Origin of the sequence: Neobacillus mesonae, assembly GCF_023715155.1 — a bacterium.
Lineage (GTDB): Bacteria > Bacillota > Bacilli > Bacillales > Cytobacillaceae > Neobacillus > Neobacillus mesonae_A.
In genome coordinates this window covers 1-57671 of sequence record NZ_JAMBNQ010000027.1, presented here as the reverse complement: position 1 = coordinate 57671, position 57671 = coordinate 1, and the positions used below count along the sequence as shown (strand labels likewise).

General features: G+C 37.3%; 55 protein-coding genes, 1 riboswitch and 1 other annotated feature. Of the genes, 31 read left to right on the top strand and 24 right to left on the bottom strand.

Annotated features, from left to right (window positions below; translation table 11 throughout):
- Window positions 1-1338 precede the first annotated feature (1338 nt).
- The 11 genes from M3183_RS18955 (at window position 1339) to M3183_RS18905 (ending at window position 16044) form a co-directional block, all read left to right on the top strand.
- Window positions 1339-1503: a hypothetical protein gene (locus M3183_RS18955; protein WP_251472124.1), complete on the top strand. Its 165-nt coding sequence runs from the start codon at window positions 1339-1341 to the stop codon at window positions 1501-1503.
- 54 nt (window positions 1504-1557) lie between these two features.
- Window positions 1558-1701 (top strand): hypothetical protein, encoded by a 144-nt coding sequence (locus M3183_RS18950; RefSeq protein ID WP_251472123.1) that lies wholly within the window; start codon window positions 1558-1560, stop codon window positions 1699-1701.
- 51 nt (window positions 1702-1752) lie between these two features.
- On the top strand, window positions 1753-2031 hold the full coding sequence (locus M3183_RS18945; RefSeq protein WP_251472122.1) for a GNAT family N-acetyltransferase: 279 nt from the start codon (window positions 1753-1755) through the stop codon (window positions 2029-2031).
- A 393-nt stretch (window positions 2032-2424) separates the two neighbouring features.
- Complete coding sequence (locus M3183_RS18940; protein ID WP_251472142.1) at window positions 2425-3420, top strand: DnaD domain protein; 996 nt, start codon at window positions 2425-2427, stop codon at window positions 3418-3420.
- Between the two features lie 272 nt (window positions 3421-3692).
- A complete protein-coding gene (locus M3183_RS18935) occupies window positions 3693-6020 on the top strand; it encodes an AAA family ATPase (protein WP_251472121.1) in 2328 nt (775 codons plus the stop codon).
- On the top strand, window positions 5989-8499 hold the full coding sequence (locus tag M3183_RS18930; RefSeq protein WP_251472141.1) for a restriction endonuclease-like protein: 2511 nt from the start codon (window positions 5989-5991) through the stop codon (window positions 8497-8499). Before M3183_RS18935 ends, M3183_RS18930 begins: the two co-directional genes overlap by 32 nt.
- Window positions 8500-8764: 265 nt before the next feature.
- Window positions 8765-10705, top strand: coding sequence for a hypothetical protein (locus M3183_RS18925; RefSeq protein WP_251472120.1), 1941 nt, complete (start codon window positions 8765-8767; stop codon window positions 10703-10705).
- The gene (locus tag M3183_RS18920) at window positions 10695-11540 is read left to right on the top strand and encodes a hypothetical protein (protein WP_251472119.1); all 846 of its coding nucleotides are present in this window, start codon (window positions 10695-10697) and stop codon (window positions 11538-11540) included. Before M3183_RS18925 ends, M3183_RS18920 begins: the two co-directional genes overlap by 11 nt.
- A gap of 1 nt (window position 11541) precedes the next feature.
- Window positions 11542-12312 (top strand): DUF6339 family protein, encoded by a 771-nt coding sequence (locus M3183_RS18915; RefSeq protein WP_251472118.1) that lies wholly within the window; start codon window positions 11542-11544, stop codon window positions 12310-12312.
- Between the two features lie 489 nt (window positions 12313-12801).
- Entirely contained in the window at window positions 12802-15402 is a 2601-nt protein-coding gene (ppsA, locus tag M3183_RS18910; protein ID WP_251472117.1) for a phosphoenolpyruvate synthase, read from the top strand.
- Window positions 15403-15705: 303 nt separating this feature from the next.
- Entirely contained in the window at window positions 15706-16044 is a 339-nt protein-coding gene (locus M3183_RS18905; RefSeq protein ID WP_251472116.1) for a YrdB family protein, read from the top strand.
- Window positions 16045-16103: 59 nt separating this feature from the next.
- On the opposite strand, the gene M3183_RS18900 is transcribed toward M3183_RS18905, so the two are convergent.
- Window positions 16104-16931 (bottom strand): GNAT family N-acetyltransferase, encoded by an 828-nt coding sequence (locus tag M3183_RS18900; protein ID WP_251472115.1) that lies wholly within the window; start codon window positions 16929-16931, stop codon window positions 16104-16106.
- A 217-nt stretch (window positions 16932-17148) separates the two neighbouring features.
- Here M3183_RS18900 and M3183_RS18895 point away from each other — a divergent pair, with 217 nt between their 5' ends.
- Together M3183_RS18895 and M3183_RS18890 are read left to right on the top strand one after the other, a co-directional pair.
- The gene (locus M3183_RS18895; RefSeq protein WP_251472114.1) at window positions 17149-19332 is read left to right on the top strand and encodes a peptidase G2 autoproteolytic cleavage domain-containing protein; all 2184 of its coding nucleotides are present in this window, start codon (window positions 17149-17151) and stop codon (window positions 19330-19332) included.
- Between the two features lie 24 nt (window positions 19333-19356).
- On the top strand, window positions 19357-19620 hold the full coding sequence (locus M3183_RS18890) for a hypothetical protein (protein ID WP_251472113.1): 264 nt from the start codon (window positions 19357-19359) through the stop codon (window positions 19618-19620).
- A 122-nt stretch (window positions 19621-19742) separates the two neighbouring features.
- On the opposite strand, the gene M3183_RS18885 is transcribed toward M3183_RS18890, so the two are convergent.
- Window positions 19743-20159 (bottom strand): DUF1284 domain-containing protein, encoded by a 417-nt coding sequence (locus M3183_RS18885; RefSeq protein WP_251472112.1) that lies wholly within the window; start codon window positions 20157-20159, stop codon window positions 19743-19745.
- Window positions 20160-20344: 185 nt separating this feature from the next.
- On the opposite strand from M3183_RS18885, the gene M3183_RS18880 reads away from it, so the two are divergent.
- The 3 genes from M3183_RS18880 (at window position 20345) to pruA (ending at window position 23754) form a co-directional block, all read left to right on the top strand.
- Window positions 20345-20722 carry a PaaI family thioesterase gene (locus M3183_RS18880; RefSeq protein ID WP_251472111.1) on the top strand — a complete coding sequence of 126 codons (378 nt, stop codon included), beginning with the start codon at window positions 20345-20347 and terminating at the stop codon, window positions 20720-20722.
- Between the two features lie 82 nt (window positions 20723-20804).
- The gene (locus tag M3183_RS18875; protein ID WP_396953737.1) at window positions 20805-20999 is read left to right on the top strand and encodes a DUF4177 domain-containing protein; all 195 of its coding nucleotides are present in this window, start codon (window positions 20805-20807) and stop codon (window positions 20997-20999) included.
- Between the two features lie 1123 nt (window positions 21000-22122).
- Window positions 22123-23754, top strand: a complete 1632-nt coding sequence (gene pruA / locus M3183_RS18870) for an L-glutamate gamma-semialdehyde dehydrogenase (RefSeq protein WP_251472109.1) — start codon at window positions 22123-22125, stop codon at window positions 23752-23754.
- 52 nt (window positions 23755-23806) lie between these two features.
- Here pruA and M3183_RS18865 read toward each other — a convergent pair whose 3' ends face one another.
- Window positions 23807-23965, bottom strand: coding sequence for a hypothetical protein (locus tag M3183_RS18865; RefSeq protein WP_251472108.1), 159 nt, complete (start codon window positions 23963-23965; stop codon window positions 23807-23809).
- Between the two features lie 185 nt (window positions 23966-24150).
- A complete protein-coding gene (locus tag M3183_RS18860; protein WP_251472107.1) occupies window positions 24151-24606 on the bottom strand; it encodes a GNAT family N-acetyltransferase in 456 nt (151 codons plus the stop codon).
- A 230-nt stretch (window positions 24607-24836) separates the two neighbouring features.
- Between M3183_RS18860 and M3183_RS18855 the strand changes: the two genes are divergently transcribed.
- Window positions 24837-25040: a zinc ribbon domain-containing protein gene (locus tag M3183_RS18855; protein ID WP_251472105.1), complete on the top strand. Its 204-nt coding sequence runs from the start codon at window positions 24837-24839 to the stop codon at window positions 25038-25040.
- A 103-nt stretch (window positions 25041-25143) separates the two neighbouring features.
- Here M3183_RS18855 and M3183_RS18850 read toward each other — a convergent pair whose 3' ends face one another.
- Window positions 25144-25320: a hypothetical protein gene (locus M3183_RS18850; protein WP_251472103.1), complete on the bottom strand. Its 177-nt coding sequence runs from the start codon at window positions 25318-25320 to the stop codon at window positions 25144-25146.
- Between the two features lie 426 nt (window positions 25321-25746).
- On the opposite strand from M3183_RS18850, the gene M3183_RS18845 reads away from it, so the two are divergent.
- Window positions 25747-27510, top strand: coding sequence for a GMC family oxidoreductase (locus tag M3183_RS18845; protein WP_251472102.1), 1764 nt, complete (start codon window positions 25747-25749; stop codon window positions 27508-27510).
- Between the two features lie 402 nt (window positions 27511-27912).
- Here the strand turns inward: M3183_RS18845 and M3183_RS18840 are convergent, their stop codons facing one another.
- Window positions 27913-28620, bottom strand: a complete 708-nt coding sequence (locus M3183_RS18840; RefSeq protein ID WP_251472101.1) for a DNA alkylation repair protein — start codon at window positions 28618-28620, stop codon at window positions 27913-27915.
- Window positions 28621-28827: 207 nt separating this feature from the next.
- Window positions 28828-28970, top strand: a riboswitch (cyclic di-AMP (ydaO/yuaA leader).
- A 174-nt stretch (window positions 28971-29144) separates the two neighbouring features.
- Here M3183_RS18840 and M3183_RS18835 point away from each other — a divergent pair.
- On the top strand, window positions 29145-30971 hold the full coding sequence (locus tag M3183_RS18835; protein WP_251472100.1) for an APC family permease: 1827 nt from the start codon (window positions 29145-29147) through the stop codon (window positions 30969-30971).
- A gap of 970 nt (window positions 30972-31941) precedes the next feature.
- On the opposite strand, the gene M3183_RS18830 is transcribed toward M3183_RS18835, so the two are convergent.
- Window positions 31942-33198 carry an MFS transporter gene (locus M3183_RS18830; RefSeq protein ID WP_251472099.1) on the bottom strand — a complete coding sequence of 419 codons (1257 nt, stop codon included), beginning with the start codon at window positions 33196-33198 and terminating at the stop codon, window positions 31942-31944.
- 231 nt (window positions 33199-33429) lie between these two features.
- Between M3183_RS18830 and M3183_RS18825 the strand changes: the two genes are divergently transcribed.
- Complete coding sequence (locus tag M3183_RS18825) at window positions 33430-34083, top strand: DsbA family oxidoreductase (protein ID WP_311315383.1); 654 nt, start codon at window positions 33430-33432, stop codon at window positions 34081-34083.
- Window positions 34084-34197: 114 nt separating this feature from the next.
- On the opposite strand, the gene M3183_RS18820 is transcribed toward M3183_RS18825, so the two are convergent.
- Window positions 34198-34638 (bottom strand): Lrp/AsnC family transcriptional regulator, encoded by a 441-nt coding sequence (locus M3183_RS18820; protein WP_251472098.1) that lies wholly within the window; start codon window positions 34636-34638, stop codon window positions 34198-34200.
- A 117-nt stretch (window positions 34639-34755) separates the two neighbouring features.
- Here M3183_RS18820 and M3183_RS18815 point away from each other — a divergent pair, with 117 nt between their 5' ends.
- Both M3183_RS18815 and M3183_RS18810 read left to right on the top strand, forming a co-directional pair.
- Window positions 34756-35301 (top strand): cysteine hydrolase family protein, encoded by a 546-nt coding sequence (locus tag M3183_RS18815; RefSeq protein WP_251472097.1) that lies wholly within the window; start codon window positions 34756-34758, stop codon window positions 35299-35301.
- 138 nt (window positions 35302-35439) lie between these two features.
- Window positions 35440-35660 (top strand) — a binding site (T-box leader).
- Between the two features lie 60 nt (window positions 35661-35720).
- Window positions 35721-37427, top strand: a complete 1707-nt coding sequence (locus M3183_RS18810) for a 2-isopropylmalate synthase (RefSeq protein ID WP_251472095.1) — start codon at window positions 35721-35723, stop codon at window positions 37425-37427.
- Window positions 37428-37543: 116 nt separating this feature from the next.
- Here M3183_RS18810 and M3183_RS18805 read toward each other — a convergent pair whose 3' ends face one another.
- The 3 genes from M3183_RS18805 to M3183_RS18795 form a co-directional block, all read right to left on the bottom strand.
- Window positions 37544-37717, bottom strand: a complete 174-nt coding sequence (locus M3183_RS18805) for a hypothetical protein (RefSeq protein ID WP_251472094.1) — start codon at window positions 37715-37717, stop codon at window positions 37544-37546.
- Window positions 37718-37902: 185 nt separating this feature from the next.
- Window positions 37903-39483 carry a bifunctional metallophosphatase/5'-nucleotidase gene (locus M3183_RS18800; RefSeq protein ID WP_251472136.1) on the bottom strand — a complete coding sequence of 527 codons (1581 nt, stop codon included), beginning with the start codon at window positions 39481-39483 and terminating at the stop codon, window positions 37903-37905.
- Window positions 39484-39747: 264 nt separating this feature from the next.
- Complete coding sequence (locus tag M3183_RS18795) at window positions 39748-40608, bottom strand: hypothetical protein (protein ID WP_251472093.1); 861 nt, start codon at window positions 40606-40608, stop codon at window positions 39748-39750.
- A gap of 508 nt (window positions 40609-41116) precedes the next feature.
- Between M3183_RS18795 and M3183_RS18790 the strand changes: the two genes are divergently transcribed.
- The gene (locus M3183_RS18790) at window positions 41117-41341 is read left to right on the top strand and encodes a hypothetical protein (RefSeq protein ID WP_251472092.1); all 225 of its coding nucleotides are present in this window, start codon (window positions 41117-41119) and stop codon (window positions 41339-41341) included.
- Between the two features lie 44 nt (window positions 41342-41385).
- On the opposite strand, the gene mnhG is transcribed toward M3183_RS18790, so the two are convergent.
- From mnhG to M3183_RS18755, 7 genes are read right to left on the bottom strand one after another with little or no spacing between them, the layout of a single operon-like run.
- Window positions 41386-41754 (bottom strand): monovalent cation/H(+) antiporter subunit G, encoded by a 369-nt coding sequence (gene mnhG, locus M3183_RS18785; protein WP_251472091.1) that lies wholly within the window; start codon window positions 41752-41754, stop codon window positions 41386-41388.
- A complete protein-coding gene (locus M3183_RS18780; RefSeq protein ID WP_251472090.1) occupies window positions 41738-42022 on the bottom strand; it encodes a Na(+)/H(+) antiporter subunit F1 in 285 nt (94 codons plus the stop codon). The genes mnhG and M3183_RS18780 overlap by 17 nt, the downstream gene beginning before the upstream one ends.
- Window positions 42022-42498 carry a Na+/H+ antiporter subunit E gene (locus tag M3183_RS18775; protein ID WP_251472089.1) on the bottom strand — a complete coding sequence of 159 codons (477 nt, stop codon included), beginning with the start codon at window positions 42496-42498 and terminating at the stop codon, window positions 42022-42024. Before M3183_RS18775 ends, M3183_RS18780 begins: the two co-directional genes overlap by 1 nt.
- Window positions 42499-42503: 5 nt before the next feature.
- Complete coding sequence (locus M3183_RS18770; protein ID WP_251472088.1) at window positions 42504-43994, bottom strand: Na+/H+ antiporter subunit D; 1491 nt, start codon at window positions 43992-43994, stop codon at window positions 42504-42506.
- On the bottom strand, window positions 43987-44328 hold the full coding sequence (locus M3183_RS18765) for a Na(+)/H(+) antiporter subunit C (protein WP_251472086.1): 342 nt from the start codon (window positions 44326-44328) through the stop codon (window positions 43987-43989). The genes M3183_RS18770 and M3183_RS18765 overlap by 8 nt, the downstream gene beginning before the upstream one ends.
- Entirely contained in the window at window positions 44328-44753 is a 426-nt protein-coding gene (locus tag M3183_RS18760; protein ID WP_251472084.1) for a Na(+)/H(+) antiporter subunit B, read from the bottom strand. The genes M3183_RS18765 and M3183_RS18760 overlap by 1 nt, the downstream gene beginning before the upstream one ends.
- Window positions 44750-47155: a Na+/H+ antiporter subunit A gene (locus M3183_RS18755; protein ID WP_251472082.1), complete on the bottom strand. Its 2406-nt coding sequence runs from the start codon at window positions 47153-47155 to the stop codon at window positions 44750-44752. Before M3183_RS18755 ends, M3183_RS18760 begins: the two co-directional genes overlap by 4 nt.
- A gap of 728 nt (window positions 47156-47883) precedes the next feature.
- Between M3183_RS18755 and M3183_RS18750 the strand changes: the two genes are divergently transcribed.
- Together M3183_RS18750 and sstT are read left to right on the top strand one after the other, a co-directional pair.
- Window positions 47884-48612, top strand: coding sequence for a TerC family protein (locus tag M3183_RS18750; protein ID WP_396953736.1), 729 nt, complete (start codon window positions 47884-47886; stop codon window positions 48610-48612).
- 197 nt (window positions 48613-48809) lie between these two features.
- Window positions 48810-50042 (top strand): serine/threonine transporter SstT, encoded by a 1233-nt coding sequence (sstT, locus tag M3183_RS18745; protein ID WP_251472080.1) that lies wholly within the window; start codon window positions 48810-48812, stop codon window positions 50040-50042.
- Window positions 50043-50063: 21 nt separating this feature from the next.
- Here sstT and M3183_RS18740 read toward each other — a convergent pair whose 3' ends face one another.
- On the bottom strand, window positions 50064-50462 hold the full coding sequence (locus M3183_RS18740; protein ID WP_251472079.1) for a DUF6220 domain-containing protein: 399 nt from the start codon (window positions 50460-50462) through the stop codon (window positions 50064-50066).
- Between the two features lie 201 nt (window positions 50463-50663).
- On the opposite strand from M3183_RS18740, the gene M3183_RS18735 reads away from it, so the two are divergent.
- The 4 genes from M3183_RS18735 (at window position 50664) to M3183_RS18720 (ending at window position 52724) form a co-directional block, all read left to right on the top strand.
- Window positions 50664-51059 carry a VOC family protein gene (locus tag M3183_RS18735; RefSeq protein WP_251472078.1) on the top strand — a complete coding sequence of 132 codons (396 nt, stop codon included), beginning with the start codon at window positions 50664-50666 and terminating at the stop codon, window positions 51057-51059.
- A 20-nt stretch (window positions 51060-51079) separates the two neighbouring features.
- Entirely contained in the window at window positions 51080-51466 is a 387-nt protein-coding gene (locus tag M3183_RS18730) for a VOC family protein (protein ID WP_251472077.1), read from the top strand.
- 6 nt (window positions 51467-51472) lie between these two features.
- Window positions 51473-51958 carry a GNAT family N-acetyltransferase gene (locus M3183_RS18725; RefSeq protein ID WP_251472076.1) on the top strand — a complete coding sequence of 162 codons (486 nt, stop codon included), beginning with the start codon at window positions 51473-51475 and terminating at the stop codon, window positions 51956-51958.
- Window positions 51959-52232: 274 nt separating this feature from the next.
- Window positions 52233-52724, top strand: a complete 492-nt coding sequence (locus tag M3183_RS18720) for a hypothetical protein (RefSeq protein ID WP_251472075.1) — start codon at window positions 52233-52235, stop codon at window positions 52722-52724.
- Window positions 52725-52981: 257 nt separating this feature from the next.
- Here M3183_RS18720 and M3183_RS18715 read toward each other — a convergent pair whose 3' ends face one another.
- Both M3183_RS18715 and M3183_RS18710 read right to left on the bottom strand, forming a co-directional pair.
- Window positions 52982-53626, bottom strand: coding sequence for a GGDEF domain-containing protein (locus M3183_RS18715; protein WP_251472074.1), 645 nt, complete (start codon window positions 53624-53626; stop codon window positions 52982-52984).
- A gap of 14 nt (window positions 53627-53640) precedes the next feature.
- On the bottom strand, window positions 53641-54564 hold the full coding sequence (locus M3183_RS18710; RefSeq protein ID WP_251472072.1) for an HD-GYP domain-containing protein: 924 nt from the start codon (window positions 54562-54564) through the stop codon (window positions 53641-53643).
- Between the two features lie 202 nt (window positions 54565-54766).
- On the opposite strand from M3183_RS18710, the gene M3183_RS18705 reads away from it, so the two are divergent.
- Window positions 54767-55063, top strand: a complete 297-nt coding sequence (locus M3183_RS18705) for a HesB/YadR/YfhF family protein (RefSeq protein WP_251472071.1) — start codon at window positions 54767-54769, stop codon at window positions 55061-55063.
- A gap of 305 nt (window positions 55064-55368) precedes the next feature.
- Here the strand turns inward: M3183_RS18705 and M3183_RS18700 are convergent, their stop codons facing one another.
- On the bottom strand, window positions 55369-55761 hold the full coding sequence (locus M3183_RS18700) for a C40 family peptidase (protein WP_251472070.1): 393 nt from the start codon (window positions 55759-55761) through the stop codon (window positions 55369-55371).
- A gap of 167 nt (window positions 55762-55928) precedes the next feature.
- On the opposite strand from M3183_RS18700, the gene M3183_RS18695 reads away from it, so the two are divergent.
- Window positions 55929-56804 carry a proline iminopeptidase-family hydrolase gene (locus M3183_RS18695; RefSeq protein WP_251472069.1) on the top strand — a complete coding sequence of 292 codons (876 nt, stop codon included), beginning with the start codon at window positions 55929-55931 and terminating at the stop codon, window positions 56802-56804.
- Window positions 56805-57009: 205 nt separating this feature from the next.
- On the opposite strand, the gene M3183_RS18690 is transcribed toward M3183_RS18695, so the two are convergent.
- Window positions 57010-57429: a hypothetical protein gene (locus M3183_RS18690; protein ID WP_251472068.1), complete on the bottom strand. Its 420-nt coding sequence runs from the start codon at window positions 57427-57429 to the stop codon at window positions 57010-57012.
- Window positions 57430-57533: 104 nt separating this feature from the next.
- On the bottom strand, window positions 57534-57671 hold a 138-nt coding region (locus M3183_RS18685), incomplete at its 5' end, for an IS3 family transposase (RefSeq protein WP_251472132.1).

Below are 57671 nucleotides of genomic sequence, written 5' to 3'. Positions count from 1 at the left end.
TTTTATTGGAAAGGGGCTTTGTCTGATAGAAGGTTTTTAAAAAGTGCAGGGATACAGGAGGGTTGAAGTCTATTGCCGTAAAGGAATGGAAAGAAGCTGAGATTATATTTTATGAACAACTTCTGACCTATTAATGAAAAAAATGAGCATTTTTTATCCAACAAGTTTTTCATTAAAACTGTGATCAGATTAGGATAATTCAGTAACGAATGAGGAGGTAAATACCTATATGTTAAAATCAAATGATATAATGGAGTATATTTCTTGAAAGGTGTGGACAAATGTATATCACAGATCAAGCTCGTGATATCTTGAAGCAAATGTTTCTAGAACACGAGACCAATAATATTCGTATTTATTTTGCAGGCTATGGCTGAGGAGGGCCAAATGTTGGACTGGCTCTGGAAGGGCCGGATGAAAGGGATATAGTATTAACCATCAATGAAATAACAGTCTCCATTGATCCAGATGTTGAGCCTTTTACGGAAGATCTTACGCTTGATTTCAATCAAGAGGCTAATGCCATTGTATTAGTAGGCAATGAAAGTAATTGTTGTTAATAGATAACACTGAAGGGGAGTTGGTTTAAAATAACCAGCTTCCCTTTTTCTATAAACATATATGATAGATATGAGGTTAGTTAGGTACTTGGGTCATTAAATGGAATAAATGCAAATTGTAAAATAGACCACTTAAACTTGGGAGAATTGGTTGTACTTGAAGGGTAACAATCGTAAAATTGGAGATTGAAATTTAATGATAGTGAGCTGTGTTTAAAAAACGAGACTGTGAACCGGTAAAATCGTATACACTTCAAGTAAATGGCAAAGCAGAAAAACGACTGTATCAAGGTACAATATTTATTCTTAAATAAATTAAGAACAGTTAGTTTTTATGTTTTATCAAAATAATTTTTTGAAATAATTAACACTTGTCCAATCTTTTTTATTCTCTATGCATATTTTATTAGTGAGAGCAGAGATCTCTCACTCCAGCCAAAGCCCGTAAAGCAGTATTGCACCTCCTGCGGATTGGGATACCTCCGAAGAAGCGTATTGTTCGTTTGATACGCTTCTTTTCATTTCACCAGATACTTCGTATGGTAGAAGCATCGAGTTGAAATCTTGAAATTTCCTATACAAGATTGGATTTTCATTGAACGGAATGTGATTACTTATTCCGTTACTGTTAACCGTTTTGATTATTGTTATTGTTATTGTTGTTGGAGCTGCAGTTTAATCATAATGATATCTTGAAGGTATTGTATGCGTTCCTTATGGCGTTGTATGATTCCAATCTTTTTAACAGATAATAGGAAGGTTAGAAAGGGGAGATAAAATGCAAAAAAATGAAAATAATGATGAACATATGGAACAGCCTTTAATGTCAACAGGAACGACTATAGCAGGATTTGAAATGGATGTAAAGAAATCCAAACCAACCACGAAACCCAAAATTGGAGAGACAATTATAGGAGATGACGGGAAACAGGTAAGTGAATAGAAGACATCTTGTGTTTATTGCATAAATGACTAAGAAACTCAGGAGGTATGAAAAGTGAAGACAAAGGATAATTTTTTAGAGGGAGCCAAAGTGACAAAAGATAATCAAGTCTTTGCACCTGATAGCAAAAGTAAAAATGGAACTGGTGATTCCGAAAATGATCATGTTGGTACGAATAATTCGAAACAACACCGTTAAGAAACTTAGTTGTTTTATCAACAAGAACTTAAAAGAAAGAAGCGGGTAAAAGTGGAATTTGAAAAAGAAGGAACTCGTTTTTATAAAAATGATGACTCTGGTAAGCTTCTGGCTGAAGTTACTTATGAACCTTCCGGAGAAGATAAAGTTAAATTAACACATACCTTTGTCGATTCTAGTTTAAGAGGCCAGGGAGTAGCTGAGCAATTGGTGGACCATTTAGCAGCCGAGATGAAAAAAGAAGGTAAAAAAATCGTCCCAGTTTGTTCATATGCCGTTGCTCTGTTTAAAAGGAAATCGGATAAATACGAAGATATCATTGCAAAGTAGTGAAAATGAGAAATGCTCGGTGATTAATCACTGAGCTTATTTATTTTGGTTTTGTCCAAGGCCTCCCTGCTAATTTATGGGAATATAAGTTCATTATGCTCGACTAAATACACCCAGCCCTCATTGTTTGGAATTGATGATCCGTAACCCAAAATTGTTTGGTTTACTTGCTTTAAACCGGCGATTAAAGACATTTTTACTCTCTGGATGTTGGTGCTTAGTGCATGGTTGAAGAGAATGTAAATGGAAAAAGAAAAGGGGGGCCTATTTCCCGTTTTTGGAAAAAAGTTAAATGTTCACATCTCTGTGAAAAAAGAGCTGTCCTTTTCTCCCCAAAATAATTATATATACTATGGATGGAATTATTTAATAGAAGAAGGGACTCGATTTAGGATGGCAAAGTATCGCATAGTGCATACAAATTTTTGGAACAATCCCATTATTTCAGAAGAGATGAGCCCGGAGGATAAATATTTTTATCTTTATCTTTTGACGAACCCAAATACGACTCAAATTGGAATCTATAAGATTACGAAAAAACAAATGGCCTTTGATTTGGGCTATTCGATTGAGAGTGTTCATTCTTTAATGGAGCGATTTACTCTACACTATAAGTTGATACGATATAATCCTGAAACAAGAGAACTTGCTATTAAAAATTGGGGGAAAGATAACCTAAATAGGAGCGGTAAACCCGTCATGGATTGTATATATTCCGAATTAAAAGAGGTCGAGGATCCCTCGCTTATTCAATATGTTGCGGAATCCATTCAGAAACAGGAAATTCGCACCCTCTTCGAATCTTTTTGTGTACGAGAAGAAAATGGTTTCGACCATGATAGGAGAGAACAAGATGAAATCAATACATATAATACTGAATATGGAGAAATTGACGATACGTTGCTTCCTCGTTATACGATAGGGGGGCAAAAAGAAAAACAAAAAGAAAAAGAAAAACAAAAACAAAAACAACAACAAAAACAACAACAAAAAGCTTTCCAACCCAATCGAGAGAATCCTCGAGAGATAGAAAATCTATCACAACGTCATCAAAGTATGGAAGAGAATAAAGAAATTATTGAGTATTGGGACTCAAATGGATTTGATGTTACAAACGTGAATGCAAAACAGCTGCTGTTATCCTGGATAAATGATTCTAGCTTTCTACAGCCGAAAGAGGTAATTTTAAAAGCGATGAATATTGCCTTTGCCAATAGCAAGAGGTGCTTTAGCTATGTGGTTGGGATTCTGATAAACTGGGTGAATGAATCGTTGCTGAACTTAGAAGAAATTGATTCGTATCATGGAAACCCAAGCCTAGCACAAAAGAATCAAGGAAATCAACTCATTCTGGAAGAGCTATTACAGGTTGATTTGAACACGGTCTGATGATGAGAGGACTTACTTTATAGGAAAATTTAGGTAAATAAAATGGAAATTCATCTACATATTTTTAAAACTTAATGGGGTGATGATAGCTGTCATTAACGATATGGAATTAGTTTCGAATGTTTCCTAAAACATTAATTTCTTTTGAGTTTTAGATAAGAATTCCACGGTATTTAAAATAACTATTACCTTTTTCCATAGGAATGTTTAAATATAATCCCTTACTAATGGTAAAATAAACCTGAAATAGAGTATTAAGGGGATAAAGTTACATGACAAAATTGGATACCATACTGATAAAAATAGGACAGTCTTATAAAGAAGGTATGTCAGCAGAAGATCTGTATCATGCAACAAGTGTTAGCTGGAAAATAGGTGAAAGCAGATTACATTCTACGGATTACAAATACTATTGTGCTGTATACAACAACAGAATTAAAGAAGTCTATGAGCTAACTGGTTATGAGGAGGATCTACATCCTGAAAATATCGGTCGTTTTATATTGAAAGGGAAATTAGCGGAAGAATCTCTCCGTTCAAGGCTGTTAGATCTAGATGTAGGTAATATTCACAAAGGGTCAGGAAATCCAATTAAATATGCATGCATGGAAGATTTATTACATATGACCGAAAGCGGCAATGAAAAGTTATTTAAGCATCTCTTTTATAAGGCTGCAAAGTATTATGATGAAGTCCAAACACTTAAATCAAAAAAATCTAATTGGATAACTAAAGTTGATGATGAGGGTTTACAAGTTGAAACCATAGACTCTAGAGAAAAATATAAAAAAGGAGAAAGAAACCATTCATATGATCTTATTTCTTTTGATTTCCTCCTTGAAGCATGGAATGAATTTATCTCAATAAAATCAGCAGCAAATGATTTTAAAAAAACTCAGGGAAGATCATCATTTGTGATGGCTTTCTTTAGCAAATTCCCCTTTGTAGAGGTAATTGAAAAAGAAAATAATTTATCGATTAAATTGAAAGAGTTTACGACTGACCAGCTGCCTGAGGCAAGCTTGGAACAAACTCTTGGCATTTTGAATGAAATAATTCACGAACATTTAGATCCACGAACAATTTCACAAAAATATTCTGATGATACTGCCAAAAGATTAAAACTTCGAGCCAGGCAGGGATTAAAAATTCTTGGTTTTTTATCCGAGGAATATTTAGTGCAAGATCCAGTTATTATTGAATACATGAATTCAACAAATAAACATAATTTTTTATCTAATAAAATAAAACAAAGTCCTTATTTATCTGTAATATTTGATTTACTTCCAATACTGGATGGAGAACCAAAATCACTAAAACTATCTATTCTATCTGAAATCGGTATGCTCCTTGTTAAGAACTCTAAAGGCGAAAATCAAATGGTAAAATCCGTCGCCGAATACAGAACAAGGAATATTTTAGGTTGGTTTAAAGAAACAGAATTGGTGGATCAGGAGTGGAATTTAATAGGTATGAGTGAACCGCAGCCCAGGAAATATAATTCTTTAGAAATAATCTCACATATAGATAAATACATAGCCAACAAAGGTTTTTATTATGAAAAGGATGAAATTATTAACCTTTATCTATCTTTAAGAACAAAACCTTTTGTCATTATTTCAGGTATTTCTGGAACGGGTAAAACGATGATGGTTAAATGGTTTGCCGAGAGCTTGGGAGCAAGGAAAGATAATGGGCAATTCAATCTAATACCTATAAGGCCAGATTGGAGTGATGGCTCGGATCTTTTGGGATATCGGGACATTAAAGGTGAATTTATTGCTGGACCATTAACAAAAGTTTTGAAAAAAGCTCATTTAAATCCTTCAAAACCGTATTTTGTGTTATTAGATGAAATGAATTTGGCAAGAGTAGAATATTATTTTAGTGATTTTTTAAGTGTCATGGAAAGCCGTGAATGGCAAAACGGTGAACTTGTGACACATTCAGTTTTACCAGAAGAAACTATGGGTCAAAGTCTTGGCATTCCGGAAAATGTATATATTATTGGAACGGTAAATATGGATGAAACCACTTTTCCTTACAGTAAAAAAGTTCTTGATCGTGCAAATACGATTGAATTTAATCGCGTAGCTTTAGATAATTTTTCCTTTTTAGAAGATAATGAAATGGTGGATCCCATAATTTTAAATAATTCTGATATCATGGGGCGCTTTTTACATTTAAAAGAAGCCTACCATGAAAATATGGATATTGTCCGAAATGTTTCAAGTGAATTAGAAAAAATAAATTTAATTTTAGAAAAGATAGGAGCTCAAGTTGGATATAGGGTTAGGGATGAACTTTGTTTTTATATGATTTATAACGAAAACGGTGGATTACTAACTAACAAAGAAGCTTTTGATTTTCAAATACTTCAAAAGGTACTTCCTCGAATATCTGGAAGTGATTACAGAGTTCTAAATGTCTTAAAAGAACTATTTACATATTGTACAGGGAATAAGGTAAACGAAAAGAATTTGGATGATTTGGATAAGGATATTCAAAGCAGCGGCTATCCAAAAAGTGCAAAAAAGTTAGCTGAAATGATTAGGAGGTACAATGTCGATGGGTTCACTTCCTTCTGGATCGGCGGTTGAAGATGTTGAACTAGTAGTAATTGAAACCTCTGAACTAAGTTTGTATATAAAAGGTAAGCCATTCCATGAACGATATGAAAGCTTAAAAGCATACCGTAAAATGAAAAATGAAGATTGGATGAAGTTTTATTACCAGGGCATTGGTGTTGAAAGTGCCTTAATTTATGATGTTAATATAGGAATATTAGCCCCATATCAAAAACATAGACCAATCTTCTTTGAAAATGGTGTGTACCAACTCGTTATTACTTCAAAAAAAGGAAGGTCACTTTCGTTTCATCATGAAAATCCCAGTTTGCGAGGGGCTGTAGGGATAGTCGGGACGGGAGCTAATACGCTGTTAATGGGGAATCTTCGTTTTCCAAATGAGGTTGGACTCTCTACTTTTGAGATTTACGATGGAAATCGAATGGTACTTTCAGTAACAATTGAAATTTTTCCATCAAAGTTAGATTACAAAGAGGATTACAAGCGCCTGCTGAACGAAGTAAACGAAGAGGTTTATAATCTTGCTTACCATTTTGTAAAGAGAACATTTTTGAGTACTTCAACTGCTGCGAGTGAGAAACCATCATGGGCCGAATTTTATCGTATTTTAGATGTTCACTTTGCAAGATTTATAAAGGCAATTACCCGCATTGAAACACATCCTTTTCATGAATTAAAAACCATTCATCAAAAAGTAAGAGGGGACCAGATAAGAAGGGTGGATTCATTCGGGCGGAACTACTTAAGAAAACGACCTCAGTTGTTCCAAGAAGTAAATAATGGAATTCCTATTAACAATAAAATTGTTATGCCAACAAAAGGAATGAGTATAAAGAAAAAATTAACCTTTGATACTTTAGAAAATAGGTTTGTAAAGTGGATGATAAATAGGCTGATTTTAAAGCTTGAGGATTTATATAAGAAATTAACGGTTTCCCGGGGGCCTTATGAGCGGCAGTTGGATGGATGGTTACTAAATAAAATTACCGGTATGAAAAATCAATTACAAAATAAAATTCAAAGTCCCTTTTGGCGTGAAATAGGAGTTTTGGATCGTTCCGTTATGAGTTTAGTTATTCAAATGGCACCGGGTTATCGAGATGCTTTTCAAATTTATTTAATTGTATCAAGAGGATTGGTATTGAATGGACGATTTTATCAAATGTCTATTAAGGATGTAGCTGTATTATATGAATATTGGACATTTATAAAGCTTGGCCAAATTTTAGGAAAGAAATATATTCCAATTTCTCAAGATATAGTTAAGGTTAATTACGATGGTCTTTTTGTCAATCTTGATACATCAAAATCGGCTATGAGAGAGTTTAAGCACCCAATAACTAATGAAAAGATTATTCTTCATTTCCAGCGAATCGATCGTTCATTACCAACAGTTGCCCAAAAGCCAGATACAATTCTTAGTATTGAGAAAAAGGGCAAGGAGTATTCTTATAATTATATTTTTGATGCTAAATATCGGATCGATTTTGCGGTTGAAGGCAGTGACTATGGTAAGCAATATCATATGCCTGGACCACTGGAGGAAGATATAAATACCATGCACAGATATCGAGATGCTTTGGTGGCAAAGCATGGCGGTTTATATGAAAGAGAAGCGTTTGGAGCTTATGTTCTTTTTCCGGGGTTTTATGAGGACGAGTATGTAAATCATTCTTTTTATAAAAGTATTAATAAGGTAAACATTGGCGGTCTGCCCTTTTTACCAAATACAACTAGGCTAGTGGAACAATTTATTGAAAATCTGATAGAAAAAAGCCCTGAAGAAATACAGGAAGAGGGCATATTGCCAAAAGGAACAAAAGAGGAATGGATGTCTTCCTTAGATGATAAGGTAATGGTGGCAAATGTTCGGACCACCGAAGAATATCGTGCATATAAAAACGAACGCTTTTTTGCAATACCAATTAAGAAGTTGAAAAAAGGATGGCAGGAAGCAAAATATATTGCATTGTATCTTTCAAAAGAGGTTTCTAATGAATTTAATGGTGTTTATTATTATAGTCAAATAGAAGAAGTGCAAATTTTAAAGGGATTCGAAATTCATTCCATTAACATGGATAATACCCAAGAATATGCTTATTTTAAGGTGAAGCCATGGGAATCTTTGGATCATGTTATTCGGCCCGTTCAGTATGGTATTAGTGTATATGTCATGAGTACATTAAATACACTTAAGTATTCTAATGAGCTTCCTGAGCTTTTTATGAAATCTGGAGAAGAAGTTACATTATGGAGAATGCTGCGGCGGATTTCAAACCAAATTAAAGTACACTTGGATGAAAAAGAATTAGATTATGCTAGTAATATCACGTACTTAAACTTAAAAAACCTGGATATTCAAATAGATCATTCTAAAAACACCCTGGAGATTGAAAATTCATTCTCTAATAAAAGTTTGGATATTAAGCTTTTGGAGACTAATCCTTCGATGGTGTTTAAAGAGATCTTGGGGATGATTGAAGAAGTATAATATTTAAATAACATATTTATACATTTAGTTGGATAATCATTAGAAATACCCATGTTGCTTTTTACTATAGTAGCAAAAAATCCTCGACCCAAATTGGATCGAGGATTTTTTAAAAATATATAAATATAGAATGTTTTATATTTTCGAAAGTCATCAAATATAAGTTGTAAATTGTTGGATGATATAATATGTATAAAGTACTGTTTTATTAAAATATATAATCATATATACCTAACTTTTTAAGCTTAATATTGGGGGACAAAGAATGAATACCTATTGGAATTTTCCAGCAGCAGTTGGGGGAATGATCAATTCAATCAATAACGCCGGCTTGGAAACGTTTAGAGGAAATGCGTTAGATTCTTTAACGAGAGAAATTTGCCAAAACTCATTGGATGCAGTGAAGGATAGGAGTAAACCCGTTGTTGTTGAGTTTAGCAGCTTTTCTATTCCAGTCAATAATTTACCAAGCAAAAACGAATTAATAGAAGTTTATAATCTGTGCAAGAAAACATGGGAGGGGCACAACAAAAAGAGTGAAGAGTATATACAACAAGCTCTTTCCATCCTAAAAAGCGAAGAAATAAAGTTTTTAAGAATTAGTGATTTTAATACCAAGGGCTTAGAAGGAGCAAAGGATGGTGAACTTGGTTCGCCATGGTCTTCGTTAATCAAAGAAGCTGGATCATCCAACAAGGAAGAGGATTCTGGTGGAAGCTTTGGGATTGGGAAATCTGCCCCATTCTTAAATTCCAACATCAGAACGTTATTTTACTCATCCTTCGATATCACAGGATATAAATCTCATATAGGCGTAGCAAATATTATGTCATTCAAAAAAAGTGATAACCAAATCACTTTAGGAAACGGTTATTACACCCACAATAGTATTTCTTCCGCCATACCAGGTCTATTGCAGCTAGATGAGGAATTTCAAAGAAATGAAACCGGTACAGATATCTATGTTTCGGCCTTCGAGCCAAAAGAAGATTGGAAGATAGAAATAATAAAATCTGTATTATTTAACTTTTTTATTACTGTTTATAAGGGCAAGTTAGTGGTAAAAATTAATAACTTTGAAATAAATAGTGATAATATTGAACAGCTGATTTATGAGCTGGAAAGTAATGATGAAAATCAAAAGTTAAAAAATTATTTCAGTTTATTAGTTTCAAATAAAACCATTAAGATTCCTTATCCTGCAAAGAAATATAAAAAGGGAGTTGAATTCCAAGAAGGGGAAGCCGAATTATATTTACTTAATGGAGAGGATTTGAATAGAAGAGTTTTAATGACGAGAAAAACTGGGATGCGAATATTTGAACAGAAGAATATTAGCGGCAGTATATCTTTTACGGGTCTATTGATTATTACGGGTACAGAAATGAATAATATTTTTAAACAAATGGAAAATCCTGCTCATAATGAATGGGAACCAGATAGGTATGAGCAAGACCGTAAATTAGCAAATAAAGTATATGCAGATTTGAGAAAATTCATCAGAGATACTGTTAAGAATATATTCCAAGAGAAAATAACAGATGAGATGGATGCTGTGGGTTTAAGTGACTTTTTACCAAATAAAGATTTAAACAGCTCTTCCTCTGTTAGCAAGACTGAGTCTCTAAATTCTACGATAAAAGAAATAATTACGAAGCAAAAGGAGAAAGAAAACGCTAAGTCTGCCAGAAAAAAAGGAAAGGATACGAAAGATTTTGAGCAGCAATTAGTTGGTGAATTCGGAATTACACCGGATGGTGACCAAAATGGGAATGGCTCAGGGAAACACACAGAAGGTGGAACAGAAGGGTCAGGGGCGTCAACTCATGGTGGAAATAATGCCTTGGACGAAAGCGAAACAGAGGATAAAGGAAATCGCAGGGAGCGAAAACCAAGTAAGAACCCTATACAGATTAAGCAAAGGTATGTTTGTGTGGATAAAAATAAGGGAAGATACAAGTTTAATATAGTACCAGAAAAAACAATATCAAGAGGACGATTAGTCTTTAGCGTCGTTGGTGAACAAAGTGATTATGATTTACCAATTAAAACCGCATCAACGGATGATATAAATGTTACGGTTGAGAAATTGAGCAGTAATACAGTTTACATAAACTCACTTAAGAAGAATAAAAGTTTTTTATTAAATATTGATATCGATTATACAGATTATTGTGTCATGGAGGTGGAATTGTATGAAGATTAATAATTCCTATCCATACCCTGTTTTATATATGAATAATGATGATTATTCGAATTCTTATTTTAAAACAAAGATACAGGTTCATGAATCTTTTGGTGAAGTGAAAATCCATGCTGAGTTTGATTTAAATAATAAAGGTATTCTTAATTTAATTGAAAATCAATTAGGGGTATATTTAGTTCATATTGAATGTGGTCAGACTAGTTTTCGCAACGTCTACCAAACGAATAAGAAGACCTTAGATATCTCTATTCCAACTAATATGCTTAGAGGCAAAATTTTGATTCATTCATTTATCATTGCGAAAGATAAAATAGTAAATTATGAAAATGATCTGTTAAATGATTGGTTTAAGGATCTACCCATTTCATTCGAAAAGGGAAATCTGATAGCAGTAGGGGATGCGATTGAAACAACTTTATTTGAAGATAATCTAGAGCTGTTAAATCTGCCTTCGATTGTAAAAGTAACTAAATCGCACAAAAACGAATTCATGGAAGTCGATCTTCATTCCAACTTTATAACAATTTCACTACCGGAATATGAATATAATCAATACGCAGCAAATGCGAATTCTTTATTAAAAAATACTATTTTATCAACGGTAATTGTTCCGTGTTTAGTATTTGTATTTTCAAAGATTCAAGATGGCCGTGAAGATCTGGAAGAATACACTTGGTACCAGGTTTTAGAAAAAATCTTTGCAGAGAATAGCCTTAACATTTATGATGTTGGAACAGATTCCTTATCTGCCTTAAAAGCAGCGCAGATGGTATTAAGAAAACCATTAAGAACTAGTTTCGAAGAAATTGAAAAACTTAATAAAATGGAGGATTAAAGTGAAATTATCATTTGTTTCAGATGATACATTAATGGATTTAAGGATTAACTATGATTCTTACAAAGAGCATTATTATACACAAGATAACGAGTGGTTTGATCACTATTTTCGGGAGGAAGGCCGGGTAATCGAATCAAAAATTGAATTTGAAATGCCCGTTTTCAACCTAGATGAGGACTATGCAGTAAGTGATAAAGAAAATGTAAAAATAATATATGAAGCACTTAAACATTTAAATGTTTCCCAAGCCACACAAGAAAGGCTTTGGACCGGATTGGCCCATTTACAATATAGAGACTTTATCTATTACCGAATAAAAAGTGAATTACAAAATAAAAAAGATCAAAGGATTAATACTGCCCTTTTCTTTAAGAATGGAAATAAACGTTCTTTATTTGTACATATTCTTTCACGATTATGGTGGGTTGGATATATGACCCATGATGAAGAAAACCGTAATAATCCATATTGGTTAACGGACTTTTTCTGTGAGAAGGACTTTTCCGCCCGATGTGTGGTATTTTTCTCCAGTAACTTTACTTCTAACCGCAATATTACTAAAGGGATTTTAAAATCATTAATTAAGCTTCAAAAAAAAGGAGTATCTATAAAACGTGATCATTTTGTACAGGCAAATAAGTATCTAAATGTTGTTGGCGGAGCCATGATTTTAGATATACTTTCGACTGATGAGGTAGAAGAAATGATTGACAAATATTTAGTTAAATACTATGGAATAAAATTAGAGGAAGAATTAGTTGATAAGTAAATCGATATACATGAATTAAGAATGAAGGTGGCAGCCTAGTGCCGCCCGTTTTTCATCAATGCTTTAATCTGAATTTAGTAAGTACACTTAATACTTGCCAGTTATATACCTATCATAGATTTCGATTTCTTCTTCTTTAAAAATTACACGAATTACTTGTAATACCTAGTATAGGCCTCGAAATAGTATGAAACATCATCATGGTAATCATATATATGATCTTTGAATTACCAAGTTCCTTTAATAGGGAAAATTAACAGTTTAAATGCAGAAAAGCTGGTCTAAACCAAATTGTGGGTTAAAAGGTATATGAGTTGCTGCTTTTGAGTGAATGAACCGGGGCATCGCTTACTTAATGGTAGGGTTTAGCTATTTTTTGAACTCTTCCTACTTTCATTATAGCATTTAAAAAATAGTTAATATAGACTTATTATTCTCATGTACTACTGCTAAAATCAATAGAACATTAGTGGTTAGGAGTGATGCAGGATGAGTTCTTTGGTTCTCGGTTTTCAGGAAATGGAAAAATCACAGTTTTTGCTCGTTGGCGGAAAAGGGTTGAATTTAGGGGAATTATCAAAAATTCAAGGAATACAAGTACCAGAAGGATTTTGTGTTACAACAGTGAGTTACCGAAAAGCCATTGAAAAAAACGAAACATTTCAGGCTTTGTTGGATCAACTAACAATGCTAAAAGCAGAAAATCGAGATCAAATTGGTGAAATCAGCAGGAAGATTCGTCAAATCCTAATGGAGGTAGAAATTCCTTCCGATGTTGAGAAAGCAGTAACTCACTATCTCTCACAGTTTGGCGATAAACATGCTTTTGCAGTGCGTTCTAGTGCGACAGCTGAAGATTTACCATATGCCTCTTTTGCTGGTCAACATGATACCTATTTAAATATCATCGGAAAAGAAGCAATCATGCAGCATATTAAAAAATGTTGGGCTTCTCTATTTACGGATCGAGCGGTAATTTACCGTATGCAAAAAAGATTTGACCACAGACAGGTTTATTTGTCCGTTATCGTTCAAAGGATGGTTTTCCCACAGAGTTCAGGGATTTTATTTACTGCTGATCCGATTACTTCTAACCGTAAGCTGCTATCCATCGATTCCGGTTTTGGACTTGGAGAAGCGCTGGTCTCCGGCTTGGTAACTGCCGATTGTTACAAAGTACGGGAACAGAAAATCGTTGATAAGAGGATGGCAGCAAAAAAACTAGCTATCTATGGCCGAAAAGAAGGAGGAACAGAGATACACGAGATTGCTCCTGACCAGCAAAATACTCAAACACTTACTGACCAACAAATTTTAAAGTTAGCACAAATTGGAAGACAGGTCGAAGCTTATTTTGGCTGCCCGCAAGATATCGAATGGTGTGTGGCTGCTGATACATTTTTTATTGTCCAGAGTCGTCCAATCACTACATTATACCCAATCCCTGAAGCGAATGATCAAGAAAATCACGTTTACGTATCTGTTGGTCATCAACAAATGATGACAGACCCCATCAAACCATTGGGATTGTCTTTTTTCCTGTTAACGACTCCTGCACCCATGCGAAAAGCGGGTGGAAGGCTGTTTGTTGATGTCACACAACAACTGGCTTCACCTGGCAGTAGAAACATATTATTAAATGCTATGGGACAACACGATCCGCTTATGAAAGACGCACTTATGAACATCATTGAGCGAGGAGATTTTATCAAATCGTTATCAAATGATAATGAAGCACCGGGCCCCAGGAGAGGCAATACCGATATGCTGGCCCAAATTGAAAACAATCCATCCATCGTTTCTGATTTGATTAAGCACAGCCAAACATCTGTTGAAGAGTTAAAACAAAACATTAAATCCAAATCAGGATTAGATTTATTTGATTTTATTCTAGAAGATATTAAAGAATTAAAGAAGATTTTATTTGACCCACAAAGTTCAGCTGTATTTATGGCTGCTATAAATGCTTCAACATGGATCAATGAAAAAATGAACGAGTGGTTAGGTGAAAAAAACGCAGCAGACATGCTTTCTCAATCTGTACCAAACAATATAACTTCGGAAATGGGTCTTGCACTTTTGGACGTTGCCGATGTGATTCGTCCATATCCTAAGGTAATTAATTATTTACAACAAGTTAAAGATAATCACTTTTTGGATGAACTGGTTAAGTTTGCTGGTGGACAGGAAGCTAGAGAAGCAATAATAGCTTTTCTCAACAAATATGGAATGCGATGTGCTGGAGAAATCGATATTACGAAAACTCGTTGGAGTGAAAAACCAATTACCCTTATTCCCGTGATTCTCGGTAACGTCAAAAACTTTGAACCCAATGCTGGCGAACGCAAATTCGAGCAAGGGCGGCGTGTTGCTTTGGAAAAGGAAAAAGAGTTAATAGACCGATTGAAACAATTACCGGATGGTGAACAAAAGGCCAAAGAAACAAAACGAATGATTGATCTAATCCGGAATTTCATCGGGTATCGTGAATATCCAAAATACGGCATGATTAATCGCTACTTTGTTTATAAGCAGGCTTTACTAAACGAAGCAGAAAAACTCGTGCAAGAGGGCATTATCCATGAAAAAGAAGATATATACTATCTCACATTTGAAGAATTACGCGAAGCCGTACGCACAAATAAGCTGAATTACCAGATCATCAATCAGCGAAAAGACGATTATAAATTATATGAAAAACTGACTCCACCGCGTGTGATTACATCTGATGGTGAAATCATTACCGGTAAGTACAAACAAGAAAACCTCCCAGCCGAAGCTCTTGTGGGTCTTCCAGTTTCTTCGGGAGTGATAGAGGGGCGGGCACGTGTCATCTTAAATATGGAAGATGCTGATCTGGAAGAAGGAGATATTTTAGTCACATCCTTTACTGACCCAAGCTGGACACCATTGTTTGTATCTATAAAAGGCTTAGTCACTGAAGTTGGTGGACTGATGACACATGGAGCAGTTATCGCACGTGAATATGGCTTACCAGCAGTTGTTGGAGTGGAAGATGCAACAAAACTCATAAAAGACCGGCAACGAATTCGCGTGCATGGAACAGAAGGGTATATTGAAATTTTGTAATTGCTGAATACGTTCAAATCTAATAGCAGGCACCGCTCCAGGTTACCAGAGCGGTGTGCTACAATCTTTCCATTGGAACAAGTAATTGAACAACTTTATCCGTGGTGCATGCTAACAAATGAAACAATCCAACACCACTCAATCTTATCAATTTGGCCAATTTTTATAAATCGTAGAGAGTGGCTCTAAATACATAAATATAATGCAGGAATTTGAAATATATGTGGTATTTTTATCGTTGCGATTTAAGGATATTTCTGGCATATCATTGATTAACAGGAAAATCTTTGGGGGGGGATTTTTATGGCGGCCCTGCAAAATATAAACCTAGCAATTAGATTTCTATTAGAAATATGTGCATTAATGGCACTTGGCTATTGGGGGTTTCATACAGGTAATGGGAAAGTTACGAAGGCTCTACTGGGGGTAGGGGTCCCGATATTAATAGCAGTAATATGGGGTGTTTTTGGATCACCTAAAGCGAAATTTAAGTTATCTATGACTCCACAAATATTTCTGGAATTAGTTGTATTTGGTATACCTGTAATTGCTCTTTTAGTAGTTGGAAAAACACAATTGGCATTGATTTATGGAATTTGTGTTGTCATTAACAGGCTCTTAATGATTGTATGGAAACAATAATTTCTTTGTATTCAGTTCAAAAAAGCTGGACCATATAGTCGGTCCAGCATTCAATATTTTTATATTTTATACAAATAATAATCCTGCACCTGATAACTCCTAAATCCACAAGATTCATAAAGCCTCAATGCATGGGCATTTTTGGCTTCGACTTCTAAGAAAATCGGAAGGCCTTTTTGCTGTTCCATTTTGACTACTTTGGATAATGCTTTTCTTCCGATTCCATTTCCCTGAAGTTCCGGAAAAACAGAAAAACCAAAAATCCAAGCTTCCCCATTTAATTCGGAGACTCGTATTTTCCCAGCTGTTTTTCCATTGGCTTCAATAATCATGCTTTGATCACTGCTGATTTCCTTTATCATTTGAGCAAAATCACAAGCTTCCTCTTTCGTTAATCCGAAACACAATATGTCGAGTTGGATCTCTGCTTCCTCATCTTCAGCTGTCACAGAAGGTCTAATGGTAATGGTCTCGTCTTCCGTTAATTCAGTATGGTGCCATTTCATTTGATATTCGGCAAACGAAAATGTGCAAGAGATAGTTTTTAAAAACTCGTTTGCTGATGAAGAAGCTCCAGGGGCATTCAACAAAATCGTCCTGGCATTTCGTTTTTTTGCTTCTTCCAACCCTATTTTCAGCAGATTCGAAAAAATCCCTCTGCGCCGGTAATCAGGGTGCACCATTCCGCAAAGCTCTATTTTATTTCCAAACCCATAGCTGCCAAGAAAACCAACAAGTTTTCCGCTTTCATAATGAAAGAAGTCTTCCGGGTAATTGGCAGTCCGGTTTTCAAGTAAATCGAAATTTAATTTTAACTGGAATCCACCATCGTTTTCACAAATTTCCTGAAGATCCTTTATTTCATTTAGCTGTTTCTTTGTTAGCATTATTTCACCCCTGCTGATAATGGTTTAACTGCTGACGATTGCTTTACATTAATTTACCATTTAACAAATCTAGATTTCTACTAAAATTTTTAATTTAAATTTTACATTTATACCTCGCCATCTTTTTGAACTTTCCCTTATAAACCAATCTGTACCCATTGAGAAAAACAAACATATTGTATTTAAAGAAACCCAAAAGGAAGGAAAGGTGAAATGAATGGGGTTAAATTGCAATAGGGATGCAAGTGGACTTTGTTCTGAGGCTGAAGGGGTAAATACGGTGGCCAGCGGGACAGCTTCACACGCTGAAGGAGACGGCACAATTGCATCTGGAGAAGGTGGACATGCTGAAGGATGCTTTTCCCAGGCGATTGGTGACTGTTCCCATGCTGAAGGTGAATCCACCATATCAGAGGGACGGGGTTCTCACTCTGAAGGAAGTTTTACTTTTGCAGGAGGAGATTCTTCTCATTCGGAGGGGCTGGCATCAAGTGCAACTGGTGAAGTTTCTCATGCAGAGGGTCAGACCACAAGTGCAGAAGGAACCGCCTCCCATGCCGAGGGGTACCAAACCATTGCTTTAGGGGGCTCTTCTCATGCCGAAGGAGCTCTAAGCCAAGCAAATGGGTTAACTTCACACACCGAGGGGCTGGGAACTGTTGCAAACGGTACCTCTTCCCATGCCGAAGGGGCACTTACTACAGCAAATAATGATTATTCTCATTCGGAAGGAATTGGAACGCAGGCTAACGGGCAAGCATCCCACGCAGAAGGAGTCAGAACTAAAGCTAATGGAACAGCCTCCCATGCTGAAGGGCAGGATAATACAGCTGACGGATGGTTCTCCCATGCCGAAGGAGGAGGATTTGATCTATTAAATGCTGCAGCTCCAACAATCGCAGGCGGAAACAGCTCCCATGCGGAAGGAGTTGGAACACAGGCAAGCGGGATTGCTTCCCATGCGGAGGGAGGAACGGCAATTTTTAGCCAAAATCCAGGCCCAATCGCAAGCGGAAATTTCTCCCATGCAGAAGGCCAATCAACAACAGCTCAAGGGACAGCCTCCCATACCGAGGGTGTTAATAGCTTCGCATCAACTCTTGCCTCCCACGCGGAAGGGCATTCTACAGTAGCGTTTAATGATATAGCTCATGCGGAAGGATTTGAATCATTTGCTTCAGGTACAGCCTCCCATGCGGAGGGCAGTTCATTTGCAGGTGGCGAAAATGCCCATTCTGAAGGATACTCAACAATTGCTGGAGGAGATGCTTCTCATGCGGAAGGATTCGATACCACAACAGCCGGTTTAGGTTCTCATGCCGAGGGGGCAAATACCACTGCCAATAACTATGCTTCCCATGCTGAAGGGTTAAATACCTTCGCTTCAGGAATTGCTTCCCATACCGAAGGACAGGACACACAGGCAGAAGGGCAGGGAGCTCACTCTGAAGGGATTAATACAGATGCAATCAATGATGGTTCTCATGCCGAGGGTATACTGACTATAGCAATGGGAATATCTTCTCATGCAGAGGGCGGTTCTACGCATGCAAATGGTGATGCATCCCATGCCGAGGGTTTTGATACTATTGCTGATGCTCTTGCTTCTCACGCCGAAGGTATTGGAACGCGTGCACTTCAAACGGCTGCTCATGCCGAAGGGGCCGACACCATTGCCTCAGGTTCCGCTTCTCATGCGGAAGGACAGGGGACAGAAACATTCTATAGTAACTCTCATATTATGGGGAGATTTGGTGCCGCGAATGAAGCCCATTCATGGTTTGTAGCAAATGGAACCTCTTCCAATGCTATGGGATTAGCTGCAAAGCTAAGCGGTACAACAGGTAATATGTTTATTGATGGAAATTACTTTAGCGGCGGTGCTGACTTTGCTGAAATGTTTGAAACGGTTAATGGAACCCCTATAGATGTCGGTTATTTTGTGACTGTCGCGGATGAGAATCTAATAAGAAAAGCAACTTCATCGGATCATTTTATTCTTGGCGTGACAAGCTCAAAGCCAGGTTTTACGGCGAATAGTGCTGGATTGAACTGGCACGGCAGGTTTATAACCGATGAATGGGGGCGTGTAAAATATCATGAAGTGATCGTTCCAGAGGTAAAAGACCAATATGGAAACATAGTTATGCCTGAAACAAAAGAAATTCAGCCTGTCATCAATCCAAAATGGGATCCTAATATGGAGTATCAGCCAAGAATAAATAGACCCGAATGGGTACCAGTTGGTTTAATTGGGCAAATCCTTGTTCGGGATGATGGGACCTGTAAAAACCATGGCTTTTGCTGGCCAAATGATGATGGCGTAGCAACTGATGCGGATCAAGGATACTTTGTTTTGAAACGTACTGGTGAAAATCAAATTTTAATTCTATTAAGATAGTTTTTCAGAAATGGAGGGAAGAAGTTGAATAAAGAAATTGAAAAAAAATGGCTAAGTATGGCTGAGGAAAGAATTAAAACAGGACAAAAGTACTTTGAGGATAGAAAAAGAAAGAAACTTCTTGTTTTAGAAAATAGACGGAGGACATTACAAATGAGAGCGCCTTTCACATTCGCTCAATCAAAACTTGGTGCCGATTTTATAAACAGTTATCAACAATCGGGTAAAATAAGTGAGATAAATTTAAAAAAGAGAGTATTAGAACGGCAAAAAGAAATCGATGGGTAAAGTTCAAAGACGTTTAGCGGAAAAGGCGTAAAATGCAAATTACGATGAAAGGATGAGCTTTTGGTTCATCCTTTCAAAATTTTGTATGTTTTACTGACTAGTCAGGCAGCGGAAGTACATACTTACTCCACTTTCCTTAAGCCCTTCCCATCCAGAATCTCTTGAATACCTTCTTCGCAAACTCCGTATGACCGCCAGGAACATGTTGCACATTCAACTTGGATATCAGAAGGAACGACAAACTCCCGGACATGGGTCTCAATGTCTTTCCAAGTTAGAATTTGTCCAATTTTAAGCCCTAATTTTTTTAAAATAGCGGCGTCTTTGTCATAAATACGATTTTCTTCGCAGTGATATTCACCTGAATTGGGGTATTTTTCACATAACTGATCTGGTCCTTCTATAAGCTGAATGAATGTGTCGGGATATTCCCTCAACGTTTGATGCAAACGAGTCATATTTTTCGTGTATTCTTCGGAATAACCCATTCCCCGATAACCTAATAGACAAAAAAGATGATGACCGCGCAGCCTATACATCCTATTTCCTCCCTTATATTTATATATTGGTAAACTACAAATATAATTAGTTAACATATATTGTGTATCATAACACAACATTCCTGCCAATTGGAAAATTTTCATCTCTCGAAATTAGCATTCTAAAACTAAGAAATCAAGAAAAATGGTATAATATTCTAAATTAATATTTTTTAAGAGGTGAAATGATGTTTATTAAGCAGCCATTAGACGAATTTTTAGGTTTTGAATATAACAGAATAGATGAGGATCATGTACAAATTCGACTGCCCATCCAGGATTTATTTATAAATAGTGCTGGTGTTGTACATGGCGGCGTTATTTCATCATTAGCTGACGTGGCGATGTCGAACTTGATACAGGCTGATGAAAATGGTATACAAAAAGCCTTGACGGTTGATTTAAATGTATCATTTTTAAAACCAGCTTCAGGTACTTACTTAATTGCAGATGCTAAAGTAGACAAGCAGGGCAGAACCTTAATTCACTCTGAGTGTTTGATTTATAATGATCAGCAGGAACTGGTAGCCAAATCTAAAGGAATCCTTTTTCGTAAATCCTAATATTCAGGAATCAGTTGACTCTGAGTTTCAGTGGGCGGGAAATATTAGTTTATGAGATAGGTCCATAAAATTAGGGGAGGCAATGAAATTGTACGAACATAAATTTGTGAAAATTAAACTATCAACCTTCAAACTCACACCGGAGGAAGATTACCATCAAGTAGTTTATGAGCATGAAAGAGATGGGTGGGAGTTAGTTCAAATTTTTGCGCCGGGTATAAAAAGTTACGGCACTCCATCCTTCTATGAGCTAATATTTAAACGCAGGAAAAATTAAAAGAAAAGCTGGAAATAGAGAAAGATGAATTCAAATTAAATCTTGGAAAAAGAAATTAAAATGAGTGATATTAAAATATTGACGGGGGACCTAATCCAATTTTTCTTCTTTTATGGACATAAAAAATTATGGCTGCATTTATTCATTGAAACTACCCCAACTCTTAGTTGGAGGCAGTGGTTAAAAGTTTCATCCGGAAAAATCTGGTCTGGTTTTACATAAAAAATATTAAAATTTGACCCCTTTTGAGTACTTAAAAATAAATTTCAAATAGAGAATAGTAACGTTTTGTGGATTCGTGATTTCATTGTTAACTTGCCTGTATTTTGCTGTTCAAACTTACAGTCTTAATGAACAGTCATATTCATAAAAACTTGATGATACCTTTAATGGCAGGTTTAGCCGAAGAAAGTGTTTTTAGGGGGATTCATTTTACATCAAAAGCAACTAGTTTAACCGCTTTATTATTTTAATCATCCATTATCCCAGTTGATTTATTTTGGGTAAATTTTTACATTTCTGTTCCCATTTATGTTTTTTTACAGTGGGTTTTGTGTTTAATAAAGGCTCTTTTCTAAATGATTGTTGCTTTTTGCCCCCTTTTTAAGATTCGTTCAAAAAATAGGGGTAGAAATTCCCGTTATTTAGGAAATTGGATGTTAATTAGCTGAAATAGACGGAGGAATTTCCCTTATTTGATTTTAAACTGCTAAAATCGGGTGCTTTTCATTGAATAACGGAAAAAACTCCGCTTATACTTTACTATTTATTTAATTTTGCAAATAACGGCAAAACTTCCGCTTATTTTTTACTTCCAAGGGGGCTATCCTGTAATCCAGCTTTCTCGCAGAGTCCGCTTATTCCTAAATAGAATAAACCACTGCTTTTCTTGGCATAACAACATAGTTTACGAAAATAGCCTTAATAAAACAGGTTACATATGGTCTTGTAGTTTTTCGGCACGCGTATCATCAATTTTATGCAACTATTATCTAAATGTTCATTATTTTGTTAAAAGCAAAAAAACTTAAAACCAGCACCATGTATGTTATAATTTTTTCGTAGAAGGAAAGTTTTCAAGTTAGAAGCTACATGGAATTCAAACAGAGGAGGGCCTGATAGAATGAGTAACGGAGTTTTCAAAATCCCAACACCTGTAAATGAGCCTGGCTATACGTATGCTCCAGGTACAAAAGAACGGGAAAAATTGAAAGCGGAATTACAACGCCAATCTGGTATCGTTGTGGATATTCCTGTGATTATTAATGGGGAAGACGTTAAGACTGAAACGGTGAAACAAGTGGTTATGCCGCATGATCATCAACATGCTTTAGCAAACTATTCGCAAGCCGGGGAAAAAGAGCTGCGTGATGCTGTTGAGGCAGCAATTGCTGCTAAAGAAGCGTGGGCAAATATGCCATGGGAACACCGTGCATCCATTTTCTTAAAAGCTGCTGATTTAATCTCTGGTCCATATCGTGATGTAATGAATGCTGCGACGATGTTAGGTCAGTCCAAAACAGTGATCCAGGCTGAAATTGATTCTGCACAAGAAATATCAGACTTCTTACGTTTTGGCGTTTATTGTGCCAATCAAATTTATCAAATCCAGCCAGCAAGTTCGAAGAATGTATGGAATCGTACAGATTACCGTCCTTTAGACGGATTTGTGTTAGCGATTTCACCATTTAATTTCACAGCAATTGGCGGTAATTTGCCAGCAGCTCCTGCTATTATGGGGAATGTAGTCGTTTGGAAGCCAGCCACAACTTCAATGCTTGCAAACTACTACTTTATGCGTATTTTACAAGAAGCAGGATTACCAAAAGGCGTCATTAACTTCGTGCCTTCTCGTGGTACTCAGGTCTCAGAAGTAGTACTAACAGACCCGCGTATGTCTGGATTCCATTTTACTGGATCAACCAGTACCTTTCAAACTATTTGGAAAACAGTAGGAGAGAACATTGCAAACTATCAATCTTATCCTCGTTTAATCGGGGAAACAGGCGGTAAAGACTTTGTATTTGCACATGAGTCAGCACAAGTTGACAAAGTTGCATCTAACCTTGTTCGCGGTGCGTTCGAATACCAAGGTCAAAAATGTTCAGCAGCCTCTCGTGCTTACATCCCAGCAAGCATGTGGGAAGAAGTGAAAGCTGGTTTATTGGAAGAAACAGCGAAACTTAAAGTAGGGGATGTACGTGACTTTACGAACTTTATGGGTGCTGTCATTGATCAAGCCGCTTTTGATACTATTGCAAGCTATATTGACTATGCAGCAAATTCTGATGAAGCAGAAATTATTGCTGGTGGTACGTATGATGATTCTGTTGGATATTTCGTTCAACCTACTATCATTGTGACGACCAATCCAAACTTCAAAACTATGACAGAGGAAATTTTTGGACCCGTATTAACCGTTTATGTGTATGAGAATGACCAATTAGAAGAAACGTTGAATGCTGTAGACAAAGCTTCTATGTATGCGTTAACAGGTTCAATCTTTGCACAAGATCGTCAAGCTATCATTCATTTAGAACGCCGCTTATCCGGCGCTGCTGGTAACTTCTATATAAATGATAAACCAACTGGCGCAGTGGTAAGTCAACAGCCGTTTGGCGGTTCCCGCGGTTCTGGTACAAACGATAAAGCAGGTTCGGTATTTAACATGGTTCGTTGGACCAGCCCGCGTGTTATCAAAGAAAACCTTGCACCAATTACAGATATTACCTATCCATTTATGGATGAAGAATAATTTTAAATGAGAAAAAGAGGTTGAAAATTGTTTCAACCTCTTTAGTGAATTATTAATCCCGCATGGCTCCAGCTTCACGTGAAGTCATTGCACCTTGTCCTGCATTTACATCTTTTTGAATCTCTTGTTTTACCTTTTGTGCATCCGTTCCAGCAAATTCTGGTTTCATGACCGAGCTTAAGTTCTCTTTAGCTTGTTGATCCTGCTGCATACTAGTTCACCTCCATTTCTTATCTAACCATTTTATTATTTATTTAAAAGCACTAAGTTTATCCCAAGAATTACAGCGAATTTTAGTTAAAGTAATTTATAAGAAGTGGATAACTTCATGAAGTCTGATTTCAAAAGAATTGCCAGTTTATCTTGGTTTCTGACAGAAGTGCTAAACTGAAATACTTATCGGCTATTGCTCTCATAAATTTTTGAACTGCTTCCCCAAGGATGATATCCTTCGCCAATATAAGTAAATCCATATTTTTCATAGTACCCTGTGAGGTCAGCACAAAGATAAACTTTATGAAATCCTGCTTTTTCTGCATCAGCTTTAGCTCGTAAAAGCAGTTCTTTCCCTAAAGACCTGCCACGATAACTTTTTTCTACATAAAGAGCACAGATCCAAGGCCATAGATCCATGCGGCTGATAAAATCATTCGTAATTAGACCTGCACAGCCAATTATTTCGCCTAAATCCACTATTAAATACCAAATTGGAAGTGGACTTTCCGTGTTAAGGCTGTGTGTAATACAGTTCTCATATACCTTCATACTGTTTTCGTTTGCCCATTTGGTTTGAAAATATTTAATGGCTTTTTCTTTATACTCGGGATGTTCTCTAACGTTAATGATTTGCATAATGATTCCTTTCTCAATGACGATATTTCACCAAAAGTATTGCATATTTAGGATGGTTCTTAAATAAATTCACTTTCACATACATAAACATATTTCAAGATGAAACATTTCATTTCCTTCAATACATTTAAATAGTGAAGAAATGGATATTTTCTGAATCCTTTTCGAGTTTCGCCCGTATTAGAGTATAAATTATTAGTTTGTTAAGGTTGTTAAGGAGGAGAATAAGTATGTCAGAAAAAGGTTGTATTAAATGTGGAAGTTCAGATGCTGGAAAAAAGGAAGTGGCCATGACAGGTACAGGTTTATCAAAAATTCTTGATGTGCAGCATAATAGGTTTATTGTGGTTTACTGTAAAAATTGCGGGTATTCAGAGTTCTATAATAAACAATCTTCAACTTCATCCAATATTCTGGATTTATTCTTTGGTTAATAACTGGTGATTACAATTGTCATTTCCGAAAAAGCAGAATATAAGATGAGCTTGGACCTGCCAGGGCGCTTTCTGAATGATTGAAAACGCCTTTTTTTCAGCGTTACGGAAGATGGTGAAAAATAGATGCTATTAATCGTGCCAATAGATGAAAAAAACCAACGATTACTCTCCATAACAAACCTAAGATTCCCTCGAAAATACATTCCATGATTTCTTCCATTATAGAATGACGAATTTTCTTCTTTTTATGTTTATCCTTTTCTTTAAATGGTTTCATCTGAACCACCCTCATTTTAACTTTTACTAAATGATAGTACTTCTAAGATATTCTGTCCAAAATTTGCCGATACAAGTTGTTCTATTACCGCATAAATCATTTGCTATTTGGAAGTATTCTAAAAACCTATTTTGGCGAGGTTAGCATTTTTTTTACCGTGTTACCATTATAGAAGTTTAAATAAGACGATTCAGCCCACGTTTTTGAACATACATAAATGACTTTCAACATATTCCTCAATTCTTTTAAAAAGCATAGAACAAAAGGATTGCCTTTTAGCTGCCATCAAATTCAAAACATCCCATTTTTCAAACCCCATAAACCTGTATCCAGGTCAAAAACACAAAATGTGAAAAATAGGTAATAAAATTATTTCTCACCCTAGTAGTTTTACATACCTTAATTAGTATGAAAGGAGATGATTTTTTGAACCATAAATCTGATAAGAAGGTGTTTGATTATATTGTGATTGGAGCAGGTACCGCAGGAGGAATTATCGCAAAGGAACTATCAGATGACTATCATACCAGTGTACTTGTGCTTGAAGCAGGAACAAACATGACTCAACAATTAAGCAGCCCCGATGTTTTATTATCCCTTCTTAATTCCACAGATAATAAATTTTCGTTTAATATCGCTACTAAACTTGAACTGGTACTAGGGCGCCAGCTGCTCACTCAAAGTGGACGAGCTATTGGAGGAAGTTCTGAACATAATGCGATGTATGCTGTTCGTGGAAGCAGTGACCTTTACGATACATGGGCAGCTATAGCTGGGAATGATCAATGGAAATACAATAATATTCGCCCGTTATTTATTAAAAATGAAACTTATACAGGGGAGACCCAAAGCCCTCAAGAACGAGGGGATGATGGTCCCATTTTTGTGAGACAACAAAACATTCCAAATGGAGGGTTAATCCAAACCTTAACTCAAGCAGCCTCAGATGTTTTTCATATTCCAGTGGAAAAAGATTATAACACGGGAATAAGGGATGTGACATCCCTTAAGGGCCAATTTACTCAAAGAGAGGAAAACGGAAAACTGGTTCGCTCTTCGACTGCGACCGGGTATTTAAACGATCAAATTGTAACTCAAGGAAATGAATTCCACCCTGACGAGATGGGGGTTGGTAAGAGACAATTACTCCTGTTAGCAAAAACGATAGTCAACAAAATACTGTTTAAAAAGAAAAAAGGATACCAAGTCGCTGTAGGTGTGGAGTTTGTTAAAGACGGGGTTTCTCAAGTCATGTTTGCGCGAAAAGGGATTATTGTTTCTGCCGGCCAATTTTCTTCTGTCATCCTCCAGCGATCAGGGATTGGAAGGTCTGAAGATTTAAGAAAAGCAGGAATAACCCCCCTGATTGAAAGTCCTCAAGTTGGTTACAATTTCCAAACACATTGGTTTGTCGGTATGGGGGTTGAAGTGGAAAAAGAGAAACTTAAAGAGGTAAGGGATGCAGATCCAAATCAGCCAGTCGTGCTTGGAGCGTTTAAAAGAGTAAATAATCCTGCAGGCGGCCGTCGCCTTCAATTACTGGGACTTCCAATGCCGCTATTTTTACCTAGTAATGAAGTGATAATAAACGGTTGGGAGTATGACGAAAGAAAAGATACGAATATCATGAGTATTGGAATTGCAGATCTAAATCCTAGAAGCCGCGGCTCGGTCATGGTTTCCCATAGCGACCCGGAGGCATATCCATCCATTGATTTAAACCCGCTGGCAAATCCGGATGATCTCCATTTTTTGGTGGATCAATATATCGAGACATATAATATGATTGTTCGCGCTCGTCAGATTGGCGGGGGAGGTATCGGCAAGGTAGTTTATCCTGATGAGAGTATATTCCTATTGGAAGATGAGAAAAAGCGGGCTGCATTAGCTGCATTTGTTAGGGCTTCATATGCACTTTTTACTCATTTCGGAGGGCAATGTAAAATGGCAGGTACAATCGAAGAAGGGGTAGTGAATGGCTGTCTGGATGTCTTTGGAACTATAAACCTAAAGGTAGCCGACCTATCCATCGCCCCTATTTTACCGGACGGAAATACCTCAACTGCTGCGCAAATGATTGGATTAAATGCTGTCCGTTTTATTCAGACGAATTCAAACCCATATGTGGTGGATGACTTTGAATTCGGGGATGATGAATCAAGCGATTTTGAAGAAAGTTCAGATGATTAAACCAAGGTAATAAAGGAACAGGGACGGTTCTTACGGCCTGTGTTGGATTGATTGCATGTATAAAGAAACTAGCAGAACCGTCCCCATGGATTCTTTCTTAGCAGCTTTGGTTGTAAATTTTCTGGTGAAGTTTAAAGGACAGTGACCATCTATATGGATTTGAAGTTGCAGATTCTTTTCATCATCCTTGGAGTACTTTGATAAATTAGATTTGGAATCTTTGATTATTTATCCAGCATGGACATGCCGAAAACTAATGTAATTCATGACTAATCAATTAAGTTTATGATTTTAATTACAAATCGTAGAGATAGGCCATTTATCTAGAATTACCGGTCACTAAGAAATCGAGGGGTTAAGTAAAATCTTCAGCAACGATTCCGTGGATAATTTACGAGCTTATTAACATATACAAGTCTTCCGTTTTACACCAATTTTATTACGATCTTCTATTTTTTTTATATAGGAAACGGCGAGAGGAACTTTACATGCAGTCTTGCCCATATTAACCTGAACCTTACCGATGGTTTCAGCAGCCTTAATCGCTTCATCATGCAAAGCTTTTACATACGCTCCTACACTAATTACAAAGCCGTTCATACAATAGCAGACACGGTTTTTTTCTAGATGAATTGTTGTTTCAGCCCTATGGAGCAGGGCACGTATTTCCTCTAAATCCAGTTTTTCATCAGGGGTAATGGATAAATAGTTGGCATAAGTGCTCCAGCCGGCAGCTGCAATCATTTCTTCATCTGACTCCATCCATTTACGTGCAAGTTCCATAGCATGAGGACTTTCAGCTGCCACACCTGCAACTGTATATTCTGCAAGCATATACCAGTTTGCTTTTTTTACCCAATTTTGGAGGGTTTCTATTGTCATCAATTTTGGGTTAACAGACAGTCCTGCTAAATACATCGCATCTGAATTTCCAGTATCATATAGTGCCAAGGCTAAATCCTGGTCTTTTTTTACATATTTGACGAGCTTTTTTAAATCTCCAACTTTTACTCCAAAAAGGCTTCCGCTCGCTCCATGATTTATAAATGTTTTTTTCGTTTGTTCCGAACCCAGCTCTGCAAGCTTTTCCATTATCTCCTCAACGTTCATTGTTAACCTCCATTAAAATGATTTTTTACTATTTTACCATCTTTTTACCTAATCAAGTACGGTGCCCTGCTATATAATACTAAACAAAATCCTAATCAATTTTGCCTATTGTTGGATATATGAAATTTTGTTATTCCATTTAGAAATTTTAAGGAAAAAATGTATTTACAATGGCCAAACGGAGGAGTAATATATTCACAGTTTCAAATTTCTAAATCGCTGAAACCGTTTGGTGCGGGGGAACCATTTTTGTGGGATGATACTGACCCATGGGGTGAATCCTTTTTAGGTAGGGCTACTCAAAGGCCCGAATCCGACAGCTAACCTCGTAAGCGTTATATTGAGAGGAAGGTGGAGCTTGTGGCATTTTTACAATAATGTGTCTACAGGTCTATTTCATGTGACTTGCAGGCGCTTTTTTTTATTTATATGAATCTTTTTTTAAAGTTTCCCAGTTTAGCTCCAAAGACTTTTTTCAATGGAACCAATAATCTTGATACACTTTTTCAGGCGGTGAGCAATGAATGTTAACATCTATAAAAAGGCTCTTAATTGGACGGCCATTAAAATCAAACGAGCTGGGAGAACAGAAACTAAATAAAACGAAAGCATTAGCCATCCTTTCATCTGATGCTCTTTCATCTGTGGCATATGGTCCTGAACAAATTTTAATTGTTTTATTTACGATAGGTGCAGCAGCTTTTTGGTATTCCGTTCCTATTGCAGTGGGTGTACTCATTCTTTTGACAGCACTCATTTTGTCTTATAGACAAATTATTTTTGCTTATCCTCATGGCGGGGGAGCCTATGTAGTTTCTAAAAGTAATTTAGGTGTAAATGCCGGCTTAATAGCAGGAGGATCCCTTCTGGTAGACTATATTTTAACGGTTGCTGTTAGTGTTTCTGCTGGGACGGATGCCATAACATCAGCCTTTCCCGCTTTACATGGCTATAACGTGGAAATTGCCTTGGTATTTGTATTTCTTATAACCATTTTGAATCTAAGAGGAGTAACGGAGTCTGCTTCTGTATTAGCCTATCCCGTTTACCTTTTCGTTTTAGCATTGTTTATATTAATTGGTGTAGGGTTATTTAAAATTTTAACTGGAGGGGTTTCTCCTCATTTACACAATCCAATTGGAACACCTGTGGCTGGAATTAGTTTGTTTATTCTTTTAAGGGCATTTGCTTCAGGAAGTTCTGCTTTAACAGGGGTTGAAGCCATCTCAAATGCTATTCCCAACTTTAAGGAACCTGCTCCCAACAATGCGGCTAAAACATTATTGGCAATGGGAGCACTGCTTGCTATTCTGTTTTCGGGGATCGTATTTTTAGCTTATTATTACGGAATAACTCCAAATGAAAAGGTTACCGTTGTTTCTCAAATTGCGGAAGAAACCTTTGGGCGGAATTTTGTTTATTTCTTTATTCAAGGAACGACAGCACTGATCTTAGTTCTTGCAGCAAACACAGGATACTCCGCTTTCCCATTGCTGGCAGTTAACCTGGCGAAGGATAAGTTTATTCCAAGAATGTTTCTGATTAGAGGGGACAGATTAGGTTATTCAAACGGCATCATTATACTTGGAATGGCCTCTATGATTCTAATCATTGTTTTCCAAGCAACTACAGAGCACCTAATCCCGCTTTATGCCATTGGGGTTTTTCTCCCATTTACTTTGTCTCAGTCAGGCATGATGGTCAAATGGCTTAGAGAAAAGCCAAAAGGGTGGGTTCCAAAATTTATTATTAATACAACGGGTGCTCTGATTAGCTTTACTGTTACATTAATATTTCTGGTGACCAAATTTACACAGGTTTGGCCGATTTTAATTTTTCTGCCTCTGATTGTTTATCTTTTTCATCGGATTAAAAAGCATTATGAAGCTGTCGGAGCCCAGCTTAGCCTTAAAACGAGCGAGCCGCCTGTGACGATTGAAGGCAATGTGATGATTGTGCCTGTTGCTGGGATGACCCATGTTGTAGAAAATACATTAAACTACGCTAAATCCCTTGCACCTGCCCATATTATCGCCGTATATGTTGCTTTTGACAGGGAAGCCGTAAAGGATTTTGAAGAGAAATGGAAGAAATGGCAGCCTGAAGTAAGATTGGTAACACTATACTCTTATTACAGAAGTATTATCAATCCGCTTACTAAATTTGTCGATACAGTTGAGCATAAAGCCAGGGAAGGTAATTATCAGGTAACCGTTGTGATTCCGCAATTTATACCGAAGAAAGGATGGCACAATATCCTTCACAATCAATCAAGCTTACTCATACGAACCTTTTTGCTTTATCGCAGAAATGTTGTCGTATCAACTGTGCCTTTTCATTTGAAACGATAGTCATTGCTCATGCGGGTGCGGAGGAAAGAGTGCAAGAGGTATAAATGAACCGGTTCATTTGCCCAAACAGGATTGGAATGAGGGGAAGAGGTTTGCCCGAGTGAGGTCGAAATGCAGAGTGCCGGTAAAAAGAGCCTGGTTCTATTGCCCGAACGGGACTGGAATGAGGGCAAAAGGTAAAAAGAAACTATTTCTAGCCCGAATGGGATTTGGAGTGAGGGTAAGAGGGGAGAAGGAACAGTTTATAGTGCGCGAGAGACACAGTATTTGACGATCTCGCGCACTAAAAAGAGTTCAAAGTGCGCGAGATACACCACATTTGACGATTCCGCGCACTAAAAAGAGTTCATAGTGCGCGAGAGATACTGCATTTGACGATTCCGCGCACTAAAAAGAGTTCATAGTACGCGAGATACACCACATTTGACGATTCCGCGCACTAAAAAGAGTTCAAAGTGCGCGAGGGACACCGCGTTTGACGATTCCGCGCACTAAAAAGAGTTCAAAGTGCGCGCGAGATACAGCAATTGACGATCCCGCGCACTAAAAAGAGTTCAAAGTGCGCGAGATACACCACATTTGACGATTCCGCGCACTAAAAAGAGTTCAAAGTGCGCGCGAGATACAGCAATTGACGATCCCGCGCACTAAAAAGAGTTCATAGCACGCGAGATACACCGCATTTTGACGATTCCGCGCACTAAAAAGAGTTCAAAGTGCGCGAGAGACACAGCAATTGACGATTTCGCGCACTAAAAAGAGTTTATAGTACGCGCGAGACACAGCAATTGACGATCCCGCGCACTAAAAAGAGTTCATAGTGCGCGAGTGGCGCTGCTTTTGATTTTCCAACCTTCCCAGGCTCCTTTCCATTTACCCGTGTGAGCACCAAATAGAGCATGCCGGAAAAAAGAGCCTGGTTCCTTTTCCCGTGCGTGTGCCAAAGGAGTGTATATGATATAAAGAAATCCTAATTAGAAATAGATTTCTCCTCCCGCATTCTTTCTCTTTCCTTAATAATACTCACACCAATCAATCCAATGATGGAGAAGGCAGCAGGCGTGATGAACCCGTAAAAGTAACCGGCACTTAGACCGCCAGATGCCGATTCAAAGTAATCCAATATCTTTCCAAAAATGCTTGGCAGCAAGACAGCACTTAGAAATCCACCGGTATTGGCAAACCCTGAGACAATTCCTGATTCATGTAAAGGAAAAGACTGTCGGACGCAAGCAAATGTTAAGGCATTTGCTCCATATGCAAGGCCGATAATAAAAAACAAAACAATTAGTATGTGTAACGGCGGATTCCCTTTAAACAACAGAAAGGCAGACCAGCATAATATAAGAATGATATGAACCACAATATACGGACGTTTAATGGAATTCAGCCTGCTTGAAATCCAGCCGGATAATGGAGCCCCGATAAGAGCCCCGACTAGACCAATTAAAATAAGCTGACTTGCATGTGATCGTGTCATGTCATACATATTCATCCCATAGGGTACAGCCCAAGAGCTGATAAACCCTACATATGTGCCAACAATCCCAAAGTGACAAAAAAATAATCCCCATGCCTGCCGGGTAGAAAAAATTCTTCGCAGTAAAACCCACGTTTTTTCACGTTGTATATTATTTTTAACAAATATGGACTGCTTTGGTTTTTTTACTAGGATAAAATAAAGCCAAATTCCACATAAACATAATAGCAGTCCTGCTGAAAAAAATGCCCCCCTCCAGCCAAGCAAGGTAATCCATGCGGCAAAAGGGACCGTTGCCAAAAGGAAACCCAGGCTTCCTGTCGCAGCCGCTACACCAATTAATCGGGTAAATTCTTTTTTGCTAAACCACTGACTCAAAATCAACACTGTGTTGACCCATATGGTTGCATCTCCGGTTCCTGTCATAATTCTCGCTAAAAATAAGACAAATTCATGAGTGCCAAAACTATAAATGATGGTCCCCAAGCCTGTAAGAAATGCCCCTGTAATGAGAAAAAAATTGGGCCCAAAACGGTCAGCCAAGAGCCCCATCGGAATTTGCAGTCCTGTATAGACAAAAAATTGGATACTTGTCAGCAGGCCTATTGTAGTAGCTGTTACATGAAAATCATTCATGATTTGGTCTATCACCAGACCAGGTGCAGTCCGTTGACTGGACATAATCAAATAGGTAAATAAAACAGAAGCAAATACAACCCATCTAAACTTACTATTTTGTTTGTCCAATGATTTATACCTCTGTATATTTTTTACTTATATACATATGGATTTCCTTGAACGGTAGAAGAAAGTTTTTTTGAAAAAGGGTTAATGGTAAAACTTGAAACCGTCGATTGCTTGAGTCACATTGTGTGTAAAAAACAAGCCTGTCACTTATACTAGAATAGAGAAAACGATTTGGAGGGATTATCAGTGCAAATTGAAATGTGGACTGACTTCGCTTGACCATTTTGCTATATTGGCAAACGGCATCTGGAGGATGCCATTAAACAGATTGACCACCCAATAGACGTGACATATCGGTGCTACGAATTAGATCCATCAGCAGGAAGGGATATTAAAGAAAATATCTATGAATCTCTAGCTAAAAAATATGGTATGAGTATTGAACAAGCGAAAGCAAATACTCAAAACATGGTACAAATGGCGAAGAATGCTGGATTGGATTATCAGATGGATACTCTTATTTTAACTAATACTTTCGATGCCCACCGGTTGACCATGTATGCTAAATCGCAGGGGTTAATGAAAGAAATGACAGAACGGATTTTACGGGCTCATTTTAGTGAATCAAAGCACATAGGGGATCATCAAACATTGGCGGATTTGGCTGTTGAAGTTGGTTTGAACCGTGAGGCTGTTGAAAAGCTGCTGGCAAGTGATGAAATGACGGCAGAGGTCCGTGCAGATGAGCAGGCTGCCCAGCAGTATCGGATTACAGGTGTCCCATTTTTCCTAATCAATAAAAAATACGCGCTTTCAGGTGCACAGCCAGTTGAGGTTTTTGTCCAAGCTTTAAATAAAGTCATTGCTGAGGATGAAATTGTTGTTTTAAATACAGAAGATGGCTTGAACTGTGACGAAAATGGGTGTGAAATTCCTAAGAAATAGAGGGTCGGTATCATTGAATTGTCTTGAATGATTGCAGATCTTGCAGAACCTAATAAAAATAAACAAGAAAAGGCTGCCAAATGACTGGCAGCCTTTTCTTATGAATCAGGATTGTCATGTTGCAGACAAAGGATGGCGCCGCTTTATCTCTTGAATGGATAAAGATAAACTATAGTTCCCATATTCCAGAAGTTTATCGAGAAACTGATTCAAATGCTCTTGGGATTCCACCTTTATTGTTATATGGTAACAGCCTCTTCCAGATATTCGATGTCCTTCAACAACCTCATTTTGGTCTTGAACAAAACGAATAAACGAATCATGATTATTGGTTTTTAAATAGACAATGACAAATGCCGTAAATGATAGTCCTAATTTTAATTCATTGATGATAAGGGAGTAAGCTTTAATAACACCATTGTCCTCGAGTTTTTTTATCCGATTCCCGACTGCCTGCCCGGTCATATGAATTTGTTCTCCTAATTCTTTCCATTGGATACGTGAATTTTCGGATAAAATCCGAAGTATTTGAAAATCAATTTTATCAAGTTCCATATAAATTCCTTTCGCAATGAAATGATTTGATCAGAAAGTGTTTCATCAGTGTATCGATAAAAATCAAAATATTATGTACAATTCTATTATAATTTATTTTTTAATGAGGTGAAAAGTATGAGCACAGCTTTACTTATAGTGGATATTCAAAATGATTATTTTCCAAAAGGAAGGATGGAATTAAGCAATCCAGTAAAAGCCGCAGATAACGCACGTAGAATCCTTGAAATGTTTAGACAGAATCACGATCCCATTTTTCATATTCAACATATTTCAATCAATGAAGGAGCGGGCTTCTTTCTTCCAAACACGGAGGGAGCCAATATAAATGAAGCAGTTTTACCGCTGGAAAATGAAAGTATTATTGTCAAACATTCACCGAATAGCTTTTTCCAAACCGAATTAGAAAGCAAATTAAAAGAAAACGGGGTGACTAAGCTGGTGATTGTGGGTATGATGACACATATGTGTATTGATGCGACAGTACGTGCTGCAAAGGAGCTGGGGTTTGAAACCACACTTATCGAGGATGCATGTACAACAACGGACTTAAGGTATCAAGATAAGGTTGTACCGGCTGAGCAGGTACATTATGCGTTTATTGGTGCACTTAATGGGATGTATGCCAACATTGTTTCGACTGAGGCGTTTTTGCGGCAATAATAACACTTTGTCTGGTCACTTCTTTAATTTGATGGATTTTGTCGAATTTTATTTATTATAAAAAAATTGCCCATAAAGTCTTGATTATTTTTAATAGTGGGTGTAGAATGAGAAAAATCAAAAAATTCCAACGAGATATAAAACACAATGAATGGGAGTATTAAGGAATTCCTATTGTTTAGAGAGCTGCCGGGTGGTGAAAGGCAGTCAATAAATTCCCCAACTCGCCCAGGAGTGGTAAGGCTGACATGTAGGCCTTAACGGTTGACCGCCGTAATCAAGTCATAAAGTGGATTCGTACAGTTTTAGTGCGAATCAAGAAGAGTGGTACCACGTAGGCAAAGCCTGTCGTCTCTTATGAGATGATAGGCTTTTTTATTTTCTATTGGATGATTAAAAAGTAAAGGTGGATGTTACGAATGAAAAATGTTGAAAAATATGCAAGAGGATATTTTATGCCTCCAGTGAAAAGCTTAAAGTGGACAGAGAAAGAATATATTACAGAAGCGCCGACATGGTGCAGTGTTGATCTAAGGGATGGAAACCAGGCATTGGTGATCCCAATGAATTTGGAGGAGAAGCTTGAATATTTTCAAATGCTCTTGGAAGTAGGTTTCAAGGAAATTGAAGTAGGCTTTCCGGCTGCGTCTGAAACAGAATTTCAGTTCCTTCGTACATTAATCGAAAAGGATATGATTCCTGAGGACGTAACCGTTCAAGTATTGACACAGTCAAGGGATCATATTATTGAAAAAACATTTGAAGCATTAAAAGGGGTAAACAAAGCAGTTGTCCACCTTTACAACTCGACTTCTGTTGCCCAGCGCGAGCAGGTTTTTCGGAAATCTGAAGAAGAAATTATTAATATTGCTGTAAGCGGAGCAAAAATGCTAAAAGAATATGCGGCTAAAACAGAAGGAAATTTCCAATTCCAGTATTCACCAGAGAGCTTTACTGGAACCGAGATGGAATTTGCGCTTGAAATCTGTAACCGGGTGCTGGACGTTTGGCAGCCAACAGCTGACAATAAGGTGATTATTAACCTGCCTGCAACCGTTTCGATGTCCATGCCGCACGTGTATGCAAGCCAAATTGAATTTATGAGCGATCATCTTAACTACCGTGATAATGTCATCTTGTCTGTTCACCCACACAATGACAGGGGAACAGGAGTAGCTGATGCAGAGCTTGCCATGCTTGCAGGAGCACAGCGTGTGGAAGGAACACTGTTTGGCAATGGTGAAAGAACTGGAAACGTCGATATTGTCACCTTAGCTCTCAACATGTTTTCACATGGTGTAGACCCGCACCTTCATTTTGAAAACATCCGTGAAATCATTGCGGCTTGTGAAAAGTTAACGAGAATGAAAGTCCATGAAAGACACCCATATGGCGGTGAACTAGTCTTTACAGCATTCTCCGGCTCTCACCAAGATGCCATTGCAAAAGGAATGAAATGGCGCGAAGAAGAAGAGCGTCAGTATTGGACAGTTCCATATCTATTAATTGATCCAAAAGATATCGGCAGAGAGTACGAGGGGGATATCATCCGGATTAACAGTCAATCTGGTAAAGGCGGAATCGGCTACATACTGGAGCAAAATTTTGGTCTCGATCTCCCTGCTAAAATGCGTGAAAACTTTGGCTATCATGTCAAAAATGTTTCAGACCATCTGCATAAAGAACTTATGCCTGATGAAATTCTTGACATCTTTAAGAAGGAATATGTCAATATTGCTTCGCCGGTAGAGTTTATAAAATATAGTTTCACTCATAATGAAGAATATGAAACTGTTGTTTCCATGCGAATCAGTGATGAGGTTCACGAATTTACAGGTGTTGGTAATGGAAAGCTGGATGCCATCAACAATGTTCTCCAAAACAATTTGGGAATCAATTATAAAGATTTAGTCTATAAGGAGCATGCGCTGGAGATTGGCTCCAAGTCTAATGCTGCCTCATATGTAGGCATTACGACTGAAAATGGTACAGTTTATTGGGGCTGTGGTATCGACCCTGATATTATGACTTCTTCAATCAAAGGGCTTTTCAGTGCCGTTAACAATTTGATCACAAGCACCCAGCTCCCAATTGAAGAAGGAATTTTCTCGCTTATAAAGGAATAATAAAAAATTAGAATGTTGATATATCAGTATTCTTAAAACGTAAAAAGGGGCATCCATTAGTCGAATATCGACTTATTGGATAGCCCCTTTTATTTTCTGTTACTTACTTTTACAGCTTATTGACCAGAATTGTTATCTTCAGTTTGTGACCCATCATTTTGGGAGTTATCGTCTGTTTGTTCTGTGTTCGAATCATCTGTTTTTGAACTAGTATTTGAGCATGCTGTTGCAGCTCCGAGTAACATGAATGCTGACATCAAAGCAAATAACCATTTTTTGAAAGATTTCATTTTTCTTCCTCCTTGAATGTTGCATTTTGTATTACAGTCTTATCATACAAGCTTTCAAGGAAAAAAGAAGGTAATTTACCATATCCTAACATTACTTAACGTGATCAAAAGGTTTCATTAATAGTTTACATTCAAATTTTACATATAATTTACGAAAACTACTTCTTGGCATAGTTCTATCCTATTTAATTTATTTTTGCGATACGGCCATCGATGTAGGAAGTAAATGTCTGCTTATGCTGTATCACGTAATTTTTTAAAACATCTATATCAAACGGACCTGCCACTTTATTTTTCCCTTCGAGCAGCACAGTGAAATTATCACCGCCAGCAGCTAGATAGCTGTTCACGGTTACGGTGTAATTTTTTTCAGGCTGAATGGAACTACCGTCTGAATCAAAAATATCGACTACTTTGTTTCCTGCGGCTTTATCTGTACCCCAGGTATATTTCAAACCAGAAATTTGCAGCATCCTCACTTGGTTCTCCTGCCATTGCTGATTTAAAAGCCTGTGGATTTGGTCTCCGGTTAATGTCATCTTTACAAGTTGAAAGTGAAATGGCAATGTCGTTAACAAGGATTCATACGTAACTTTTCCAGATGGGATGTCTGCACGGATTCCACCGGGGTTCATAAAGGCAAAATCAGTATTCATCATCGTTCGCTGTGAATCGGCGATTAGATTTCCTAGAGCAGACTCACCGTTTTCATTTTTAGTACTGGTAATATCGTTTTCTGCCGTTCCCACTATTTCATTAACGACGGAGTCGACTTCAGCTTCGTACTTTTCAATCACTTTCTTGATTTCCTTATCTGGTTTAATGGAATCTTGATAGGTCATAACAATTTCAGCTTGTTTACTGACGACATCTTTTGTCACGGGATCAATCTCCAGGTCGATGTCAGAAAAAGCTGTTCCGTACGAATAGGCTTGAACAAGAAGCTTTCCGTCTACCACCGTATTGAGATATGTGTGACTATGGCCGGCGAACAAGACGTCCACCTCATCATCTATTCGTTTGGACATTTCTACGATTTCACCGGTTGGGGTATCATTTGGAGCGGATTGTCTGCCTGAATTATGGGCCAGTACGATAATGGCCTTGACTCCTTGTTCTTTTAGTTCTGCAGCCGCGTTATTAATGGCCGTCACTTCATCAATAAATGTTATTCCTTCTATAGCTGAAGAATTAACCATTGTGGGGGTTTCATCTAAAACAATGCCAATGAATCCGATGGGAATGCCACCAAATTTGGCAATTTTATAAGGAGGGAGGATGGGTTTACTCGTCTCTAGGTTTATCACGTTGGCACATATATAGGGGAATTGGGCTCCTTCAAAGTATCCTGTCTTTTGGTGGAATCCTCCTTGAATCAACCGCATCATTTCTTTTTTACCCTGATCAAATTCGTGATTTCCCAGGATTCCTAAATCAAATCCTAATTTGTTTAATAGTTCAATCGTTGGTACATCATTTATTAGTGAGGAAACTGGTGCGCTTGCGCCAACCATATCACCAACATGAACTAAAAGGGTGTTTTTGTTTTTCTCTTTCCTTTCCTTTAAATAGGAAGCCAGATAATCGGCTCTACCGACATCCCTTCCATTAAACTGGCGGGTGACATTTAATTGCCCGTGAAAATCGTTTACTCCAAGTAATTGGACTTGAATGAAACGCTTCTTATCATTCGTGGTGTAGGTGGTTGTACTTTGGGTTTCATGTATTCCAGATGCTAAAACAAAACCCGCAGTAATGGTTGTCATAAGAAAAAAAGCAGCTCCTGCTTTTTTGTATGCATTCCAATTCAAAGTTTTTTCCCCTCCTAATCCTCAGGTAGTTACATTTTTAGGATAAAGAAGGAATGTTAATTGCTTTTGAAAATAGGGTGAATTTTCTGTAAATAATACATTCTGAAATATAATATCCCTCATTAATTGGTAACATTGGATCTATACTATATTATTTTAACAAAACAAAATTCCAGCTTGCATTATGTTTTAGTGGTGGGACTTTTTTTCGTTTTCCAACTAATTTAACCAGTCATATAAAACAGATTCCTCTTCATCATGCAGCCAGTCGTAAAGAATGACATTCGTTTTATCAGAAATAGAAGTGTTTTCCTTTTGTGTTTCACACTGCTTCATAGAGAAAAATTGATACAATTTTTCCATTAAGATTCCGTAATAATAGGCAATTGGCTTTCTAATGGTGTTTGTAAATTTAAGTTTTCTTATTAATTGCTTAAAAGACTGGAGAGCATAATCCACAACCATGTCTGTTTCATGCTGCAATTCAAATTTAAATGCAGCTATTTGGGCCATATGCCAATATTCTTCTATAAGCTTTGCTTCAGGGAAGAAGTATTTAACCTCCAGAATAAATGTCTGCGGAACACGATTGTTTACAAAGGTATGATCTAATTCAGACGGTTCTTGGTTACGTTTAATGATCTTTTGATTTGTAGTTTTAAAAAGATAACCAGTTTCTTTTGGCTGGCTCATTTGTTTTGGTGGTTCATTATCGGGAAACCGATTGAAAACATATAAATTGCTGGATTGTGAACCATTTTTTCTTTCCGTTTCGTACACGGTAAAGATGCCTAAGTTCTTTGCCTTACCAATCATTCGTTTAAAAGTAGAGCGAGAAATTCCGTTATTATGGTATTCTTGATGAATGGCTTTAAGAATGGTGCCAATTTTTGCATTACAGATGCCTGGTATCTTGGCAGCAAAACGGACCAGCCGCTTTAATCCAATTAATTCCCCTTTTGAAAAATCTTTTTTATGTACGCTCAGCCACATTTCTAAATGGTGATTAAATTCTGTAAGACTTCCAAATTGTGAAAACTCTTCAAATCGTTCGATATTCCCTGATTTTAAATTCATCATCTAGAGCCACCCTTGTTTTTTCCTTTAAGATAACGGGTTTGGCTGGTTCTAGCGAATATCCAAAAATCCAATTTGGACTCCATTTTGGGGGTCAAATGGCGTTTTTGGCTTCAAAATTTGCTTTTTGGAGCTATTTTTTGCTATTTCGGATCAATTTCTGATTATTTTTTCTATACCATTCATCCAAATCTGCATGTCGCTAGTATCCATTTTAGTAGAGTGATATAATATTTTTGGAATGAAGAGGGTGTGTAAAAATAAGAAAGGGCAGGCGAGAAAAAATGGATTATGGACTGTATTTAATGTTCGGATTGTTTGTGACAGCAATGATTGCAACTTCAGTTATGTTCTCTAAAATGATGAAGGAAGAATAGATAGAATCTTACACTTACTTAAACGGCACACAGTTGCCGTTTTTTCTTTTATATGCTGTTAAACGCGGCTTTAGTTTTTCAAGAATAAAAAACAGATGGTGGTGCAAACTCTCCTATGAAGGGAGTTATACATAGTGAAAAAGAAAATGATAACATGTTCGTTTATTTTTTTATTTATATTTTCAGCAGCTTTTCTGTTGCAGCAAAAAAACCAACTGGAATTTTTTGAGAAGCAAATGGATTCAACCATTGAAAATGTAAACATTCTTCCATTAGGTACACAAGTGGACCAAGTCCAAAGAAGGATGGTTGAAAAATTTAGACCCAGAGAATATGTACGAATTGCCGAGTCTTTATGAAAAATGTTCCAAGCTGCATACTTGGAACATTTTTCAATCCTAGTTTAATCCACAGATGATTTATTCAGCATTTTTTTATTGTATTCCCTTAAATCATCCCGAATACTTTGATCCCAAAGCTTTACTCCTGAATTATAGGCTGCCCTGTTAATTAAATGGCCTGAAATAGGGGAGGTCATGAACAGGAACGCGATGCCAAGAATCAACCTTGAATTAACATGCCCTTCAAGGGTAAAAAAATATAGAAAAGTCCCCAATAATATCAACATTACGCCTAAAGTGGCTGCCTTTGATGCTGCATGATTTCTTGTGTACACGTCAGGAAGCCTGATGACCCCAAAGGAAGCAATTAGACACAAAAGAGCACCGCAAAGAATGAAAAATCCAATTAGAAAATTAACGAGTACGTTCATGTTCAATAATAACTCCCTTTTCCAAATATTTTGCGAAGGCTACAGTTCCAATAAAGGCAAGTATGCCTATTAGAAGGATGATTTCAAGAAAAGCATGAGATTTTAAGACAATTGAAATCAGAGCCGTAATCGCCACAAGGTTAACACCGATTGCATCAAGAGCAATGACACGGTCTGGCACGGTAGGACCTTTGATGACCCGGTAAATCAGCCCGAGCATGGAAAGGGAGCAGCATAATAAAGAAATTCGAATTACAATTTCAAGCATTACCGGCTCACCTCCAAAATGGCTTTCTCAAATGTATTTTTAATTCCGCTAATTTCATCTTGTACTTCACCAATATCCATTGCATGAACAAATAATGTTCGATTGTCTTCTGATATGTCAATGACAAGAGTGCCAGGTGTTAAGGTAATTAAGCTGGACAAAAGGGTGATTTGCCAGTCCTTTGTTAAATTTGTCTGTAAGGCAAAGATACCGGGATGCATCGTTAGTTTTGGTTTTAACACGATTTTAACGATCGCGATATTCGATAAAAGCAGTTCTTTTAAAAAGATCAAAGTAAGCTTAATAAATGACCAGATTCGAAATAGATAAAAGCGGCTTCTAAAAAAACGTCTTAAAACAAAAATGACTACCAGCCCAAACAAATACCCCTTCACAAAGCTAACAGGATCAAAAGAAACCTTAATAAACATCCACAAATAAGCTAGTACAATATTTAATAAAATTTGAAATGCCACTTTAATCACTCCTTTAGGACAGCTTTAATATAATGATCAGGATTTGCTAAAGTATCAGCTGCCTGAGATATATAAGGTAAAAAAACCTCTGAATTCACTCCATAAAAAGCAGAAATAGCCACCATAATGACTGGAGAGATTAAAAGCCATTTTACAGGCGGCTTTTCTTCCCCATGAAGGGTTTGGTCTTGACCCCAAAAACCGTTGATGAAAATTTTCATGACTGAAAATAATACAAGAAGACTTGAAAGCAGCACAATCCCTGCACTTATATAACTTTTTCCTTCGAACCCTCCTTGTACGATCAGCAGTTTGCCAACAAACCCGCTTAAAGGAGGGATGCCGGCTAAAGCTAAAGCTGCAATAAAGAAGGTCCAGGCAAGCCCTGGATAATGGCGCATGAGTCCGCTGAATTGTTTTAAATTCGACGTTCCTGTTATGATAATCAGAATGCCAACCAGTAAAAACAGTCCTGCTTTAATGATCATGTCATGGACCAAATAGTATACCGCTCCGGTAAGGGAATTCGGATTTAAGACAGATACTCCGTAAAGGATTACACCTACAGCAACGATGATATTGTATATGATGATTTTCTTCACATCCCAATAGGCCAATGCTCCAATTACCCCAACAACAATTGAAAGTACTGATAATATAGATAGGATCTGGAACGTGAAGTCGATATCATGGTAGAAAAACAGTGTGTATGTTCGTGTAATCGAATAGACCCCGACTTTGGTTAATAAGGCGCCGAAAAGGGCCAATACAGGTGCCGGCGGTGCAAAGTAGGAGCCCGGCATCCAAAAAAAGAGCGGAAAAATGGCCCCTTTTAAACCAAAGACAATTAAAAACATCATGGCAATAACTGTTAAAATACCTGGCATTCCATTTTCACTGATTTTGCTGATCCTTTCAGAAATATGGGCCATATTCAGCGTCCCGACAACTGAATATAAATAGGCAACGGCAATGACAAACAATGCAGATGAAATGATATTGACCAGCAAATACTTAATGGATTCCCTTAATTGAATTTTTGTACCCCCCAGTACCAGCAGGACATACGAAGACATCAGCATAACTTCAAAAAAGACAAAAAGGTTAAACAGATCACCAGTTGTGAAAGCCCCGTTAACACCAACAATCAAAAAGTTAAAAACAGGGTAGTAGTAATATTTTTCACTTTCTTCCCCAATCGATTTAAAGGAGTAAATTAAACAAACAAACGCAATGATACTTGTTGTAAATACTAATAGGGCTGAGAACATATCACTTACTAACGTAATCCCAAATGGTGCATCCCAACTTCCCATATTAAGAGATTGAATCCCGTCCCGATGGACTTTTTGAATGATGAAGAAAGCTGCTATCATGGTGCCGATGGATGATAGAACCGCTATAACACGCTGTGCCATAATTCTTTTGTTCAGGCAGATTAAAACGGCACCAGTCAACAGCGGAATTAATATAGGTAATATGATTAAATTAGTCATTTTGCTCTGATCCTTTCATATCTTCGACGTTGTCTGTTCCCAGTTCTTGATAGGACCTGTAAGCCAAAACCAAGAAAAAGGCAGTAACACCAAAGCTGATGACAATCGCTGTTAAAATTAATGCCTGCGGCAGGGGATCTGTATAGTGTTCAGCATGTTCACCCAGCAAAGGGACTGTCCCTCTTTTTAATCCCCCCATCGTTAAAATAAGAAGATGTGCACCATGGCTTAATAAACCAGTTCCGATAATAATACGAAGTAAACTTTTTGACAGCATTAAATAGGTTGCAGTCATAAATAATATTCCAATGACAAAAGCCATTAGTATTTCCATTATTCATCCTCTCCTATCGTTAGAATAATGGTCATCGTAACACCGATAACAACAAAATAAACGCCTAAATCGAAAATGGTGGCTGTATGAAGCGCTAAATCTCCCAGTACAGGCACTTCAACATGTGTAAAGACATGGGTTAAAAAAGGAACATTAAAGAATAGGGCACCTGCACTCGTTCCGATTGAGAATAATAATCCTATGGCTGTGACAATTCGATAGTCAACAGGTAAGATTTTTTGAACCGTTTTTATATCATAAGTAATTAATAGCAGGACAATCGCTCCCGCTGTCATCAATCCGCCGATAAAGCCGCCGCCCGGATAATAGTGGCCGGCGGTGAAAATATAAATGGAAAAAAGGACGATGAAGAAAAGCAGCAATTTTAAGGCTGTTTCGAGAATCATATTGTTTGGCTGTCTCATCCATCTTTCCTCCTATATATCCTTAATTTAATCATCCCATAGATGCCTAAAGAGGCAATCGCGAGTACGGTAATCTCAAAAAGAGTATCAAAGCCGCGAAAATCCACTAGGATGACGTTCACCATGTTTTTTCCGGCTGCTTCTTCATAAGTATTTTCCACATAGTACTTCGAGATAGAATGAAACAGTTTCTGGCTGTGTGCAGAAAGCGCGATGGCTGTTACAACCAATCCCACTCCAACTGAAACCAGGGCATTTGTAATTTTAAATCTCATTCGTGTTTCATATCGGTGAAATTTTGGCAAGTGATAAAAACAGACTAAGAATAATGCGACAGAAATCGTTTCAATTACCAGTTGAGTTAAAGCCAAATCCGGTGCTCTAAAAAGGACGTAGTATAGTGAAACGGTATATCCAACAGCACCTAGCAGAATGATGGAAGTCATTCTGGATTTGACAAATAAGATGCTTATGGAGCTAACTACCACAAAGAGGGCTAAGACACATTCGTAAATTCCAATGGAAGAAACATTGCTTGAGTCTAGACGAAAGGCCTCTTTCCAGTAGAGTGTCAACAATAAGATTAAAATAAAAAAAGCAAAAATATAGACAAGATAAGAGTGAATCGAACCGGTCATATATTTGTTTGTTACTTTATAAGAGACTGATTGAGATCCCTCCATAAGGCGGTCATAAAGATGAAAAAGTGAAAACTTCTTAGGCATAATTCCATATGCTTTTATCCACTTAGGCAACGTCTTATAAAGAATAATTCCCAATAAAATAACACCCAATGTCATAAAAACTTCAATCGTAAAGCCGTGCCAAAATGAAATATGAACCACAAATTCCTCGCCCGCACCTAAAAGACTGGGCAGAATAGAAGCCATTGCTGGGGAAATCAGGCTTTCTGATAATAGATTTGGGAAAAGGCCAAAAATGATAACCAGAGACACCAGAATGACAGGAGGAATCAGCATCCCTAAAGGTGCTTCATGCGGTTTTTTTTCAAGCTTTTCTGGCTGATGTTTTCCAGTAAACGTTTTGAAAAAAAGCATCATACTATAAAGAAATGTAAAGATACTGGCGACCCACGCGATTATAGGAAATAAAACTCCCACTGTTTCCAGATTGAAAATATCCATTTGTGTCACTCGAACCATAGCTGTAAAAAACATCTCTTTACTTAGGAATCCATTGAAGGGGGGAAGTCCCGCCATAGAGAAGGTTCCAATCAGAGAGATGGTAAAGGTAATCGGCATAAAATGCATAAGTCCGCCAAGCTTACGGATATCCCTCGTTCCGGTTTCATGATCGATAATACCTGCAACCATGAACAGGCTCCCTTTAAATGTTGCATGGTTGATTAGATGGAAAATCGCTGCTGTTACAGCAACAGTAAAGATATTGTTATCTAATGCATCATAGTGAAGCGCAGCTGAACCAACACCAAGTAATGACATAATCATTCCAAGCTGACTTACGGTCGAGAAAGCAAGAATACCCTTTAAATCTGTTTGCTTGATAGCAAACACGGAACCCCAAGTTAAGGTAATCATCCCGACTCCTGCAACCAGCCAAAACCAAACACTAGATACTCCAAATACTGGGGTTAACCGTGCTACTAAGTAAATACCGGCTTTTACCATTGTGGCTGAATGCAAATAAGCACTAACAGGTGTTGGGGCTTCCATCGCATCAGGAAGCCAAATGTAGAAAGGAAATTGAGCCGACTTGGTAAAGGCCCCCAGCAAAACGCAAATCAATGCAGGTACAAATAAGTCATGTTGGAATAATACAGGAGATTGATGAATAATTTCCGTGATACTGAATGTTCCTGTCATGATATACAAAAGGATGATTCCGCCCAGCATGGAGAGACCGCCAAATACCGTAATTAACATCGACTTTTGTGCACCATAACGGGATTGATCACGTTCATACCAGAAACCAATTAACAGAAAGGAAGAAAAACTTGTTAATTCCCAAAATGCATACATCACAACGAGGTTATCTGATAAAACAATCCCAAGCATTGCCCCCATAAAAAGTAATAAATAGACATAAAAAGTATTTAACTTTTCTTTATCCTTCGCCAAATAATAGATAGAATAAGAAACAACCAAAGCCCCGATACCCGTAATTAAGAGGGCAAATAGAAGGCCGAGACCATCTGCTTTTGCTGTGAAGTTGATCCCTAGAGAGGGAATCCATTGCATGGATTCGATTACAGTATTTTGTTTTGTTATGTTTGTTAGAAAAGAAAGAAAATAGATAAGCAAAAGTACAGGGAGCGGGAGAACAAACCATCCCGTATGTATTCGATGAAAATTTTTATAAAAAATTGGAATGAAAATTGAATATAATAATGGCGAAACAATCGCTATGTGCAGTAAAGACAATACAAATCCTCTCCTAAAATAAATTTTAGATCAATAATCTCTCATAATTCTTAATGAATAGTAAAGCCGGAACACTTGATGAAAATGACACAATGAATCCTCCCACTCCTTATCATTTGTATAAAATTTTTAAAAGATACAAAAAGAGTCCGTTACCAAAGGGCATAACAATCCCTTGGTGACAGACTCCTCCGTAAACTTCCAATATATTATTTACATGTATAATAACATATTTGCGATTAGAAAGAAAAGTGCAAATTTTATGTAAATCAAGGTGCATTAGAGACATACCCTCCGATTTACATATAGGTTGATATATATTCTCTATTACCTACATATTTATAAACAATGGCGGTTTTGTTTTCTCTGACTCCCTTTTAAAGCAATGATTGGAGTTGATTTTTTGTATAGGAATAAAAATGTAAATTTAATCATCTTTTTACTCTTTTGCTTGCTCATCATACTTATTATTAATGTTTTTCTCCACGTTAGAATTTATATCGTTTATTCAACAGGAGTCGGCCCCATCTTATTAATTTTTCTTATTATTTTTCTAATAGTATTACTTTATTTTAAAGGGTAAAATGCCCTTTTAGTTTAGCGGCTTATTTGTGTAATCAGCTCCTAAAATCCTGTGAGTTCTTATCAAGATGTTCCAGTCATATATTTAAGAGAAGGACAGGCTTAGTTGAAAAGAAAACCATAAGGAAAGGATTTAGGTTAAAAAGATGGACTTCCTACACCAAATTTTAAGCACTTATAGTACCTTTTTTTCGATGGAAGCATTGGAGCAGGTGATCTCAAGTCCGGCCAGCTGGGGAGTGATTGGTTCACTAATCATCCTAGAGGGGTTATTATCAGCAGATAATGCACTTGTGTTAGCCGTCATGGTAAAGCATTTACCTAAAAAACAAAGAAAGAAAGCCCTCTTTTACGGGATTTTCGGAGCCTATTTCTTTCGCGTTTTGGCAATTGGATTAGGGGTATCTTTCATTCATATTCCATGGTTCAAAATTATTTGCGGCCATTATCTGCTATATATTGTCTTTCAAAACCTTTTCATGAAAAACGAGGAGGAAGATACTGGTGCCAGCAAAAAAGCAGGTTTTTGGCGCACGGTTTTAACAGTCGAACTAATGGATATAGCTTTTAGTATTGACAGTGTGGTTGCGGCATTCGGGGTTTCGAATCAGGTATGGGTATTATTTTTGGGAGGCGTGCTAGGAATTTTAATGATGAGAGGTGTCGCACAACTATTCTTGAAATTGATTGAAAAAGTTCCGGAATTTGAAATGACTGCCTTTATTCTCATTGCGATCATCGGTGTTAAGATGATTATGTCTGCATTTGGTTTCCATATGAATGAAGTTCTTTTCTTTAGTATTCTAATAGCCATATTCTTTGGAACTTTCCTTATTCACCTATTTAGCAGGAATTCAGGCAATGAACCAACATAAAAGACTGCGATCATGCAGTCTTTTTTCTATTGGCTTTTAAATGTAATATAATAATTCTGATATTCTTTTTCCCTTTAAATTGCTATTGTAAGATATCTAAATATTCCTTATAATATTAAACAATAGAAACAATACTTTAGTGAAAAAATGAAATGATAGGAATTTGTCATGGATTTGGAATTTTAGGGGGAGATTTTTTGAAAAACCTATTGAAAAAGTGGAATCGAATAAGTTTGGTAAAACAAATCATTGCAGGATTGATTGTTGGTATTATTCTAGCATTGACGATTCCAGAAACGGCAAAACCTATCGTTATTTTTGGTTCGTTATTTGTTGGGGCATTAAAAGCTATTGCACCTGTATTGGTCTTATTCTTAGTCATGGCGGCAATCTCACAGCATAAGAGCGGTCATCAAACCAATATGAAATCCATTATTGTGCTTTATCTGTTAGGTACATTTTTAGCAGGTCTAACCGCTGTAATTGCCAGTTTTATGTTCCCAGTAACCTTAAAACTAGGAGCAGGTGCGGAGGATGTGACGGCTCCTGGCGGTGTTGCAGAGGTTCTTAAGACATTACTCATGAACATCGTGGATAATCCAGTAAAAGCTATCTATAACGCTAATTATATTGGAATACTATCCTGGGCGCTTGTGTTGGGATTCGCTTTAAAAAATGCATCTGATTCAACAAAGACAGTGATTTCGAACTTATCGGAGGCTGTGTCCAAAATAGTTACGTGGGTCATTAAATTTGCTCCGCTTGGAATCATGGGTCTTGTATTTGAATCCATAACCACAAATGGACTTGAATCATTACTCGGTTATGGAAGATTACTGGTTGTATTAATAGGATGCATGTTCTTTGTCGCTTTGGTTGTCAATCCCGTCATTGTGTATGCTGCTACTCGGCAAAATCCGTATCCCCTCGTATTTACATGTTTGAAGGAGAGCGGGATTACAGCATTTTTTACACGCAGTTCAGCCGCAAACATTCCCGTCAATATGAACTTATGTGAAAAGCTAGGATTGAATAAAGATACCTATTCTGTCTCAATCCCATTAGGAGCAACGATCAATATGGCAGGTGCGGCAGTTACGATCTCGGTACTATCGCTTGCTGCGGTCCATACTCTTGGGATTCAAGTAGATATTCCAACAGCCATCATCCTGAGCGTGCTGTCAGCTGTATGTGCGTGTGGTGCCTCAGGTGTTGCCGGCGGTTCATTATTATTAATCCCGCTTGCCTGCAGTCTGTTCGGAATTTCAAATGATGTAGCAATGACAGTAGTGGGTGTCGGTTTTATCGTCGGTGTCCTACAAGATTCTTGTGAAACAGCACTTAACTCATCTACAGACGTTCTATTTACAGCAACTGCTGAATTTAGAAAAAGACGTAAAGAAGGCAATACTATTCAAAAAACAGCATAATTAACTTGAAGACCAGCTCCATTAGGTATGCTGGTCTTCTTTATGTTTGGGCATAATTGCCTTCCATGCTTTGGATAAACTAAGCACTGACAGCCAGATTAAGAAAATAGCGAAAACAGGATGGGCTGCAGCAACGACTGGGATTTGAGCTGTAATATTTGCTGTGAAATACATTGCAAAAATGGAAAAAATGAGACCTGCTGTCTGCCAGTGAATCTTTTTTGACATTTTACCAATTAAAGCACTTATGAGCATTAAAATTGGAAGAGTCAGTCCAAAATAATGAACAAAAGAAACGTGTTTCCCCCAGTTAACTGGGTTTACAAAAACAGCCATTCCAGCGAAAAATACTTGAATAAATAAACATCCTGCTAAAATAAGTGCAAGTAAAAAATAGATAATTCTTGATGTTTTCTTCATGACATATTTCATCCTTTCTTTCATTCTTCGTTCACTCTTTTAGTTTAATAAAATGATGATTGTTTCAATATGTCCTGAAGATGTAGATTTCACTAAGTCTAGAGCTGTATAGGAGTTAAAATTCCTTTTGTAATGGCACTGATAGGTTTTCATGTGGTAAAGTTTAAACAAGAAGTTTATAAAACGAGGAGATTGATATTAATGGAAAAAGTAACCCCTTTTCTAATGTTTCAAGGGAATGCGGAAGAAGCGATGAACTATTATACTTCTATCATCGAGGATTCAAAAATATTAAATATTATTCGATATGAAACAAAGGAAGGAGGTCAAGAGGGAAGTGTCATGCAGGCGGTCTTTTCATTAAAGGGCCAGGAGTTCATGTGCATTGATAGCAATATTAAGCATGAATTTACGTTTACCCCTTCATTTTCTATATTTATCACCTGTGACACGGAAGAAGAAATTGACAAGCTTTATGGGGAGTTATCAAATGGCGGCCAGGCCCTCATGCCGTTAGGTGATTATTCTTTTAGTAAAAAATTCGGCTGGATCGTTGACAAGTTCGGTGTTTCATGGCAATTTACGTTGCCGCTCTAATAAGAAATGGAGTGAAGAAAATGATTGAACAGGTTGGACAAATTATGGTGTATGTTCAGAATCAGGATGAGGCAGTGAAATTTTGGACAGAAAAAGCAGGGTTTGTTGTTATTTCTGAAAACGATAATGGTCAGGGATTTAAATGGTTTGAAATTGCTCCAACAAAAGAAGCGGCAACAAGTATTGTTTTACATAATAAAGAATTGGTAGCAAAAATGCAGCCAGAATTACATTTAGGCACTCCTTCTTTAATGTTTTACTCAAAAAATCTAGATCAATTGTATAAGGATTTTAAGGAAAAAAATATTACGGTTGGAGAAATCGTCAACATGCCACATGGCAGAGTATTTAACTTTGCTGACCATGAAAATAATTATTTTGCAGTAATGGAGAAACAGGGGATGTAAAAGATTATGATTCAAGTAAGAAATGTAAAAATGGAGGACTTGCCCGAACTGATGACAATTGAAAATCTTTGTTTTACAAAAGAAGAAGCTGCCACAGAGGAGGCTTTTATAAAAAGAATTCAGGTCATTCCAGATAGCTTTTTTGTTGCTGAAGAAGAAGGCAGGATATTGGGCTTGGTCAATGGACCGGTTATTCAACAACCGTATATAACGGATGATCTATTTCAAGAAATCAAGGCCAATCCCGAAACTTCCGGACATCAAAGTATTCTCGGATTAGCGGTGTCCCCGGCATTCCAAAAACGCGGAATTGCCTCAAGATTATTAACCCATATAGAAAAAGAAGCAAAAGCAAAAAAACGTGAAACCATAACACTTACCTGTAAGGAAAATTTAATACCATTTTACCAAAGACACGGTTATATCAATGAAGGTGTTTCAAATTCCGAATACGGAGGAGTCACTTGGTATAATATGGTGAAAAAATTATAAAGATTGAGCATATATAAGCTGCCGATGTTCTTTGAATCAAATGAATCAGGCGTGGATTCTTCCCGTGGGAGGAGAAAAAGGGAGTTTGTGGGAAGAAAAGCCAGTTGATTTTGCCCGCCAGAATGAAGAACAGCAGGGTAAACGGTAAAAAACAGGTGTGGATTCTTCCCATGGGAGGAGAAAAAGGGAGCTGGCGGGAAGAAAAGCCGGTTGATTTTCCCCGCTGCAGAGTTGAGAAGTAGATTACGGTAAAAAACAGGCGCAGATTCTGCCCATGGGAGAAGCAAAAGGAAGCTGGCGGGAAGAAAAGTCGGCTGATTTTGCCCGCCAGAAGAAAGAACAGCAGGGTAACGGTAAAAAACAGGCGTGGATTCTTCCCATGGGAGGAGAAAAAGGGAGCTGGCGGGAAGAAAAGCCGGTTGATTTTCCCCGCCAGAAGGAAGAACAGCAGGGTGACGGTAAAAAACAGGTGTGGATTCTTCCCGTAGGAGAAGCAAAAGGGAGTTGGTGGGAAGAAAAGCCAGTTGATTTTGCCCGCCAGAAGGAAGAACAGCAGGGTAACGGTAAAAAACAGGTGTGGATTCTTCCCATGGGAGGAGAAAAAGGGAGCTGGCGGGAAGAAAAGCCGGTTGATTTTGCCCGCCAGAAGGAAGAACAGCAGGGTAACGGTAAAAAACAGGTGTGGATTCTTCCCATGGGAGGAGAAAAAGGGAGCTGGCGGGAAGAAAAGCCGGTTGATTTTCCCCGCTGCAGAGTTGAGAAGTAGATTTGCGGTAAAAAAACAAGTCCACATTCTCCAAGCTAGGGAAGAAAGGGGAAAAACCTGTAAAAAACACTTTTTATTTGCATGGAAAAGGCTACAAAAAGGTAAGAACGGTTAAAAGCCGGAATCTCGCTTACATATGTAAATTATTAAAATGTTCTTGCGCCAGTTCTGCATTTATTTTTATTATTAAACTCAGTTTGGCCTTCAAGCTTTATAGCAAGAAGGGACCAGCTCGATTTCCAGCTGGTCCCATTTCATTATTCCGCTAAATGCTTGATTTTCATATTGTACATTTTTTTGTCGGCCATTCGGAGCAAGGCATCTAAATTTGTTCCTTCATTAGGGTAAATCGACGTACCTATTGAAATGTTTAGTTCATTACCTGGCACGGGGTTGTTTTTTAACCTAGAATGGATACGGCCAATAATTTCCTCCAAATTTTCACTGTTTTTGATATTGGAACAGAATAAGATAAACTCGTCGCCTCCCCAGCGTGCCACAATATCGGATTTCCTTACACTTTCCTGCAATGTTTTGGCAAGAAATTTCAGGAGTTCATCCCCTTTTTGATGTCCAAGCTGATCATTTATGGTTTTAAAATTGTCAACATCAACTAGCAGGATGGCCACTTTTTGCTTGTTTCGGTCCGATATAGCCGTTATTTTTTGAAAAAATGGCTCAATAATTCTTCTGTTATAAACCTCTGTCAGAGTGTCTTTTTCCGAAAAATATTTAGCTCGATCATATTGCTTTCCAAAAAACCAGGCTAAACTGACCATAATAGGCAATCCGATAATTTCCAGCCAGCTTACAAAACCATCTCTATGGTAATAAAATAATATATAAAAAGTATTAATGCACAATACAAGTGCGAACGTTATAATCCTGCCTGTCATTTTCATTTTCGACTCAATCCTTATACAATATTTCTATTTAAATGATTTTGATTTTCAAATAGGCTGAGGAAAACGTCTGTAATTTCCGGATCAAATTGCGACCCTTTATTTTTTTCAATTTCTTTTAGGGTGCTTTCTAAATCAATTTCAGATCGGTAGATACGTTTTGAAGTCATGGCATCATATGTATCTGCAATTGCTAAAATCCTTGCGCCTAATGGGATTTGTTCTTCTACTAAACCTTTGGGGTATCCGAGGCCGTCATACCTTTCATGGTGATGCAGGACTATTTCCAGTATACCTTTTTCTTTAAATTCGGAAACATGTTTAATCATTTCATATCCAATTACCGGATGCCTTTTAATGATGCTATATTCTTCCTTTGTTAATCTTCCTGGCTTTAATAAAACATACTCTGGAATCCCAATTTTCCCGATATCGTGTAATAACCCGCCTTTATAAATGATATCGATTTCTTTTTTTGATAAATTCATCCTTTTGGCAATTTCTACCGCATAATGGGCAACATTTTGAGAATGGTGGGAAGTATATGTATCTCTTGAATCCAATGCTTTTGATAAAGCTTGTATTAATTCTAAATTATCCTTTTTAATTTTCTGTGTTCGTTTCATCAATTCTACTGATATAAACATGATTAATAAATAGGTTAACTCAAATATTAGGATGCTTTGGAGGTTCCACTGTCTAGGATCTATGATAAACCTCCCGGCAACAATAAATGTAGTATTTATGATTAAAAACCATACCGACTTATTGTTGAACCCAATGCCAAAAAAGATGGTCGCAATTAAAAAAAATATATAAATTTGGTCGTGATCAGTTTTTAGAAAATATAAAACAATGATTAAAGTGATGATTAAAAAGAAACCGCAGCGAAAATAGATAGGGTTATTTAACCACCTATTTAAAATCTTGGTGCTCATGAGAAATCCCTCGTTGAATTCTGTCGTCTCCACTGTATTTTACTATATTTTTAGTAAAAAAGTACTAATTTATATAAATCGTCAAAATTTTGACAAAGTCCGTCAATATTGTCTTTTTCCTCTCTTTACAATCCTTGATAAATCCCAACATATATGTCTAATATAAGAGGGAAAGAAAAAAGGGATTAAAGGTGATAAACACATGAAAATAAGCATTAGCGATAGAGCATTAGAATGGTTTAAAGAAGAAGTAGGGATGGGGGAAAATGGAAAAATTAAATTTTACTCGCAAATATATGGAAGCAGTCCGGTACAGGAAAATTATGCTCTTGCCTTTACGGTGGATAACGAACCGGTAGATTTGGCGGTAAAAACGGTTGCTGGGGGTATCACTTTTTATGTGGAGGGTTCTGATTTATGGTTTTTTAACGGCCATGATCTCCATGTGGATTACAATGAGAAAATAGATGAATTGGAATATATTTATACAAAAGAATAGCTTCAATATGATATAACCTTGGCTTATAGAACAGCAAATTGATAATATCGAACACCAGCTGCGAAAAAATCATATTGTTCGTTTTAATGTAAGTATTTGTGTAGGTGAAAGCGGGATCACTTTCACCGAAATCATCCGTAATCTTGAACGATTGGGGTTCATTCCGCCAATTTTGCCGGGGCAGTCTTGAAAGAAGATCAAGAGATTTATGGAAAAATTTTTCCCAAGTACGCATTAAAAGGTAAGGTCCTATTGAAACTGAAATTTAAACAAATGAAATCCCCGAATCTTGAATTCGGGGATTTTTAATAGATTCTTTTTGCCCCAATCAGCACTTTTCTCCATTTTAATCCTAATTTTGAGATGACAACTCTTTTACTTTTTGGAAATGTATGCAGGATCTTACCGTTTCCAAGATATAGGGCAACATGTCCAATCCTATTTAATCCTTTTCTCCTTTTTCGGGCGCTGGTGGTAAAAAACAAAAGATCCCCTTTTTTTATTTTTTGCAATGGGACGGGTGCACCGACTTGAAATTGTTGACGTGAATTTCGCGGAAGGGAGACACCATTCACTCTGAAAATATATTGGATAAAAGAGCTGCAATCAAAGGAATTGGACTGAAAGGGCGTTGCATTAAAAATATATGGCTTACCAAGGTGCTGGATTCCTGTATAAATTACTCTATCTGCAAACATTTTACCTCCAGAAAAACAGGATATAATCCAGCATATTATCCATAATGTCAAAAAGTTTGTACAAAGAGAATAGTGTATCGTACAATTTTTAGATAAGATTGCATGTTTGGTGTCATGCATCATGTGAGTCTGACACCGGGAATGTCACTAAGAAAGGTGAAGTGTAGATGAATAATGAAGGTTTTGTTGAGGTAACCGGGGGAAAAGTTTGGTATGAGAAATTTGATAATGATGGTGGCAGCACCCCTTTAATCGTTTTGCACGGCGGACCTGGATCGTCTTGTTATTCCCTTCAGGGGTTGAAGGAGCTGGCAAGGGATCGTCCTGTTATCCTTTATGATCAGTTAGGATGCGGCCGGTCCGACCGTCCTTCAGATACGTCCCTTTGGCATATTGAACGATTTGTCGAAGAATTAGGACAGATTCGTCAGGCACTGGCGCTTGATGAAGTACATATTCTTGGTCATTCATGGGGAACAACACTTGCTGCGGCATACTGTTTGACAGAGCCAAAGCCAGCAGGGGTGAAAAGCGTAATTTTCTCAAGTCCTTGTTTAAGTGCCCCAATGTGGGAAGCTGATCAACGGGAAAATTTGAAAAAGCTTCCGTTAGAAATTCAGGAAACGATTGAACGCTGTGAAGAAAATGGAACAACTGATTCGCCGGAGTTTGAAAAAGCAATAGAAGTGTTTGCTAAGCATTTCGTGAACAGATTAACTAAAAACCCGGAATGGATTGATCAAAAACCGAAGGATTATCGAAATCCTGAAGTTTACAATATCATGTGGGGTCCATCTGAGTTCACGGTAAAAGGGAATTTAAAAACATTTGATTGTACTTCTAGGCTAAAAAAGATTACCTGTCCAACACTTTTTACCTGCGGCCGATTTGATGAGGCAACACCGGAAACAACCGAGTACTACAGCTCTTTAACACCTGGTTCTAAATTCCATGTTTTTGAAAAGAGTGCCCATATGGCCTATATTGAGGAAGAAAAGGAATATTTGAAGGTCATCGGTGATTTTTTGAAATCAACCAAATAATCTTTTGAAACCCAACCATGAAAATGTGTTGGGTATATTTTTTAAATGATATTTTATTGGTAATGTCCAGAATGAAGAATTACGGGAAAAGGCAGAGGTAATATCGTCTTTTAGGGAAGTACTGTGGGACAAAACAGGCTATGGGAACAAGGTTATAGCTTTTGAGGAGAGTTCGAAATCGCGGAAAAAATAGGGGAGTGTAAAATTACACTTTTAAAATGTGGTTGAAAGACAATTTCACCTCTTCTTCTGTAATTTTGTCTTTCATCGCTTTGATGAGAGACAGTATCGTACTTTTTACAGAAATTTTGTCCTTCATAAGGCCGATGAAAGACAGTATCGTACTTTTTACCAGAATTTTGTCCTTCATAACGCCGATGAAAGACAGTATCGTACTTTTTACTGCAATTTTGTCCTTCATAACGCCGATGAAAGACAGTATCGTACTTTTTACAGAAATTTTGTCCTTCATAACGCCGATGAAAGACAGTATCGTACTTTTTACAGAAATTTTGTCCTTCATAACGCCGATGAAAGACAGTATCGTACTTTTCACAGAAATTTTGTCCTTCATAACCTCGATGAAAGACAGTTTTGTAGTTTTTACAGAAATTTTGTCCTTCATAACCTCGATGAAAGACAGTATCGTACTTTTTACAGAAATTTTGTCCTTCATAACGCCGATGAAAGACAGTATTGATCTGACCCCATAATGTTGGACAAAAAGTATTATGCTGATTGCTGGGTGGTAAGAAGCCTGTATTGTACAGGGCTCTTACCACCCAGCTTTTCTTTAATTCGATAATTGTTGTAATCATTTATCCAATGTGCCGCAGCCTGAGCGACCTCCTCAAAGGAATTGTAATC

Bases quoted from the DNA above. Each gene is read 5' to 3' on its own strand.
- M3183_RS18955 (WP_251472124.1), top strand. From the start codon at position 1,339: ATGCAAAAAAATGAAAATAATGATGAACATATGGAACAGCCTTTAATG.
- M3183_RS18940 (WP_251472142.1), top strand. From the start codon at position 2,425: ATGGCAAAGTATCGCATAGTGCATACAAATTTTTGGAACAATCCCATT.
- M3183_RS18935 (WP_251472121.1), top strand. From the start codon at position 3,693: ATGACAAAATTGGATACCATACTGATAAAAATAGGACAGTCTTATAAA.
- M3183_RS18930 (WP_251472141.1), top strand. From the start codon at position 5,989: ATGGGTTCACTTCCTTCTGGATCGGCGGTTGAAGATGTTGAACTAGTA.
- M3183_RS18925 (WP_251472120.1), top strand. From the start codon at position 8,765: ATGAATACCTATTGGAATTTTCCAGCAGCAGTTGGGGGAATGATCAAT.
- M3183_RS18920 (WP_251472119.1), top strand. From the start codon at position 10,695: ATGAAGATTAATAATTCCTATCCATACCCTGTTTTATATATGAATAAT.
- ppsA (WP_251472117.1), top strand. From the start codon at position 12,802: ATGAGTTCTTTGGTTCTCGGTTTTCAGGAAATGGAAAAATCACAGTTT.
- M3183_RS18905 (WP_251472116.1), top strand. From the start codon at position 15,706: ATGGCGGCCCTGCAAAATATAAACCTAGCAATTAGATTTCTATTAGAA.
- M3183_RS18900 (WP_251472115.1), bottom strand. From the start codon at position 16,931: ATGCTAACAAAGAAACAGCTAAATGAAATAAAGGATCTTCAGGAAATT.
- M3183_RS18895 (WP_251472114.1), top strand. From the start codon at position 17,149: ATGGGGTTAAATTGCAATAGGGATGCAAGTGGACTTTGTTCTGAGGCT.
- M3183_RS18885 (WP_251472112.1), bottom strand. From the start codon at position 20,159: ATGTATAGGCTGCGCGGTCATCATCTTTTTTGTCTATTAGGTTATCGG.
- M3183_RS18880 (WP_251472111.1), top strand. From the start codon at position 20,345: ATGATGTTTATTAAGCAGCCATTAGACGAATTTTTAGGTTTTGAATAT.
- M3183_RS18875 (WP_396953737.1), top strand. From the start codon at position 20,805: ATGAAATTGTACGAACATAAATTTGTGAAAATTAAACTATCAACCTTC.
- pruA (WP_251472109.1), top strand. From the start codon at position 22,123: ATGAGTAACGGAGTTTTCAAAATCCCAACACCTGTAAATGAGCCTGGC.
- M3183_RS18865 (WP_251472108.1), bottom strand. From the start codon at position 23,965: ATGCAGCAGGATCAACAAGCTAAAGAGAACTTAAGCTCGGTCATGAAA.
- M3183_RS18860 (WP_251472107.1), bottom strand. From the start codon at position 24,606: ATGCAAATCATTAACGTTAGAGAACATCCCGAGTATAAAGAAAAAGCC.
- M3183_RS18855 (WP_251472105.1), top strand. From the start codon at position 24,837: ATGTCAGAAAAAGGTTGTATTAAATGTGGAAGTTCAGATGCTGGAAAA.
- M3183_RS18850 (WP_251472103.1), bottom strand. From the start codon at position 25,320: ATGAAACCATTTAAAGAAAAGGATAAACATAAAAAGAAGAAAATTCGT.
- M3183_RS18840 (WP_251472101.1), bottom strand. From the start codon at position 28,620: ATGAACGTTGAGGAGATAATGGAAAAGCTTGCAGAGCTGGGTTCGGAA.
- M3183_RS18835 (WP_251472100.1), top strand. From the start codon at position 29,145: ATGTTAACATCTATAAAAAGGCTCTTAATTGGACGGCCATTAAAATCA.
- M3183_RS18820 (WP_251472098.1), bottom strand. From the start codon at position 34,638: ATGGAACTTGATAAAATTGATTTTCAAATACTTCGGATTTTATCCGAA.
- M3183_RS18815 (WP_251472097.1), top strand. From the start codon at position 34,756: ATGAGCACAGCTTTACTTATAGTGGATATTCAAAATGATTATTTTCCA.
- M3183_RS18810 (WP_251472095.1), top strand. From the start codon at position 35,721: ATGAAAAATGTTGAAAAATATGCAAGAGGATATTTTATGCCTCCAGTG.
- M3183_RS18805 (WP_251472094.1), bottom strand. From the start codon at position 37,717: ATGAAATCTTTCAAAAAATGGTTATTTGCTTTGATGTCAGCATTCATG.
- M3183_RS18800 (WP_251472136.1), bottom strand. From the start codon at position 39,483: ATGACAACCATTACTGCGGGTTTTGTTTTAGCATCTGGAATACATGAA.
- M3183_RS18795 (WP_251472093.1), bottom strand. From the start codon at position 40,608: ATGATGAATTTAAAATCAGGGAATATCGAACGATTTGAAGAGTTTTCA.
- mnhG (WP_251472091.1), bottom strand. From the start codon at position 41,754: ATGAACGTACTCGTTAATTTTCTAATTGGATTTTTCATTCTTTGCGGT.
- M3183_RS18780 (WP_251472090.1), bottom strand. From the start codon at position 42,022: ATGCTTGAAATTGTAATTCGAATTTCTTTATTATGCTGCTCCCTTTCC.
- M3183_RS18770 (WP_251472088.1), bottom strand. From the start codon at position 43,994: ATGACTAATTTAATCATATTACCTATATTAATTCCGCTGTTGACTGGT.
- M3183_RS18765 (WP_251472086.1), bottom strand. From the start codon at position 44,328: ATGGAAATACTAATGGCTTTTGTCATTGGAATATTATTTATGACTGCA.
- M3183_RS18760 (WP_251472084.1), bottom strand. From the start codon at position 44,753: ATGAGACAGCCAAACAATATGATTCTCGAAACAGCCTTAAAATTGCTG.
- M3183_RS18750 (WP_396953736.1), top strand. From the start codon at position 47,884: ATGGACTTCCTACACCAAATTTTAAGCACTTATAGTACCTTTTTTTCG.
- M3183_RS18740 (WP_251472079.1), bottom strand. From the start codon at position 50,462: ATGAAGAAAACATCAAGAATTATCTATTTTTTACTTGCACTTATTTTA.
- M3183_RS18735 (WP_251472078.1), top strand. From the start codon at position 50,664: ATGGAAAAAGTAACCCCTTTTCTAATGTTTCAAGGGAATGCGGAAGAA.
- M3183_RS18730 (WP_251472077.1), top strand. From the start codon at position 51,080: ATGATTGAACAGGTTGGACAAATTATGGTGTATGTTCAGAATCAGGAT.
- M3183_RS18725 (WP_251472076.1), top strand. From the start codon at position 51,473: ATGATTCAAGTAAGAAATGTAAAAATGGAGGACTTGCCCGAACTGATG.
- M3183_RS18720 (WP_251472075.1), top strand. From the start codon at position 52,233: ATGGGAGAAGCAAAAGGAAGCTGGCGGGAAGAAAAGTCGGCTGATTTT.
- M3183_RS18715 (WP_251472074.1), bottom strand. From the start codon at position 53,626: ATGAAAATGACAGGCAGGATTATAACGTTCGCACTTGTATTGTGCATT.
- M3183_RS18710 (WP_251472072.1), bottom strand. From the start codon at position 54,564: ATGAGCACCAAGATTTTAAATAGGTGGTTAAATAACCCTATCTATTTT.
- M3183_RS18705 (WP_251472071.1), top strand. From the start codon at position 54,767: ATGAAAATAAGCATTAGCGATAGAGCATTAGAATGGTTTAAAGAAGAA.
- M3183_RS18700 (WP_251472070.1), bottom strand. From the start codon at position 55,761: ATGTTTGCAGATAGAGTAATTTATACAGGAATCCAGCACCTTGGTAAG.
- M3183_RS18695 (WP_251472069.1), top strand. From the start codon at position 55,929: ATGAATAATGAAGGTTTTGTTGAGGTAACCGGGGGAAAAGTTTGGTAT.
- M3183_RS18690 (WP_251472068.1), bottom strand. From the start codon at position 57,429: ATGAAGGACAAAATTTCTGTAAAAACTACAAAACTGTCTTTCATCGAG.